The 56,129-nt window shown below is 64.0% G+C and carries 53 protein-coding genes (1 of these 53 only partly in view); 24 read left to right on the top strand and 29 right to left on the bottom strand.

Going from position 1 to position 56,129, the window contains the following annotated elements:
* The 3 genes from ABWL39_RS01845 to nth all read left to right on the top strand — a co-directional run.
* Positions 1–642: the 3' portion of a class I SAM-dependent methyltransferase gene (locus ABWL39_RS01845; RefSeq protein WP_367786619.1), read on the top strand. It extends 129 nt beyond the left edge of the window; the window shows 642 of its 771 coding nt (coding positions 130–771); its start codon lies beyond the left edge, outside the window; its stop codon occupies positions 640–642.
* Between the two features lie 114 nt (positions 643–756).
* Positions 757–1,470 (top strand): electron transport complex subunit RsxB, encoded by a 714-nt coding sequence (rsxB, locus tag ABWL39_RS01840; RefSeq protein ID WP_367786617.1) that lies wholly within the window; start codon positions 757–759, stop codon positions 1,468–1,470.
* Positions 1,467–2,111 (top strand): endonuclease III, encoded by a 645-nt coding sequence (nth, locus tag ABWL39_RS01835; protein ID WP_367786615.1) that lies wholly within the window; start codon positions 1,467–1,469, stop codon positions 2,109–2,111. The genes rsxB and nth overlap by 4 nt, the downstream gene beginning before the upstream one ends.
* A gap of 79 nt (positions 2,112–2,190) precedes the next feature.
* Here nth and rimO read toward each other — a convergent pair whose 3' ends face one another.
* A complete protein-coding gene (gene rimO, locus ABWL39_RS01830) occupies positions 2,191–3,513 on the bottom strand; it encodes a 30S ribosomal protein S12 methylthiotransferase RimO (protein WP_367786614.1) in 1,323 nt (440 codons plus the stop codon).
* Positions 3,514–3,701: 188 nt separating this feature from the next.
* Positions 3,702–4,295, bottom strand: coding sequence for a polyhydroxyalkanoate synthesis repressor PhaR (gene phaR, locus ABWL39_RS01825; protein ID WP_367786612.1), 594 nt, complete (start codon positions 4,293–4,295; stop codon positions 3,702–3,704).
* Positions 4,296–4,659: 364 nt separating this feature from the next.
* On the opposite strand from phaR, the gene ABWL39_RS01820 reads away from it, so the two are divergent.
* The 3 genes from ABWL39_RS01820 to ABWL39_RS01810 all read left to right on the top strand — a co-directional run bounded on the left by ABWL39_RS01820 (position 4,660) and on the right by ABWL39_RS01810 (position 7,632).
* A complete protein-coding gene (locus ABWL39_RS01820; protein WP_367786610.1) occupies positions 4,660–5,214 on the top strand; it encodes a phasin family protein in 555 nt (184 codons plus the stop codon).
* Positions 5,215–5,281: 67 nt separating this feature from the next.
* On the top strand, positions 5,282–6,382 hold the full coding sequence (locus ABWL39_RS01815) for a PLP-dependent cysteine synthase family protein (RefSeq protein ID WP_367786608.1): 1,101 nt from the start codon (positions 5,282–5,284) through the stop codon (positions 6,380–6,382).
* 206 nt (positions 6,383–6,588) lie between these two features.
* Complete coding sequence (locus ABWL39_RS01810; protein ID WP_367786606.1) at positions 6,589–7,632, top strand: glycosyltransferase; 1,044 nt, start codon at positions 6,589–6,591, stop codon at positions 7,630–7,632.
* A gap of 87 nt (positions 7,633–7,719) precedes the next feature.
* Here the strand turns inward: ABWL39_RS01810 and ABWL39_RS01805 are convergent, their stop codons facing one another.
* The 3 genes from ABWL39_RS01805 to ABWL39_RS01795 all read right to left on the bottom strand — a co-directional run bounded on the left by ABWL39_RS01805 (position 7,720) and on the right by ABWL39_RS01795 (position 11,908).
* Entirely contained in the window at positions 7,720–8,571 is an 852-nt protein-coding gene (locus ABWL39_RS01805; RefSeq protein WP_367786915.1) for a CsgG/HfaB family protein, read from the bottom strand.
* Positions 8,572–8,852: 281 nt separating this feature from the next.
* Positions 8,853–10,034, bottom strand: coding sequence for an acetyl-CoA C-acetyltransferase (locus tag ABWL39_RS01800; protein ID WP_367786604.1), 1,182 nt, complete (start codon positions 10,032–10,034; stop codon positions 8,853–8,855).
* A 119-nt stretch (positions 10,035–10,153) separates the two neighbouring features.
* Positions 10,154–11,908, bottom strand: coding sequence for a PHA/PHB synthase family protein (locus tag ABWL39_RS01795; protein ID WP_367786602.1), 1,755 nt, complete (start codon positions 11,906–11,908; stop codon positions 10,154–10,156).
* 176 nt (positions 11,909–12,084) lie between these two features.
* Between ABWL39_RS01795 and ABWL39_RS01790 the strand changes: the two genes are divergently transcribed.
* Positions 12,085–12,351 carry a hypothetical protein gene (locus ABWL39_RS01790; RefSeq protein ID WP_367786600.1) on the top strand — a complete coding sequence of 89 codons (267 nt, stop codon included), beginning with the start codon at positions 12,085–12,087 and terminating at the stop codon, positions 12,349–12,351.
* Positions 12,352–12,393: 42 nt separating this feature from the next.
* Here ABWL39_RS01790 and pgeF read toward each other — a convergent pair whose 3' ends face one another.
* Together pgeF and rluD are read right to left on the bottom strand one after the other, a co-directional pair.
* Positions 12,394–13,134: a peptidoglycan editing factor PgeF gene (gene pgeF / locus ABWL39_RS01785; RefSeq protein ID WP_367786598.1), complete on the bottom strand. Its 741-nt coding sequence runs from the start codon at positions 13,132–13,134 to the stop codon at positions 12,394–12,396.
* Between the two features lie 7 nt (positions 13,135–13,141).
* Positions 13,142–14,188, bottom strand: a complete 1,047-nt coding sequence (gene rluD, locus ABWL39_RS01780; protein WP_367786596.1) for a 23S rRNA pseudouridine(1911/1915/1917) synthase RluD — start codon at positions 14,186–14,188, stop codon at positions 13,142–13,144.
* Positions 14,189–14,201: 13 nt separating this feature from the next.
* Here rluD and ABWL39_RS01775 point away from each other — a divergent pair, with 13 nt between their 5' ends.
* The 6 genes from ABWL39_RS01775 to ABWL39_RS01750 all read left to right on the top strand — a co-directional run bounded on the left by ABWL39_RS01775 (position 14,202) and on the right by ABWL39_RS01750 (position 18,792).
* Positions 14,202–14,999 carry an outer membrane protein assembly factor BamD gene (locus ABWL39_RS01775; RefSeq protein ID WP_367786595.1) on the top strand — a complete coding sequence of 266 codons (798 nt, stop codon included), beginning with the start codon at positions 14,202–14,204 and terminating at the stop codon, positions 14,997–14,999.
* Between the two features lie 263 nt (positions 15,000–15,262).
* Positions 15,263–15,874 carry a DUF938 domain-containing protein gene (locus tag ABWL39_RS01770; RefSeq protein ID WP_367786593.1) on the top strand — a complete coding sequence of 204 codons (612 nt, stop codon included), beginning with the start codon at positions 15,263–15,265 and terminating at the stop codon, positions 15,872–15,874.
* A 90-nt stretch (positions 15,875–15,964) separates the two neighbouring features.
* Entirely contained in the window at positions 15,965–16,750 is a 786-nt protein-coding gene (minC, locus tag ABWL39_RS01765) for a septum site-determining protein MinC (protein WP_367786591.1), read from the top strand.
* Between the two features lie 31 nt (positions 16,751–16,781).
* Positions 16,782–17,591, top strand: a complete 810-nt coding sequence (minD, locus tag ABWL39_RS01760) for a septum site-determining protein MinD (protein WP_367786590.1) — start codon at positions 16,782–16,784, stop codon at positions 17,589–17,591.
* A 2-nt stretch (positions 17,592–17,593) separates the two neighbouring features.
* Entirely contained in the window at positions 17,594–17,860 is a 267-nt protein-coding gene (minE, locus tag ABWL39_RS01755) for a cell division topological specificity factor MinE (RefSeq protein WP_367786588.1), read from the top strand.
* A 458-nt stretch (positions 17,861–18,318) separates the two neighbouring features.
* The gene (locus ABWL39_RS01750) at positions 18,319–18,792 is read left to right on the top strand and encodes an aminoacyl-tRNA deacylase (RefSeq protein WP_367786586.1); all 474 of its coding nucleotides are present in this window, start codon (positions 18,319–18,321) and stop codon (positions 18,790–18,792) included.
* Positions 18,793–18,933: 141 nt separating this feature from the next.
* Here ABWL39_RS01750 and ABWL39_RS01745 read toward each other — a convergent pair whose 3' ends face one another.
* The 10 genes from ABWL39_RS01745 to plsY form a co-directional block, all read right to left on the bottom strand.
* Entirely contained in the window at positions 18,934–19,155 is a 222-nt protein-coding gene (locus ABWL39_RS01745) for a hypothetical protein (RefSeq protein ID WP_367786584.1), read from the bottom strand.
* Between the two features lie 183 nt (positions 19,156–19,338).
* Entirely contained in the window at positions 19,339–20,868 is a 1,530-nt protein-coding gene (gene hutH, locus ABWL39_RS01740) for a histidine ammonia-lyase (RefSeq protein ID WP_367786582.1), read from the bottom strand.
* A 138-nt stretch (positions 20,869–21,006) separates the two neighbouring features.
* Positions 21,007–22,674: a urocanate hydratase gene (gene hutU / locus ABWL39_RS01735; RefSeq protein WP_367786580.1), complete on the bottom strand. Its 1,668-nt coding sequence runs from the start codon at positions 22,672–22,674 to the stop codon at positions 21,007–21,009.
* A gap of 131 nt (positions 22,675–22,805) precedes the next feature.
* Positions 22,806–23,744 (bottom strand): formimidoylglutamase, encoded by a 939-nt coding sequence (hutG, locus tag ABWL39_RS01730; protein WP_367786578.1) that lies wholly within the window; start codon positions 23,742–23,744, stop codon positions 22,806–22,808.
* On the bottom strand, positions 23,745–24,959 hold the full coding sequence (gene hutI / locus ABWL39_RS01725; protein WP_367786576.1) for an imidazolonepropionase: 1,215 nt from the start codon (positions 24,957–24,959) through the stop codon (positions 23,745–23,747).
* Between the two features lie 273 nt (positions 24,960–25,232).
* Positions 25,233–25,940, bottom strand: coding sequence for a histidine utilization repressor (hutC, locus tag ABWL39_RS01720; protein WP_367786574.1), 708 nt, complete (start codon positions 25,938–25,940; stop codon positions 25,233–25,235).
* 162 nt (positions 25,941–26,102) lie between these two features.
* Positions 26,103–26,423: a metal-sensitive transcriptional regulator gene (locus ABWL39_RS01715; RefSeq protein WP_367786572.1), complete on the bottom strand. Its 321-nt coding sequence runs from the start codon at positions 26,421–26,423 to the stop codon at positions 26,103–26,105.
* Entirely contained in the window at positions 26,410–26,616 is a 207-nt protein-coding gene (locus ABWL39_RS01710) for a heavy-metal-associated domain-containing protein (RefSeq protein ID WP_367786570.1), read from the bottom strand. The genes ABWL39_RS01715 and ABWL39_RS01710 overlap by 14 nt, the downstream gene beginning before the upstream one ends.
* 34 nt (positions 26,617–26,650) lie before the next feature.
* On the bottom strand, positions 26,651–29,011 hold the full coding sequence (locus ABWL39_RS01705) for a heavy metal translocating P-type ATPase (RefSeq protein WP_367786569.1): 2,361 nt from the start codon (positions 29,009–29,011) through the stop codon (positions 26,651–26,653).
* A 110-nt stretch (positions 29,012–29,121) separates the two neighbouring features.
* On the bottom strand, positions 29,122–29,733 hold the full coding sequence (gene plsY / locus ABWL39_RS01700; protein ID WP_367786568.1) for a glycerol-3-phosphate 1-O-acyltransferase PlsY: 612 nt from the start codon (positions 29,731–29,733) through the stop codon (positions 29,122–29,124).
* Positions 29,734–29,842: 109 nt separating this feature from the next.
* On the opposite strand from plsY, the gene folB reads away from it, so the two are divergent.
* The 3 genes from folB (at position 29,843) to ABWL39_RS01685 (ending at position 31,858) form a co-directional block, all read left to right on the top strand.
* Entirely contained in the window at positions 29,843–30,196 is a 354-nt protein-coding gene (gene folB / locus ABWL39_RS01695) for a dihydroneopterin aldolase (protein WP_367786567.1), read from the top strand.
* 339 nt (positions 30,197–30,535) lie between these two features.
* On the top strand, positions 30,536–31,639 hold the full coding sequence (locus ABWL39_RS01690; protein WP_367786565.1) for a GGDEF domain-containing protein: 1,104 nt from the start codon (positions 30,536–30,538) through the stop codon (positions 31,637–31,639).
* Between the two features lie 69 nt (positions 31,640–31,708).
* The gene (locus tag ABWL39_RS01685; protein WP_367786564.1) at positions 31,709–31,858 is read left to right on the top strand and encodes a hypothetical protein; all 150 of its coding nucleotides are present in this window, start codon (positions 31,709–31,711) and stop codon (positions 31,856–31,858) included.
* Between the two features lie 35 nt (positions 31,859–31,893).
* On the opposite strand, the gene nadC is transcribed toward ABWL39_RS01685, so the two are convergent.
* A complete protein-coding gene (nadC, locus tag ABWL39_RS01680) occupies positions 31,894–32,727 on the bottom strand; it encodes a carboxylating nicotinate-nucleotide diphosphorylase (protein ID WP_367786562.1) in 834 nt (277 codons plus the stop codon).
* Positions 32,728–32,825: 98 nt separating this feature from the next.
* On the opposite strand from nadC, the gene ABWL39_RS01675 reads away from it, so the two are divergent.
* Positions 32,826–33,905, top strand: a complete 1,080-nt coding sequence (locus tag ABWL39_RS01675; RefSeq protein WP_367786560.1) for an FIST N-terminal domain-containing protein — start codon at positions 32,826–32,828, stop codon at positions 33,903–33,905.
* A 13-nt stretch (positions 33,906–33,918) separates the two neighbouring features.
* Positions 33,919–34,359, top strand: a complete 441-nt coding sequence (locus ABWL39_RS01670; RefSeq protein WP_367786558.1) for a DUF1841 family protein — start codon at positions 33,919–33,921, stop codon at positions 34,357–34,359.
* A gap of 136 nt (positions 34,360–34,495) precedes the next feature.
* Here ABWL39_RS01670 and ABWL39_RS01665 read toward each other — a convergent pair whose 3' ends face one another.
* From ABWL39_RS01665 to ABWL39_RS01635, 7 genes are all read right to left on the bottom strand, one after another.
* On the bottom strand, positions 34,496–34,816 hold the full coding sequence (locus ABWL39_RS01665) for a cytochrome c (protein ID WP_367786556.1): 321 nt from the start codon (positions 34,814–34,816) through the stop codon (positions 34,496–34,498).
* An 8-nt stretch (positions 34,817–34,824) separates the two neighbouring features.
* Entirely contained in the window at positions 34,825–35,103 is a 279-nt protein-coding gene (locus ABWL39_RS01660; RefSeq protein ID WP_367786913.1) for a cytochrome c, read from the bottom strand.
* A 288-nt stretch (positions 35,104–35,391) separates the two neighbouring features.
* Positions 35,392–36,636: a UDP-2,3-diacylglucosamine diphosphatase gene (locus ABWL39_RS01655; RefSeq protein WP_367786554.1), complete on the bottom strand. Its 1,245-nt coding sequence runs from the start codon at positions 36,634–36,636 to the stop codon at positions 35,392–35,394.
* A gap of 58 nt (positions 36,637–36,694) precedes the next feature.
* Positions 36,695–37,192 (bottom strand): peptidylprolyl isomerase, encoded by a 498-nt coding sequence (locus tag ABWL39_RS01650; protein ID WP_367786553.1) that lies wholly within the window; start codon positions 37,190–37,192, stop codon positions 36,695–36,697.
* Positions 37,193–37,251: 59 nt separating this feature from the next.
* Positions 37,252–37,833, bottom strand: a complete 582-nt coding sequence (locus ABWL39_RS01645) for a peptidylprolyl isomerase (RefSeq protein WP_367786551.1) — start codon at positions 37,831–37,833, stop codon at positions 37,252–37,254.
* A 62-nt stretch (positions 37,834–37,895) separates the two neighbouring features.
* Positions 37,896–39,170: a L,D-transpeptidase family protein gene (locus ABWL39_RS01640; protein ID WP_367786550.1), complete on the bottom strand. Its 1,275-nt coding sequence runs from the start codon at positions 39,168–39,170 to the stop codon at positions 37,896–37,898.
* A gap of 12 nt (positions 39,171–39,182) precedes the next feature.
* Positions 39,183–40,274 (bottom strand): tetratricopeptide repeat protein, encoded by a 1,092-nt coding sequence (locus tag ABWL39_RS01635; protein WP_367786548.1) that lies wholly within the window; start codon positions 40,272–40,274, stop codon positions 39,183–39,185.
* A gap of 167 nt (positions 40,275–40,441) precedes the next feature.
* Here ABWL39_RS01635 and ABWL39_RS01630 point away from each other — a divergent pair, with 167 nt between their 5' ends.
* The 3 genes from ABWL39_RS01630 (at position 40,442) to ABWL39_RS01620 (ending at position 43,311) form a co-directional block, all read left to right on the top strand.
* Positions 40,442–40,783 (top strand): DMT family protein, encoded by a 342-nt coding sequence (locus tag ABWL39_RS01630; protein WP_367786546.1) that lies wholly within the window; start codon positions 40,442–40,444, stop codon positions 40,781–40,783.
* Positions 40,784–40,881: 98 nt separating this feature from the next.
* Positions 40,882–42,567, top strand: a complete 1,686-nt coding sequence (locus tag ABWL39_RS01625; RefSeq protein ID WP_367786544.1) for a glutamine--tRNA ligase/YqeY domain fusion protein — start codon at positions 40,882–40,884, stop codon at positions 42,565–42,567.
* A gap of 228 nt (positions 42,568–42,795) precedes the next feature.
* Positions 42,796–43,311: a dihydrofolate reductase family protein gene (locus ABWL39_RS01620; protein ID WP_367786543.1), complete on the top strand. Its 516-nt coding sequence runs from the start codon at positions 42,796–42,798 to the stop codon at positions 43,309–43,311.
* A 358-nt stretch (positions 43,312–43,669) separates the two neighbouring features.
* On the opposite strand, the gene ABWL39_RS01615 is transcribed toward ABWL39_RS01620, so the two are convergent.
* From ABWL39_RS01615 to ABWL39_RS01600, 4 genes are all read right to left on the bottom strand, one after another.
* Positions 43,670–45,466 carry a methyl-accepting chemotaxis protein gene (locus ABWL39_RS01615; RefSeq protein WP_367786540.1) on the bottom strand — a complete coding sequence of 599 codons (1,797 nt, stop codon included), beginning with the start codon at positions 45,464–45,466 and terminating at the stop codon, positions 43,670–43,672.
* Positions 45,467–45,645: 179 nt separating this feature from the next.
* On the bottom strand, positions 45,646–46,875 hold the full coding sequence (glcF, locus tag ABWL39_RS01610; RefSeq protein ID WP_367786538.1) for a glycolate oxidase subunit GlcF: 1,230 nt from the start codon (positions 46,873–46,875) through the stop codon (positions 45,646–45,648).
* 3 nt (positions 46,876–46,878) lie between these two features.
* Positions 46,879–47,928 carry a glycolate oxidase subunit GlcE gene (gene glcE, locus ABWL39_RS01605; protein WP_367786536.1) on the bottom strand — a complete coding sequence of 350 codons (1,050 nt, stop codon included), beginning with the start codon at positions 47,926–47,928 and terminating at the stop codon, positions 46,879–46,881.
* 25 nt (positions 47,929–47,953) lie between these two features.
* On the bottom strand, positions 47,954–49,393 hold the full coding sequence (locus ABWL39_RS01600) for an FAD-linked oxidase C-terminal domain-containing protein (protein ID WP_367786911.1): 1,440 nt from the start codon (positions 49,391–49,393) through the stop codon (positions 47,954–47,956).
* A 293-nt stretch (positions 49,394–49,686) separates the two neighbouring features.
* Between ABWL39_RS01600 and aceE the strand changes: the two genes are divergently transcribed.
* The 3 genes from aceE (at position 49,687) to lpdA (ending at position 55,882) form a co-directional block, all read left to right on the top strand.
* Entirely contained in the window at positions 49,687–52,341 is a 2,655-nt protein-coding gene (gene aceE / locus ABWL39_RS01595; protein WP_367786534.1) for a pyruvate dehydrogenase (acetyl-transferring), homodimeric type, read from the top strand.
* A 13-nt stretch (positions 52,342–52,354) separates the two neighbouring features.
* The gene (gene aceF, locus ABWL39_RS01590; protein WP_367786533.1) at positions 52,355–54,001 is read left to right on the top strand and encodes a dihydrolipoyllysine-residue acetyltransferase; all 1,647 of its coding nucleotides are present in this window, start codon (positions 52,355–52,357) and stop codon (positions 53,999–54,001) included.
* A 102-nt stretch (positions 54,002–54,103) separates the two neighbouring features.
* On the top strand, positions 54,104–55,882 hold the full coding sequence (gene lpdA, locus ABWL39_RS01585) for a dihydrolipoyl dehydrogenase (protein WP_367786532.1): 1,779 nt from the start codon (positions 54,104–54,106) through the stop codon (positions 55,880–55,882).
* Positions 55,883–56,129: the final 247 nt, after the last annotated feature.

Here is a 56,129-nt window from a genome sequence, read left to right as displayed (position 1 = left end):
GCAGCACTGGCCCAGCGCGGGCTCGACATCATCGGCCTCGACCGCTCGCCCGCCATGCTGGCGCAGGCACGGGCCAAGCACCCCAAGCTCACCTGGCTGCAAGGCGACGCAACCATGCTCCCGTTCGCCGACCTGGCGCTCGACGTCACCATCAGCACCCTGTCGAGCCACTACTGGCAACCCAGGCTCGACGCCTACCGCGACATCCGCCGCGTGACGCGCGGACGCTTCATCGAATTCACCAATTGTCGCGAGTATTTCGCCTACTACTGGCTCAACGCCTACTTCCCCACGGCCATTGCACGCTCGGCGCTGAAATTTCCGTCACGGGATCAGCTGCGCCGCGACCTGATCCAGGCCGGCTTTGCGGAGGTCCACTTTCATCCATGGTCTGTCCCTCATCCGGGTGAAGAACCCGTTCACACCGATGGCTTTCTCTACAGCGCCAAGTACACCCCTGCGCGCTACCTCGACCAAGCCTTCCGTAGCGCCATCGGCACGTTCTGCCATGACATCGAGGCGACGGAACTGGAAACCGGGCTCTCGCGCCTGCAGGCCGACATCGCCAGCGGCCACTGGCAGGAAATTGCGGGCAGCTATCCGCTAGGCGAGCCCGACTACCTGTTCGTCGTCGCACAATAAGCAGCTAGCCGCGGCGCACCATGCCGGCGGGCGCGCTATTGTCTCTGCCGATGCGAAGAGGGGATAATTCGGCTCAATTGCCAGCACCTGCATTGCCAGCCTTCTTAATCCCTCATGCCTGCCGATATCCACCTGCTTGTCCAACAGATCGACGCCCTGCTGCCCCAGACGCAATGTCGCCAGTGCCAGTACGCGGGCTGCAAGCCCTATGCCCAGGCGATCGCCTCGGGTGAAGCTAACATCAACCAATGCCCGCCCGGCGGTGATGCGGGCATTCGCGCACTGGCCGCGCTGACCGGCCGCCCTTACCAGCCGCTCAATCCAGCCCATGGCATCGAGAAACCCAGGGCTGTCGCGCTGATCGACGAGGCGGTCTGCATCGGCTGCACGCTGTGCATCCAGGCCTGCCCGGTGGATGCCATCGTCGGTGCCGCCAAGCTCATGCATACCGTGATTGCCGCGGAATGCACCGGCTGCGAACTCTGCATTGCCCCCTGCCCGGTCGACTGCATCAGCATGCACACCGTGCCGGAGCTAGCCGAGCCGGCCCGGCAGCAGGCACGCGACAAGGCACGTGCGCGCCATGAATTTCGCCAGTTCCGCCTCGCGCGGGACAAACAGGAGCGCGCCACACGGCTGACTGCCAAGGCAGCACAGGCACGCCAGGCCGCAGCCGAGGCGGCATTGCGCGCCGCCAGCGACCCCGTGGCCGCACAGGCACAACTGGACAAGCAGGCGATCATCAAGGCAGCAATGGCGCGTGCCGCCGCCCGACGCGCAGCAGCCGACACCCCCCCCCCTCAACCGCCAGACCTCAAATCCTCATGAACGCCGTCAAACGCCGCCAGATCTTCGAACGCCTGCGCGACAACAATCCACACCCGACGACCGAGCTCGAATACACCACGCCGTTCGAGCTGCTGACCGCCGTGCTGCTGTCGGCGCAGGCCACCGACGTCGGCGTGAACAAGGCCACGCGCCGGCTCTACCCGGTCGCCAATACCCCGGCGAAAATCCTCGCACTGGGCCAGGAAGCACTCGAGAGCTACATCAACAGCATCGGCCTGTACCGCAGCAAGGCCAAGAACCTGCTCGCCACCTGCCGCATCCTGATCGAGCAACACGACGGCGAGGTGCCGCGCACGCGCGAAGCGCTGGAAGCCTTGCCCGGCGTGGGCCGCAAGACCGCCAACGTGGTGCTCAATACCGCCTTCGGCGAACCGACGATCGCCGTCGACACGCATATCTTCCGCATCTCGAACCGCATTGGGCTCGCGCCGGGCAAGAACGTCGATGAAGTCGAGCAGAAGCTGCTCAAGGTCGTGCCCGCCGAATTCAAGCAGGATGCGCACCACTGGCTGATCCTGCATGGCCGCTACGTATGCAAGGCACGCAAGCCGGAATGCTGGCGCTGCGTGATCGTCGACCTGTGCGAATTCAAGGACAAGACCGTGCCGGTGCCTGGCTGACGCGAGCCGGGCAAAAACAACAAGGCCGACGATCAATCGTCGGCCTTGTTGTTTGAACCACCACCAGCGCACCGGCGGACTATGCCACCAGGTCGCCCCACAGATCGTGTTCATCGGCGTGAGTAACGATGACCTGCACAATGTCGCCCACCTCGACATCGATCTCCGGATCGTTGAGGTAGATCAGGCCATCGATCTCCGGCGCATCGGCCTGAGTACGGCCCACGGCGCCCTCTTCGTCCACTTCGTCGATGATCACCGACAGCGTCCGCCCCACCTTGCGCGCGAGGCGCTCGGCACTGATGCGGGCCTGCAGCTCCATGAAACGTGCCTTGCGTTCTTCAGCCACGTCTTCCGGCACGTGGTCGGGCAGATCGTTGGCCGTGGCGCCGTCAACCGGCGAGTAGGTGAAACAGCCGACGCGATCGAGTTGCGCCTCTTCAAGAAAAGCCAGCAGTTCCTGGAAATCCGCTTCGGTTTCGCCGGGGAAGCCGACGATGAAGGTCGAACGGATCGTCAGGTCCGGGCAGATCTCGCGCCAGGCCTTGATGCGCTCGAGCACATTATCGGCGTTGGCGGGGCGCTTCATCGCCTTGAGGATGCGCTTGGACGCGTGCTGGAACGGGATATCGAGGTAAGGCAGCACCTTGCCCGCGGCCATCAGCGGAATGATCTCGTCGACGTGCGGATACGGGTAGACATAGTGCAGGCGCACCCAGATGCCCATCTCGCCGAGCGCCTGGCACAGCTCAGTCATGCGCGTCTTGACCGGGCGTCCGTTATGGAAGCCGGTCTTGTACTTGACGTCGACGCCATAGGCCGAGGTGTCCTGCGAGATCACCAGCAGCTCCTTCACGCCGGCCTTGGCGAGGTTCTCGGCCTCGCGCAGCACTTCGTGCACCGGCCGGCTGACCAGATCGCCGCGCATCGACGGGATGATGCAGAAGGTGCAGCGATGGTTGCAGCCTTCCGATATCTTCAGGTAGGCATAGTGCTGCGGCGTGAGCTTGACGCCCTGCGGCGGGATCAGGTCAGTAAACGGATCGTGCGGCTTGGGCAGGTGCTCGTGCACCACACCCATCACCTCGGCCGTGGCATGCGGGCCGGTGACGGCCAGCACCTTCGGATGGGTTTGCTGCACCACATCGCCCTTGGCCCCCAGGCAGCCGGTCACCACCACCTTGCCGTTCTCGGCCAAGGCCTCGCCGATCGCATCAAGCGATTCCTGCACGGCGGAATCGATGAAGCCGCAGGTGTTGACCACGACCAGATCGGCGTCGTCATAGCTGTTCGAGATCAGATAGCCCTCGGCGCGCAGTTGCGTGAGGATTTGCTCGGAATCGACGAGGGCCTTGGGGCAGCCTAGGCTTACGAAGCCAACCTTGGGTGTTGCTTGGGTCATGAATCTTCCTTGTTACGACATTCCGCCGTCAGTCCACGACGCGGAAGGTATCGAGGCATGGGAGCGACACCCTGCCCCGCGATGTTTTGCCGGGTGCGGTACCCGAACGAACGAGCCAAACGAAAATCGGCCCCCGGGTCGACGCACCGGAGGCCGTTTAAAAACAGAATGTTACCGTAAACAGCGGCTTAGCCGCCAGTCTTTTTCGGCGGCTCGGACGGCGGCTGGGCCTTGTCCTCGTCGGCGGTCGGATAACCCGGAAAACCAAAGCCGCTGAACAGGTTACGCGCGCGATCCTGCAATTGCTGCTGCATGTCGACGAACATATTGGTGGACTGCTCGAGGTAACTCGTCAGCATGCCCTGCATGGCCGGCGCCTGGAACTTGAGGAAATCCCCCCACATATTGTTGTTGAGGATGGGATTGTCGCCGTAGACCGCCTTGGTCTGCTCCTGCAGGCGCTCCTGCATCTGCGTGAAGATCTGCAGATTCTTTTCCAGATAGTTGCCCATCAGGCCCTGCATCGCATGGCCGTAGAAACGGATGATCTGCGTCAGCACATCATAGGTGAACATCGGTACGCCGCCGGACTCTTCTTCGAGGATGATCTGCAGCAGTACGCTGCGGGTAATGTCCTCGTGCGTCTTGGCGTCGACAATCTGGATCGTGACATGGTCGAGCACCAGCTTCTTGACATCTTCAAGGGTGATATAGCAGCTGGTCGCCGTGTCGTATAGTCGGCGATTCGGATATTTCTTGATCACCCTTTTTTCTTCGCTCATAACCCTCTCCATCGTTTTAATTGTCTCTGCAGAAGAAAACATATTTAGTTTACCGCATACCGGAGATGGTCCGTCGGCAAACATTACAATTCGTTGATTAATAGGACATTATAACAGTTCAACCGCACTGCGGCATGGACTGCATTCCATTCTTGATGCGCCGCAACAAATTTAGTTGACAGGCTCTAAACCCGGCAGTAGCATCGTCTCACATTTTGTGCAAAGCACAAGAAATAAGAAAGAGGGCGGCTAAACAAACGTCATCGAGCCGACCAGCCGATGCCACGCCAGCCCTCATGAATTGCACGCCACAAGAGACGCTTGTCGTGCACTAGATAACTAACTTGTCGAAGGAGTTGAATACATGTCCTACCAAGAGCAACTGACCGAACTGGCAACCTCCAACGTGGAAACCGTTCTGCGTCTGGCACAAATTTCCCTGGGCAGCGCCGAGCGTCTGTTCAAGATCAATCTCGATGCAGCCAAGCAAGCCCTCGAGCAAAGCGCAGACAGCGCCAAGGCCCTGTCCTCGGTGAAGGATCTGCAAGAAGCCATCACCCTGCGCAACAAGCTGGCTGAAGCCGCTACCGAATCCGCTACCGCCTACGGCCGCACCGTTTACGAAGCCACTTCGCAAGTTCAAGCCGAGCTGTCGGGCCTGTTCGAAGAGCGCGTATCCGGCTTCAACAAGACACTGGTCAGCGCACTGGACAAGGCGGCCAAGTCCGCTCCGGCTGGCACCGATGTTGCCGTTGCCGCCGTCAAGTCTTCGGTTGCTGCAACTGCCGCTGCTGTCGACAGCCTGACCAAGGCTGCCAAGCAAGTTGCCGACTTTGCCGATGCATCGGTCAAGGCCGCAACGACTGCGACTGCCGATGCAGTCAAGACCGCCACGAAGAAGGCTGCGACCGCCAACTAATCGGCAGGTCGAGCCCCACGGCAAAGCCCGGTACAATGTGCCGGGCTTTGTTGTTTTTGGGGCAAACATGAATACACGCAACTGGGTCATCCACGCCATCCGCAAGATCGAGGCGGATTTCAACCGTTCGGCCGACACGCACCTGATCGCGTTGTCGCTACCGGCCTATCCCGATATCGACCTGTATTTCAAGGATGAATCGAGCCACCCGACCGGCTCGCTCAAGCATCGCCTGGCGCGTTCGCTCTTCCTTTATGCACTGAGTAATGGCTGGCTCAAGCCTGGTGGCACGGTGATCGAGGCATCGAGCGGGTCGACCGCGGTCTCGGAAGCCTATTTCGCACGCCTGCTCGGCCTGCCCTTCATCGCGGTGATGCCTGCCACGACCTCGCCCGAGAAAATCGCGGCCATCGAGTTCTACGGCGGACGCTGCCATCTGGTGGACGATCCAACCACCCTCCATAGCGAATCTGCCCGCCTCGCACGCGAGACTGGCGGTCATTTCATGGATCAGTTCACCTATGCCGAGCGCGCCACCGACTGGCGCTCCAACAACAATATCGCGGAATCGATGTTCGGGCAGATGGCGCTCGAACCCCACCCGATTCCAAGCTGGATCGTCACCAGCCCCGGCACGGGCGGCACCTCGGCCACCATCGGCCGCTATGTGCGCTACCGTCAGCATGCGACCCGCGTATTGTGTGTGGACCCGCAACATTCCGTGTTCTTCGATTACTACCGCAGTCGCGACAGCTCGCTCACGCTGCCCTGCGGCTCCGGCATCGAAGGTATCGGCCGGCCGCGCGTCGAGCCTTCGTTCATCCCCGACGTGGTGGATGCGATGCTCAAGGTGCCCGATGCGCTATCGCTCGCGGCAATGCACTACCTGGCACAGCGACTCGGCCGCCGCGTTGGCGGCTCGACCGGCACCAATTTCATCGGCGCGCTGTTTCTGGCGAGGCAGATGCGCGAGCGCGAAGAGGCCGGCTCCATCGTCGCCATCCTCTGCGATGGTGGCGAGCGCTATGCCCACAGCTATTACAACGACGCCTGGCTTGCCCAAAACGGGCTCGATCTGGCGCCCTTGCAAGCGCAGGTCCGCGCCAGCGCGGAGCAAGGCGGCAGCCTGCCCGATCTGCCATTCATGTTGTCGGCCGATACGCCGTAGCCAGGTACGGCGGCCCTTTCACAGCGCCGGTCACGGCTCGCCCGCCCATCCCCGCCATGCCTGACGGCCGCCCCAGACGGGTGGCTCGTCAGGCAGCCTCTTGCCCTCTCTATCGGGCCCTGCGCGACACAGTTTTTTACACGTTGCACACAATTGGCTGACATAGCCCCCCTACCATGGCCGGACGCTAGCCATGGAAGCCCGTCATGCCCGCCAAGTCACGCCCCCTCATCCATCTCGTCAACCCCCTGTGGGACCCCTGTGGCGGGGCGGACCGGCGCACCGTACAGATGTTCCACGACCTGTCGCCCCATGCCGACGTGCGGCTATGGTCCGAATACGAGCCGGCAGCGGCCTACGCCGATCTGCCGGTGCGGCGCATCCGCCCGTGGCTGCTGCAGTATCCTCACCGCGGTACGCTGGTATTCGTCGGCGTATATTTCCGTATTGGCCACTGGGCGCGCTTGGCCAACCCCGAGCGCCAGGTGGTGCTCTACAACACGCATCAGCCGGATCGCCTGGACAAGGTGCTGCGCAGGCTGCCCCAAGCACGCGGCGGCACCGATATCATTCATACCTCGCGCGCGCTGCGCACCCTGTCCGGCTACCCGGGCCAGGTGCTGGAAAGCCCGATCGATGTCGCACCGTTTCTCGCGATCGATCGCCGCACGCCTCAGGCTTCCCGCCCCTTCACGGTCGGACGCCTGAGCCGCGACACGCTGAAAAAACATCATACGGACGACATCGCTCTGTATCGACGGCTGGCGCACCAGGGCGTGCGGGTGAGGATCATGGGCGGTACCTGTCTCGCTCCCGAACTCGATGGCGAACCGGGCATCGAGTTACTGCCGGCCGGCGCCATCGACAATGCCAGCTTTCTCGCCAGCCTCGACGCCTTCATCTACCGCACCAGCGACAGCTGGTACGAGGCATACGGCCGCGTGGTGTTCGAAGCCATGGCCAGTGGCCTGCCCGTGGTCTGCGGCCGGCGCGGCGGCTTTGCCGACTATATCGACCATGGCGTCAATGGTCTGCTGTTCGACGACTCGTCCGGGGCCGAGCAGTTGCTGCTCGCACTGAGACAGGACAGGCGGAGCGGCGCCAGCCTTGGCCAGGCCGCCCGACGCTATGCCTCCCGCTTCTTCCAGCAGGAACTGCCCGACCGCATGCTTGCGGCACTGCTCCCACGAAACGGGCCGGACGACGCACACGTGACGGTAGCCCGGTTTGACGGCCTGCCCCAACGCTAATATCGCCGAGCCCCCCGCCTGGGGCATGCCCGCCAGGCCCGCCAAACAGAAGGCCACCCGAGGGTGGCCTGCCAATGCCGCACCGATTCAGTTGTTCTTCTTTTTCTTCTTCCCGCCGGGGGCGCTGGTCGTGCTGTCGTTGCGCACGGCATCCGAGCCCTGCACCTTGAGCTGGCCGCCCGTACCCAGGCCGCCCTGCACCTCCTGCGGCTTGTAGTTGCGCAAGGCTTTCACCAGCTGGTTGTAGGCATCGGTAAAGGCGGCCGCCAGCATCTTGCCCTCGGGCGTCTTGGTGTAGCCCCCCAGCCCACCTGCCGCACCGCCGCCAAGCAAGCCGCCGAACAAGCCAAAGTCTGTCTTCGACGAGCTGCCCTCCGCCGCGCCGATCTGCACGCCAGAACGGTTGTCGACGAGCGTCAGCATGGTCTGCGCCTCTTTGAACTTGACCGAGCCGGCCACTGCCGCGATAGCGTGTCCGCCCGGGATGAGCCCGCCCAGCGCCGCGCCGAGGCCGCCCGCATCGTTGCTGCTGAAGACCACGCTGGGAGTCAGGCCGTAATCGGCCGAGACCATCTGCCCCTTGCCGAAACTCGATCCGCTACGCAGCTCGCCCGAGGCCTGCAATGCCCGCTCGTTGGTCATCTGGCGGAAACCGGCGCCCCGCTCGACGACCACGAAACAATTGCTCTGCTGCACCAGCAGGCGCAGCACATTGGCCGTTGGCGGCAAATGGTATTGATGGGTAATGATCTGGAACCAGTCCGCCCCCTGGTCCTCGGTAATGGCCAGCGTGCCGAGCGGCTTGCCGCACTTTTCCAGCACGGAATTCTCGCCGGTCGCAGTGCCGCCGGCCGCGGCACCGGTGGCCGTGGTCTTGGCCGATTGCGAGCCCATTTCCGGCTGGGTCGAGCAGGCCGCCAGTACGATGGGTGTCAACATCAGGAGTTTTGCGTATCTCATTTGTTTCACCTTGGCATCAATTAGCAAAATGAACCGGCCACCGTCAGGCGGCCACAATGGAAACACACGTGCGAACATGCCGACGCGCCCGAGAGCCCGCGCCTAATGTGCATAGAACGAACAATATCGGCCTGACGCAGCACCCGCGCCTTCGGATCGGCAGGCAGGGCGGCCGGATGAATGCGGGATTTGAGACTATAAACCTAGCAGTAAAAAGGCCGCCCTGCTGGACGGCCTTTCTGTTTGGGGGGCAGCAGCGCTTAGCGACGTTCGATCGCCAGTGCCACGCCCATGCCACCGCCGATACACAGCGTGGCGAGGCCCTTCTTCGCATCGCGGCGGATCATTTCATGGATCAGCGTGACCAGCACGCGTGCACCGGACGCACCGATCGGGTGGCCCAGCGCAATCGCGCCACCGTTGACGTTGACGCGGCTCATATCCCACTTCAGCTCTTTCGACACGCCCAGCGCCTGAGCGGCGAATGCTTCATTGGCTTCGATCAGATCGAGATCATTGATGCTCCAGCCTGCGCGTGCCAGCGTACGCTGGGTTGCCGGTACCGGGCCCATGCCCATGATCGACGGATCGACGCCGGCGGAAGCATAGGCCTTGACGTAGGCCAGCGGCGTCAGACCAAGCTCGGCGGCCTTCTTGGCCGACATCATGATCACGGCGGCGGCGCCGTCGTTGATGCCCGACGCGTTACCAGCAGTCACGCTACCTTCCTTGTTGAAGGCTGGCTTGAGCTTCTGCAGACTCTCCATCGTGGCGCCTTGCTTGATGTACTCGTCCTTGTTGAAGAGGAGCGGATCGCCCTTCTTCTGCGGAATCTGCACGCCAATGATTTCGTCTTCGAACTTGCCGGCCTTCTGGGCGGCTTCAGCCTTGTTCTGCGATGCCAGCGCGAATTCATCCTGCTCGCTGCGCGACACGCCAAACTTGGCGGCGATGTTTTCAGCCGTCACGCCCATATGGTACTGGTTGTACACGTCGGTCAGGCCGTCGTAGATCATGCTGTCGACGAGCGCGCCATTGCCCATGCGGATGCCGTTGCGGCTATTGAGCAGCAGATGCGGTGCAGCCGACATGTTTTCCTGACCGCCGGCAATCACGATATCGCTATCGCCCTGCATGATGGCCTGCGCCGCGAGGTGCGTGCTCTTGAGGCCGGAGCCACAGAGCTGGTTGATGGTCATGCCCGGCACTTCGACCGGAAGGCCGGCCTTGATCAGTGCCTGACGCGCCGGGTTCTGACCCAGACCTGCGGTGAGCACGTTACCCAGGATCACTTCGCTGACTTGGTCCGGGGCAATGCTGGTCTTCGCCAGCAAGGCCTTGATGACCTGGGCGCCGAGTTCGGGCGCGCTGACGCCTGCAAGGCTGCCACCGAAACTGCCAATGGCGGTACGGCCTGCTGCAACAATGACGACTTCATTCATGATGGGGCTCCGTAGGTGGGTGGGAGTGGGCTGGCGCATGCCAGCCACGGTATCTCGTGATGAACTTGCAGTCCGGCACGGCGGCGGCCAGCACGGCCACCACCCGCGCGCGGGCTGAATCAGACTTTCACTGCCTTCTCTTTGACGTAGCGGCCGGGGGCCGGTTCGATCGGCTTGTAGCTGCGGTTGCCCAGGGCCTTCGGGGCAGCCACCAGCGCGCCGGATTGCGGCGCCAGCCAGGCATCCCAATCGGCCCACCAGCTGCCGGGCTTCGATTCAGCGCCGGCGAGCCAGGCTTCGGGATCTTCCGGCAGTTGATCGTTGACCCAATAATTACGCTTGCCGAGCTTGACCGGGTTGATCGAGCCGGCAATGTGGCCGGACGCCCCGAGCACATAGCGCACCGGGCCACCCAGCAGGAAGTTCGACTTGTAGGCGGTCTTCCACGGCACGATATGGTCTTCGCGCGCGGCGAAATTATAAACCGGCAAGGTCACCGACTTCATGTCGATCTTCACGCCGCACAGCTCGGTCTCGCCGGACTTGGTCAGTGCATTCTTCATGTACATATTGCGCAGGAAGAAGGTATGCATCGGCAGCGGCAGGTTGGCCGAGTCGTTGTTCCAGTACAGCAGGTCGAACGGCGGCGGTGTCTTGCCCTTGAGGTAGTTGTTGACGACGTAGTTCCAGATCAGGTCGTTCGAGCGCAGCGACGAGAAGGTGCGCGCAATCTCCTTGCCGCTGATCACGCCACCTTGCGCCAGGCGCGCCTCACGGCTCTTGACCAGGTTCTCGTCGATGAAGTTCTTGATGTCGCCCGGGTCCGAGTGGTCGACCATCACCGTCATCAGCGTTGCCGACTCGTACCAGTCGAGCCCGCGCGCCTTGGCGACCGCCAGTGCGGTGGCCAGAATCACGCCGCCCACGCAGAAGCCGAGCGCATTGATTTTTTCCACCTTGCCGATGGACTTGATCGCCTCGGTCGCCGCGAAGATGCCCTTCTCGACATAATCGTCCCAGGTCAAATGGCCAAGCTCGGGGCCGATGTTCTTCCACGAGATGAGGAAAGTGTTGTAGCCGCGCTCGACCATGTAGCGAACATAGGAGTTATCAGGCTGCAGGTCCATCAGGTAAAACTTGTTGACGGCCGGCGGGATCACCAGCAGCGGCCGCTCGTAGACCTGCTCTGCGGTCGGCGTGTACTGGATCAGCTGGATCAGCTCGTTCTCGAACACCACCTGGCCGGGAGTGACCGCCACATTGCGCCCCACCTCGAACAGCGACTCGTCGGTCAGCGAGATGTGGCCCTTCTCCATGTCCTCGGCGAGATTCTTTAGGCCCTCGGCCAGGCTCTGCCCGTTGGTCTCGAGCGCGAGCTTGAGCACTTCGGGGTTGGTCAGCGGGAAGTTGGTCGGGCTCAGCGCGTCGATATACTGCTTGGTGAAGAACAGCGCGCGCTCCTTGGCATCGTGCTCGAGCTCGGCGCCTTCGACCAGATCGGTCAGCCACTGGGAGGTCAGCAGATAGTATTGCTTGATGTAGCCGAACAGCGGGTATTGTTCCCACTCCGGGGCGTTGAAGCGGCGATCGGCGCTGCCTGGGCGCACTTCGCCACGGCGATCGGCGCCACGCACCTGGCCGCCGAGCATGTTGAGCCACAGATCCATCTGCTGCTTGTAGAATTCGCCCTGTTTTTCGACCAGGTGCGAGGTATTTTGGACCAGGCTGGAAATCAGATTGGGGTAGAACTGCTCTTGTGGTTCGGGTTGCGTGGGGGTCACGGTGTTGACGAATTGCTCCACCCACTGTTTGTTGCTGGCGGTAATGGTCTCGAACAGTTTATCCAGAACCGCGCCGTTCGAATCGGATGCCACGTTGACTGTCTCCCCAAAATATTATGCTGCAATGCAACGGATTATTAGAGTTGAACCTCAGGTTCAGCGCTGATCATAGCGCAACTGAAGAGTATTGCGCAGTCGTTTTACAGAAATTTTATTGCACCCGCAAAATAAGAAACACTTAATAAATTAATAAGTTATCGTTTACCCTAATGCCGTTTCCGAGCGAAAAAACGGCATTTTCCAAGGATTTTTTGCAGATGCGATATATCGTCCTGATCGGATGGCTTTATGTGGTATTGATCTACGCTGCGGCGAGTGACACGGTAATCGATGGCGTGTTCAAGTTTCTCTTCTTCGGGGTGTTTCTGACGGTCGTGCTGTATTGGCTGACCGGCTCATCCGCGCGCCGCCGGCGGCGCACGCCCGAACAGCCCACACCGCAGGCAGGCGATGGTGAGACACCGCCCAAGCCATGAACAGGGGCCACGGCAGGATGCCGCCCATGCTGTGACAGCGGCTCAGCCCTGGGGGCGCAGCCAGATCAGCGCCGCCATACGGCCCGTGCGGCCGTCGCGGCGATAGGAAAAGAAGCGTTCGCGTTCTATCACGGTGCAGTGCTCGCCACCGTGAATGTCGGTAACCCCCATCCGGCGCAGCCGCTGGCGCGCCAACAGGTAGATGTCGGCCAGGTACTTGCCCTCCGGGATCGGCTCGAAGCCGTCGTCGGCCGCCGGGTCGAGCGCCACGAATGCCTCCCGCACTTCGGCCCCGACTTCGAACGCATCGGGCCCGATGGCCGGCCCGAGCCATGCCATCAACTGTTCAGGGGGGGCGCCCATGGCATCCACCGTCTGCTCGAGCACACCATTGAGCAACCCGCGCCATCCCGCATGGGCGGCCGCCACCACGCAGCCGGCACGGTCGCACAGCAAGACCGGCAGGCAGTCGGCCGTCATCACCGCGCAGACGGTGCCGGGCTGCCGGGCAACACTGGCGTCGGCATCCGGGGTGGACGGGTGGCCGTCCGCATCGACGACGTGCGTACCGTGCACCTGGTTCAACCAGACCGGCTCGCCGGGCAACAGTTGCCGCAGCGCGGCGCGATTGGCCGCGACATGCGCGGGCTCGTCACCGACATGCAGCCCCAGGTTGAAGCTCGTGAACGGCGCCTGGCTGGCCCCGCCCAGCCGTGTCGAAAACAGCGCCGCGACATTCGCTGGCGCGGGCCACTCGGGTTTGATCAGCTTCGGTTCGCTCATGCCGCACTCAGGGTGTGTAGACGACATCGACATCATATTCGTCGTCGTCCCAGTCATCGTCGTAGTCTTCGGTTTCGCCGCGGATGTCGGCGCGCAGATAGTCGATCAGCGCCTGCAGGTCGACAGGAATTGGCGAGCGCCAGCTCATCGGCTTGCCCGTCGCAGGGTGAATCAAACCGAGCTTGCGCGCATGCAAGGCCTGGCGCCCCAATTGGGACGCCGCCTGGTATAGCTCGGGGGTCATGCCACGCGGCGGCTGGCCGCCGTAGACCGGGTCGCCGGCAAGCGGATGGCCGATGTGCGCCATATGCACGCGGATCTGGTGCGTCCGCCCGGTCTCGAGCCGGCATTTGATCAGCGTGTGACAGCGGTAATGTTCGAGCACCGAGTAGTGGGTGATCGCCGGCTTGCCATAGGCGGTGACCGCCATCTTGGTGCGGTCACGGCTATGCCGGCCAATCGGCGCATCCACCGTGCCGCCGGCGCGTACCAGCCCCTGCGCCACCGCGACATATTCGCGTTTGACGGTGCGGGCGGCTAGTTGCTGCACCAGGTTGAGCTGGGCCGGCAGGGTTCTGGCCACGACCATCAGGCCGCTGGTTTCCTTGTCGAGCCGGTGCACGATGCCGGCGCGCGGCACATGCTTGAGTTCGGGGAAGCGGTACAGCAGGCCGTTGAGCACCGTACCGTCCCAGTTGCCGCTGCCGGGGTGCACCACCAGGCCGGCCACCTTGTCGAGGATCAGCAAGGTGTCGTCTTCATACAGGATGTCGAGCGGCACATCCTGCGGCACGAAGGCCAGCTCGTCGGGCAGCAGCTGCGGCGCCATCTCGACCTGTTCGCCGCCCCATACCTTGGTCTTGCCGTCAACCTGCTTGCCGTCGAGCAGGATATGGCCATCCTTGAGCCAGCCTTGCAGGCGGCTTCTGGAATAATCGGGGAACATCTTGGCGAGCGCCTGATCGAAGCGCTGACCGGCACAATCGTCCGGCACCGAACTGGAGACGCTGTCGGCGTCGTCGGTGTCGTTTCGGTTATAATCGTCGGGATTCATATCGGAAGGCATCATGAAGCGTATTGTAACCCTAAGCCGCGCCGCAATCCTGAGTTTGACCCTGCTCACCGCTTGCGGCCTGTTGCCGGAACAGCAGGACGAGACCGCCAAGTGGGGCCCGGACCAGATCTATGCCGAGGCGAAAGAAGCGCTCGACAATGGCAATATCCAGCGTTCGATCCAGCTGTTCGAAAAGCTCGAAGCACGCTACCCCTATGGCCGCTACGCCCAGCAGGCGCAGCTTGAGATCGCCTACGCGCAATACAAGGACGGTGAACCGGCCCTGGCCATCGCCGCGTGCGACCGCTTCATCAAGATGCACCCGACGCACCCCAATGTCGACTATGCCTACTATCTGAAAGGCATCGTCAACTACTTGGAGGACGACGGTCTCCTATCGAAGATCAACCAGCAGGACATGACCGAGCGCGACCCCAAGTCGAGCCGCGAATCGTTCGATGCCTTCAAGGAGCTGGTGCAGCGCTTCCCCAACAGCAAGTATTCGCCCGATGCGGTCGAGCGCATGAACAAGCTGGTCAACGGCCTTGCCGCCCATGAAGTGCACGTGGCCCGCTACTACCTGGCCCGCCAGGCACCGCTGGCCGCCGTCAACCGGGCTGCCGACGTACTCAAGAACTACCCGCAGACCCCGTCGGTCGAGGAGGCGCTGGTCGTCATGATTGAAGGCTACGATGCGCTGCAGCAGCCGACGCTGCGCGACGACACACGCCGTGTGCTGGCCAAGAATTACCCACAGAGCCGCTACCTGACCGGAGAGAAGGACAGCAAGCCGTTCTGGAAGGTATTCTGAGCAACGCAAAAGCGCAGCAAAATCAATGGGCTGCCCGTCGCATCGCGGGCAGCCCATTTTGTCTTGACTTATCCACTGTTTTGGGCGTGAGCCACATCAGGAATGGCACGGCTTCGAGCCGCATGCGGAAACGCTCAACTTATTGTTTTTAATTGAATATTAGATACAGCAAGTTTCCTGCCCGGCACAGAACTTGCGTGTCCCAACAACACAACGTTTCACCCAGTCAGTTTCCCCACAAAGTTATCCACAGAATACGCATCATGGTGGACAAGCCCTATTCCGAAGCCTGCGAACGCAACAGCCAGCCGATCTTGCAGCTTATCTCGCGCCACCTGCAACACCCTGCCACCGTACTGGAAATCGGCAGCGGCACCGGTCAGCACGCGGCAACGTTTGCCCGCGCACTGCCGCACATCGTCTGGCAGCCCAGCGATCTACCTCATCATCATGCCGGCATCGAGGCCTGGCGGCACGAGGCGGGTGCCCCGAATCTACGCGCGCCACTCGCGCTCGACATCGGCACGGCCCATTGGCAGGACCTGGCTTGCGACCATGTATTCACCGCCAACACCTGCCATATCGTCTCCTGGCCACTGGTATCGCGCCTGTTTGCGGGCGTTGCGCGTTGCCTTCCGCAACACGGCTTGTTCATGGTCTACGGGCCATTCAACTATGGCGGCCAGTACACCTCCGCCAGCAATGCCGAATTCGACCGATGGCTCAAACAGGCCTATGGGCCCGACAGCGGCTTGCGCGATGCCGACACGCTGCATCAACTGGCTGCAAGCCACGGACTGGCGGCGGTTGCAGACCATGCCATGCCGTCCAACAACCGCATGTTGGTGTGGCAACGCCCCCGCAAAGCGCCTTGAATGACCTGTGGATAAACGGTAAACTCCAGCGCTGACCGGGCCGATTCCGGCCTCACGCCAAATCATTGAATTATAACGATTACTAGAATAATGACCGCTTCGGTACGTCCTGCTCGCCCGTCCCCCACCCAGCCAACCAGCTTCGAGTTCAAGAGCGAGCCCTTCAGCCTGATCGTACTCTGGCTGAAATCGGCCAACTGGGCTGAGGTGCAAGCCGATCTGGACGGCAAGCTAGCCCGCACCCCCGGCTTTTTCGACAACGACCCGGTGGTAGCGGACCTGACGCTCGTCGAGCAGGCAGATTCGATCGATTTTGGCGCACTCAAGGACACACTCAAGCGGCATGGTGCGGTGACTGTTGCCGTGCGCAACGGCACGCCGGCACAGCAAGCTGCCGCGCTGGCAGCCGGCCTCGGCCTCATCGCCGGCGGCGCAGGTGAAGCACCGGCCAGATCTGCGAATGACGCTGCGAGCGCGGCACCAGCCGAGCCGGAGCCAACCGCACCTGCGCCAACCGCTACGGCACCGGCGGAAACCGTCACGCCAGCGGGCAGCCGTATCGTCGACAAGCCAGTGCGCACCGGGCAGCAGAGCTACGCCCGCCATGGCGACCTGATCGTACGCGACATGGTCAGCGCGGGGGGCGAAGTGCTCGCCGACGGCAATATCAGCGTTTATGGCCCTTTGCGGGGCCGTGCGCTGGCCGGAGTCCGCGGTGACACCACGGCACGTATTTTCACCCTGAGCCTCGAAGCGGAACTGGTGTCGATCGCCGGTATCTACCGCACCTTCGAGCACGACTGGGGCAAAGAATTCCGGGGCAAACCGGCCCAAATCTATCTCGACGGCGACAAGCTGATGATTGCGTCGTTGTAACGGTAAGCAAGTTTTTTCTTAAGGATTCATCGTGGCAAAAATTGTAGTCGTCACCTCCGGCAAGGGTGGTGTGGGCAAAACCACCTCCAGCGCCAGCTTCTCGTCCGGCCTCGCCCTGCGCGGCAAGAAAACCGTCGTCATCGATTTCGACGTGGGCCTGCGCAATCTCGACCTCATCATGGGTTGCGAACGCCGCGTGGTGTATGACCTGATCAACGTGATCAACAAGGAATCGTCGCTCAAACAGTCGCTGATTCGCGACAAGCATTGCGACAACCTGTACGTGCTGCCTGCCTCGCAGACGCGCGACAAGGATGCCCTGACGCGTGAAGGCGTCGAGACGGTATTGAACGAGCTGGCGAATGACGGCTTCGACTACATCGTCTGCGATTCGCCCGCCGGCATCGAAACCGGCGCGCTGATGGCGTTGTATTTCGCCGACGAGGCGCTGGTCGTCACCAACCCGGAAGTCAGCTCGGTGCGCGACTCCGACCGCATCCTCGGCATTCTCGATGCGAAGAGCCGCCGCGCGGAGAAGGGTGAGACAGTGAAAACCCACCTGTTGCTGACACGCTATTCGCCCAAGCGCGTCGATGAAGGCGAAATGCTGTCGCTCGCCGACGTGCAGGAAATCCTGCGCATTCCGCTGATCGGTGTGATTCCGGAATCCGAAACGGTACTGCAGGCCTCGAATGCCGGCACCCCGGCGATCCACATGAATGGCTCCGATGTCGCCGAAGCCTACAAGGATGTCGTGTCCCGCTTCCTTGGCGAAGACCGGCCGCTGCGCTTCACCGACTATCAGAAGCCCGGCTTCCTGAAACGTCTGTTCGGGGGCTGATCATGTCGTTTCTCGATTATTTGCTCGGCCGCAAGCAGCCCAGCGCACAAGTCGCCAAAGAACGTCTGCAGATCATCCTGGCCCACGAACGGGCTGGCCGCATGGGGCCGGCGCCGGATTATCTGCCGCAACTCAAGGAAGAGCTGATCGCAGTGATCTCGAAGTACATCAGCGTCAACCAGGACGATATCAAGGTATCGCTGGAGAAGCAGGACAACTACGAGGTACTCGAACTCAACATCCTGCTGCCGGACGCCGCAAAGCGCTAATTTGCCCTGCGCAGGTTGCGCGCCGATGATGGCAAGATGACATGGCCGTTACAGCAATGTAACGGCCATATTACTTCCCGCACATCAGCTTGACTTATCCACTTCTGCATGATCCCTGCCGGACGTTCACCCAGCGTCAGAGCAACAATTGGCGGCCATCACAAGTCACTGATTATTAAAGACAAAAATTATAACGAAAAATAGAGCACACACTCTTGACAAGCCAAGAGTGGCTTGACAAAGCCGATTCCAAAAATACTTCCACAAAGTTATCCACAGATTGGCGAAATCCACAGGGCACGGATTTTGCCCGCCCGATCGGCTGTGCACGTGTTCGTATATTCCACAACACAAATACAATGCATTGATTATGTTGATGTTTTTATATCGAGCAGCTTGTATTGAAGTGGAAATGGGCTATACCCAAAGTGCCCAAGTGCACTTCCCGGAGTCATCCCATGTCGCTCGCGCCCACCCTGCAGCAGTTTCTCGACAGCCACCAGACTCATTTCCAGCTCATTGACCATCCCCACACCGACACCAGCCGCGCATCGGCACGCACCGCCCAGATCTCGCCGCACCGCGTGGCGAAATGTGTACTGCTGTCAGACGGGGAGCATTATCTGGTCGCGGTATTGCCGGCGGACCGCAAGGTGTCGGTCGAACAGTTGTCGGAGCAACTGCACCACCGCTACCGGATCGCCACCGAGGATGAGGTGGCCTATCTGTTCTACGACTGCGAGCCAGGTGCCATCCCGCCATTTGGCGAACCCTACGGGCTGCCCACGGTCGTCGATTACAGCCTGCTCGAACAACCGGATGTCTACTTCGAGGCCGGCGATCACTGCCAGCTCGTGCGCATTGACGGAGAGCAGTTCTTGCGGCTGATGGGACAATCGCCCCGCTACGTGTTCAGCACCTACCGGATGTAGCAAGCGCTAAGCCGGCCGCAGTACTGCATCGCAACACGAAAAAAACATCCTCGCAGGGAGTGCGTGACACCTCGTCGTCTCTCACCAGGGAAAGACGCGGGTTACCGCCGCTCGCTCGAGGATAGTGGGTTGCTGCCTGGATCAGGCCGCGATACGGGCTTGCTCGCCGAGTTCCGGACGATTGCGCAACCAGGCGCAAGCTGCATCCACACTCGGGAAACGACCGCCCTTGGCGACGGTTTCGGTACGGCCATCGAGATCAAGCAGCAATTCGGCGCGCACGCCGCTGAAACGCTTGAACACTCGGCCGATATAGGCACCACGACGAATCGGGGTTTCAAGGACCAGCAGATTGTCTTCCATTTTGTTCCCCTTGTGAGGCGTTGATCAAAGTGCGCATTTTGTGCAGCGCACAAATATTAACGCCTCAGCGGGAAACAGCGATATGGGGGCAAACCCTTGTCAGGCTTGGCTTTTCGAGCTTTTCACCTAGGCAAAAAGCTCGAAATTCAACCTCCCTTTCGGCAAGAATTGCCCCCCTCCTCCTTACAGCGACGGCAACAGCCCATCCTGCAGGAAACGATCGTAGCCGCCCTGCTGGATCAGGTCTTTCGCCTTCTCGATATCGGGCGCGAAATAGCGGTCCTTGTCGTAGAACGACACGCGGGCGCGCAGCAGTGCCTTGGCCTGCTCCAGCTCCGCCGACGTCTTCAGCGGCGCGCGGAAATCGACCCCCTGGCAGGCCGCCAACAGCTCCACCGCCAGGATGCCCGCCGTGTTGTCCGCCATATCGCGCAGGCGGCGACCGGCGAAAGTGGCCATCGAGACGTGGTCTTCCTGGTTGGCCGAGGTCGGCAGGCTATCGACCGAGGCCGGGTGCGCCAGCGTCTTGTTCTCCGAGGCCAGTGCGGCCCCCGTCACCTGCGCGATCATGAAGCCCGAGTTGACCCCGCCGTTATCGACCAGGAAGGGCGGCAGGCCCGACAGCTTGCTGTCGATCAGCAGCGCCATGCGGCGCTCGGACAACGAGCCGATCTCGGCGATCGCCAACGCCAGGTTGTCGGCGGCGAACGCCACCGGCTCGGCGTGGAAATTGCCACCGGATAGGATGTCGTTGTCGCCGGCAAACACCAGCGGATTATCCGAGACCGAATTCGCCTCGGTCAGCAGGATGGCCGCCGAGTTGCGGATCTGCGTCAGGCAGGCGCCCATCACCTGCGGCTGGCAACGCAGCGAATACGGGTCCTGCACCTTGCCGCAGTGTTCGTGCGAATGCTCGATCTCGGAATGGTCGAGCAGCTTGCGGTAGGCCGTCGCCACATCGATCTGGCCAGCGTGGCCGCGCACCTGATGAATGCGGTCATCGAACGGCGTGCGTGAGCCCTGCGCGGCCTCGACCGATAGCGCGCCGGTGACGACGCCGGCGGCGAACAGGTCTTCGGCGGCGAACAGGCCTTCGAGCGCGAACGCCGTCGATGCCTGCGTGCCGTTGAGCAGCGCCAGGCCTTCCTTCGGCGCCAGCGTGATCGGTGCGAGGCCGGCGATCTTCATACCGGCCGCGCCGGACAGGCGTTCGCCATGGTAAGTCACCTCACCCTCGCCGATCAGCACACAGGCCATGTGGGCTAACGGCGCCAGATCGCCCGATGCGCCGACCGAGCCCTTCTGCGGGATGACCGGGTAGACTTCGGCGTTGACCAGCCTGATCATCGCCTCGATCACTTCGCGGCGGATGCCGGAGAAACCCCGCGCCAGCGAGTTGATCTTCAGCACCAGCATCAGCCTCACCGTCGCCTCGCGCATCATGTCGCCGACACCGGCCGCGTGCGACAGCACGATGGAGCGCTGCAGCAGCTCCAGGTCGTTTTCGGCGATGCGGGTGTTCGCCAGCAGGCCGAAGCCGGTGTTGATGCCGTAGACCACGCGGCCCTCGGACAGCACACGCGCCACCGTGGCGGCGGAGCTGTCGATGGCGGCGTGGCTGGCGGGGTCGAGGCTCAGTTGGAGGGGTGCGCGCCAGACTCGGCGTAGGGCGGCCAGGGTGAGCTGGCCCGGTTTGATCTGGAATTGGTTCATGTCGCTGTTATCCCTGTCGGTCGGGCGCTGGCCCGACATGCTTGAATCGATTCATGGCCGTATCGGCCGTGGCCCAGATGGCACGTAGCAGAATGCAGGCCGGACGAACCAGAGTAGGTATAGCCCGCCCGCCCCGGCTTACAGCATCGGCAGATCGAGGCCATTCTCGCGGGCGGACTGTTTCGCGATGGCGTAGCCCGCGTCGGCATGGCGCATCACGCCGGTGGCGGGGTCGTTGCGCAACACCCGGCCCACGCGCTTCGCCGCGGCATCGCTGCCATCGCAGACGATGACCACGCCGGCGTGCTGACTGAACCCCATGCCCACGCCGCCGCCGTGGTGCAGCGATACCCAGGTCGCGCCGCCAGCGGTATTCAACAGCGCGTTCAGCAGCGGCCAGTCAGACACCGCGTCGGAACCATCCATCATGCTCTCAGTCTCGCGGTTGGGGCTCGCCACCGAACCCGAATCGAGGTGGTCGCGGCCGATGACGATCGGTGCCTTCAGCTCGCCGTTCTTCACCATCTCGTTGAACGCCAGACCAAGCCGGGCGCGGTCTTTCAGCCCGACCCAGCAGATGCGCGCCGGCAGGCCCTGGAAGGCGATGCGCTCGCGCGCCATGTCGAGCCAGTTGTGCAGGTGCGGGTCGTCGGGGATCAGCTCCTTCACCTTGGCATCGGTCTTGTAGATGTCCTCCGGGTCGCCGGACAGCGCCACCCAGCGGAAGGGGCCGATGCCTTCGCAGAACAGTGGCCGGATATAGGCCGGCACGAAGCCAGGGAAATCGAAGGCATTCTGCACGCCCTCTTCCAGCGCCATCTGGCGGATGTTGTTGCCATAGTCGAGCGTTGCCGCACCGCGCTCCTGCAAGGCCAGCATCGCGCGCACCTGCACCGCCATCGAGGCCTTGGCCGCCTTCACCACCCCGGCCGGATCGCTGTCGCGGCGGGCCTTCCAGTCCTGCATCGTCCATCCCTGCGGCAGGTAGCCGTTGAGTGGATCATGCGCACTGGTCTGGTCGGTCACCACGTCGGGCGTGATGCCGCGCCTGACCAGCTCGCCGAACACATCGACCGCGTTGCCGAGCAGGCCGACCGAGATCGCCTTGCCCGATGCGTTGGCCTCGTTGATGATCGCCAGCGCCTCGTCGAGCGTTTTGGCCTTGAAATCGACATAGCGGGTGCGCTGACGGAAGTCGATGCGGGTTTCGTCACACTCGACGGCCAGCACGTTGAAGCCAGCCATCACGCCGGCCAGCGGCTGCGCACCGCCCATGCCGCCAAGGCCGCCGGTGAGTATCCACTTGCCCTGCGCGACACCACCGAAATGCTGCTTGGCGACGGCGGCAAAGGTCTCGTACGTCCCTTGCACGATGCCCTGCGAGCCGATGTAGATCCACGAGCCGGCCGTCATCTGGCCGTACATCATCAGGCCCTTTTTATCGAGCTCGTTGAAATGCTCCCAGTTGGCCCAGTGCGGCACCAGGTTGGAATTGGCGAGCAGCACACGCGGCGCGTCGGCATGGGTCGGGAACACGCCGACCGGCTTGCCGGACTGGATCAGCAGCGTCTGGTCGTCGTCGAGGCGCTTGAGCACCTCGAGAATCTTGTCGTAGCACTCCCACGAGCGCGCCGCGCGGCCGATGCCACCGTAGACGACCAGGTCCTCCGGACGCTCGGCCACGTCCGGGTCCAGGTTGTTCTGGAGCATGCGGAATGGCGCCTCGGTCAGCCAGCTCTTGCAGCTCAGCTCGCTGCCGCGCGGGGCACGGATGACGCGTTTGGGGTCGTGGCGGGTAAAGCTCATGGGTTGTCTCCTGTTGTTGGGCGCCGCTCGGGGCAGCACCACGGTTGCATCATCGGGCCTGGCCTGCAGGCCAACTGCCAAGCGCCTCTCGGGGCCGCGCGGGGCCTTGTCCGGCGGCGCTCGCAGCCCGGCTACTTGGCCAGGCGGTATACCAGCCGCGCGGCGGTCTTTGCCGTGCGCGAATCGATGTCCTGGGTGGGGTTGAGCTCGGCCAGATCGGCCAGACGCAATTTCCCGCTCGCCTTGACCATGTCAATGATCGCCTCGACCACTTCGAGCGCGACGCCACGGGGCGCCGGCGCGCTGACGCCGGGTGCCTGCCAGGCAGGCAGGACATCGAGATCGATGGTCAGATAGAGATGATCGACACCAGCGACAAATGCCTGGACCGCAGACAGGGCCTCGGGCAGTTGTGCCACGGACATTTGTTCGTCCAGCCGGAACGCCACGCCCAGCGCTCGCGCCCGCTCGAACAGCGCCTCGGTGTTGGAAGGCTCGGCGACGCCGAAACAGGCGTAGTGGAAGGGCCAGCCGCGCCGCGCGCAGTCCTCGGCGATCTGCCGGAACGGCGTACCGGAATTGGCCTGCGCGGCCTGACGCAAGTCGAAATGCGCATCGAGGTTCAGAATGCCAACGCGCGCCGTAGGCACTTGGTTGGCAAGGTAGTCCGCCAGACCGACAAATGAGCCGAACGCCACCTCGTGCCCGCCACCGAGCACCAGCGGCCGATGCCCCGCCGCAAGCAGGCTGCCGACATGCGCCGACAATTCGGCATGGGCGGCTTCCAGCGCCTCGCCCTCGCATGCCACATCGCCCGCATCGTAGAGCGGCTGCGGGTGGTGCCAGGCCAGATTGGCCAATGCCGCGCGGATCGCCATGGGCGCCTGGCGCGCACCGGGCCGGCCATGGTTGCGGCGCACCCCCTCATCACAGGCGAAGCCGAGCAGCGCCACGCCCGGCGCCACGCCCTCGCTCGCCGGCAGCACCAGCTGATGCCAGCGCCGGCTATCGCCGTGTTCTTCGTCGTCGACGCGGCCCTGCCAGATCGCCATATCAGGTCGGTTCCACATTTAGACGGCCTCTCCGCGCCAGACGCGCTGTTTCAGGGGGTTGACGCCAAGCTGGTAGGCCAGCCCGGCCGGGTGTTCGATATCCCATACGCAGAAGCTCGCCTCCTTGCCGACCGCCAGCGTGCCGAGCCGGTCGCTGCGGCCCAGCGCCCGTGCGGCGTGGCGGGTGACGCCGGCCAGCGCCTCCTGTGGTGTCAGGCCAAACAGCGTACAGCCGAGGTTCAGCATCATGCGCAGCGAGGCAAACGGGCTGGTGCCCGGGTTGCAATCCGTCGCCAGCGCCATCGGCACCCCTGCCGCGCGCAGCGCGGCCACAGGCGGCAACTGCTGTTCGCGCAGGAAGTAGAAGGCACCCGGCAGCAGCACCGCCACCGTGCCACGCGCCGCCAGCGCGGCAATGCCCGCCTCGTCCAGATATTCCAGATGATCGACCGACCAGGCACCACAGCGCGCGGCCAGCTCGCTGCCGTGCAGATTCGACAGCTGCTCCATATGGCCCTTGATCGCCAGGCCATGCGCTTGCGCCGCCGCATAGATGCGCTCGGTCTGGGCCAGTGAGAAGCCGATGCGCTCGCAGAACACGTCGACAGCCTCGGCCAAGCCGCCTTCGGCCGCGGCGGGGATGATCTCCTCGCAGATCAGCGTCACGTAGTCGTCGGCACGCCCGGCGAACTCGGGCGGCACCGTATGCGCAGCGAGCAACGTGGCCGACACCTCGACCCTGGCCTGCTCCCCCACGCGCCGGGCCACGCGCAACATCTTCAGCTCATCCGCGAGCGTCAGCCCGTAGCCGGATTTGATCTCGATACAACCCACGCCCTCGGCCGCCAGCGCCTGCGCACGCGGCATCGCGGCTTCCAGCAAGGCATCGTCGGACAGCGTCCGGGTCGCCCGCACAGTCGACACGATGCCGCCGCCACGTCTGGCGATCTCGGCATAAGGCAGGCCGGCAAGCCGCAGCGCCCATTCTTCGGCGCGGCTACCGCCGTATACCAGATGGGTGTGGCAATCGATCAATACCGCGCTGACCCACGCCCCCTGCAGATCGCTCGCGCGCTCCATCGGGACATCGGCTAGCGCCGCCATCGGCAATATCGCCGCCACCCGGCCCGCGCTTGCAAAAATCGCGCAGGCCGTACCGCCGACCTCGCCATCGTCAATGAGACGGGCGTTCAACCAGACACGGTCATAGGCAATTGGCAAGTCGGCGCGCATAAAATGTCTAACTTTCAATTCATTTGTATATACATTAAATGGCAATACATGCGACGTCAAGGTGAAGCAGGGAAAATTGCGCAGTGGGGGCGGCATGTCTCCAGCCGCGGCGGGCTGGAAGGCGCATCAGGCAATACCCGGCAGCAGATGCCCCCCGGGTCGCCCGCTCAGGGCAAGCGGGCAATGAAAAAGGGCGCCGCATATTGCGACGCCCTTGTCAGTCAGACCAGCTGGATCGAATGATGCCTTGGCACAGGCATCGACAAGGCATGCTCAGACGTCGACATGCACCTGCGAACGCAGCTTGTAGCGGGAGCCGGGATGGGTCAGGCGGGCAAAGCTCACCAGCCGATCGCTCGACCAGGTACGGCGATGCACCAGCAGGCACGGCTCGCCCGCCTCGATTTCGAGTAGTTCCAACTCCTCATCGCTCGGCACGATGGCCTCGACGATGTGTTCGATGTCAGACAGCGGGCACGCCTGGGTCAGGTACTCATTAGGGGTGATCTTCGAAAAATCCTGTTCGAGATAATGCGGTACCCAGCGCGGATTCAGATAACGGTCCTCGAGCTGGATCGGCGTCCCGTCCTCCTTGTGCACGATCAGCGAATGGAACACCTTGCTGCCGACCTTGACCCCCAGCCGCAGCGCCACCGCGTCATCGACCACCTCTTCCCGCAGGAACACGATATCGTTCGAATACTGGTGGCCGCGGCGGCGAATCTCGCCGGCAATGCTGCACACCGACAACAGCGGCGATTCGGCACGCGTATCGGCTACATAGGTGCCATCGCCGGCAAACCGCACCAGCAGGCCATCCCCGACCAGATCACGGATCGCCTTGTTTACCGTCATACGGCTCACCCCGAACTGTTCGGCCAGCAGCACCTCGGGCGGAATCTTGCCGCCCGGGACATAGATCTGATCACGGATACGCTGCAGCAGGTAGGATTTGATGGCTTGGTAGCGGGGCTGAGTCACAGAGCATCCATGTCTATACAATATTATCAAATATTGTATAGCATTCGAATCAATGAGGCACAAACGGGGTGTGCCGGTTAGTTACCCGCCAATCTCCCAGGCAGGCAACGCAGCGAACATACGTTTACGCATTTTAACCGATGAAGCAGCCTCGCCCATACTTCATCCCTTCCATTTACTCAGCACCAACGCCATTTCCTCGATCATCCGCTCGCCTTCTCCTTCCTTGACGGCGTTTTGGACGCAGCCCTTCAGGTGGTCCTGCAGGATTTGCAGCGATACGGCGTCCAGGGCCGCGCGTGCGGCCTGGATCTGGGTCAGGATGTCGACGCAATAGCGATTGGTTTCGACCATGTTGGCGATGCCGCGCACCTGGCCCTCCACCCGCTTCAGGCGTTTGAGCAGCTGCGCCTTGTGGGGCTGAATGGTCTGCCGCTCGGCCGCGTCGCAGCAGCCCTCGTGCGGATCATCAGGCGACGTCATAGCCGGCATCCTCGACAGCTTGGCGTAGCGCCTCGGCGCCGGCCTGGCTGGCATCGAATGTGACATGCACTGCGCCGCTGGCCAGCTCGACCTCGACTTCACTGACGCCGGGCACGGCTTTCAGTGCCTTGGTCACGCTGCTGACGCAGCCGCCGCAGCTCATGCCGCTGACTTTCATTTGCAATTCGTTCATGACGGGTTCTCCTGGGTAGTTGATTGACGGCGACTCAGTCGCCCCTCGGCCGCCAACGCTTGAGCGACAACGAGTTGCTGACGACCGATACGGAACTCAAGGCCATCGCCAGCCCGGCGATGACCGGGCTCAGCATGCCCAGCGCCGCAAGCGGTATGCCGAGCACGTTGTAGATGAAGGCGAAGAACAGGTTCTGGCGGATCTTGGCCATGGCCGCCCGCGACAAGTCGATCGCATCGGCCAGTGCGCTGAGGTTGGCGCGCTTGAGCGTGATGTCCGCGCTGGCCACCGCCGCATCGGCGCCACCGCCGATGGCGAAGCTGACGTCGGCCGCCGCAAGCGCGGGGGCATCGTTGACGCCGTCGCCGATCATGGCGACATGCTTGCCGGCATCGTGCAATGCAGTCACCGCGCGGGTCTTGTCGCCGGGCAGCAATTGCGCACGCCATTCCTTCACACCTGCCTGAGTTGCGATGGCGGCGGCAGCCGTGGCGTGGTCGCCGGTCAGCATCAAGGTGGAGACGCCCATGCCGTGCAGCCGTGCCACAGCGGCGGTGGAATCGGGCCGCAGCGCATCGGCAAGCGCAAACCAGGCCAGCAATCGGTCGCCGATGGCCAGCCCGCTGACGGCCCAGCCCTTGGCGCGCCAGGCGTCGATCAAGGCGCTATCGACGGCGACGCCCTGCTCCGCCAGCCAGTTGCTCGCGCCGAGGCGGTAGCTGCTCTCTGCCGCATCCAGCTTGGCGGACAGGCCTTTTCCGAGCTCGTTGTTGACAGCCACGCCCGGCTGGGGCGTGGCGCCCTGGGCACGTGCGGCCTCGGCCAGTGCTTGCGACAAGGGGTGGGTGGATGCCTCGGCGAGCGTCAGCGTCAACTGCCAGATTCGTGCCGCATCGCCTAGCAGGCGGCTGTCGACCAGGCGTGGCGAGCCTTCGGTCAGGGTTCCCGTCTTGTCGAGCGCCAGCACGTCGATACGGCCGGCATGCTCGAGTGCGGTGGCATTCTTGATCAGGATGCCATGGCGGGCAGCCAGCCCGCTCGCCACGATGACGGCCGTCGGCGTGGCGAGCCCCAGGGCACACGGGCAGGCGATCACGAGCACGGCCACGGCGTTGATCAGGGCCGTTTCGAAACCAGCCAGCCACCACCATACGATGAGTGTGAGCAGGCTGATCACCAGCACCACCGGCACGAACACGGCCGATACCTGGTCCGCCAGGCGCTGGATCGGCGCACGGCTGCCCTGGGCCTCGCGCGTCAGCCTGACGATCTGCGCGAACTGCGTGTCGGCACCGGTCTGGGTGGCTTCGCAGCGCAATACCTGGTCCTGGTTCAAGGTGGCGGCGAACACCGGGTCGCCACGGCGCTTGGCGACAGGCAGGCTTTCACCGGTCAGCGTGGCTTCGTCGACGCTGCCCTCACCATCGGTGACGATACCGTCCACCGGTATCGCCGAGCCAGCCAGCACCACGAAGCGGTCGCCATGCCGCAGGCTTGCGGCAGGGACTTCGACCAGATGGCCATCGCGTTCGATATGCGCGGTTTGCGGCGCGAGCCGCGCCAGCGCTTCGAGTGCTTCAAGCGTGCGGCGTTTGGCATTGGCTTCGAGCAGCTTGCCGAGCAGCACCAGCGTGATCACCGAGGCACTGGCTTCGAAATACACATGGGGCGACGCGGCAAACCACCAGGCGAACAGGCTGAAGCCATAAGCGGCCGAGGTACCGATGGCGACCAGCACATCCATATTGGCCGAGCCGCCACGCAGGGCCTTGTAGGCCCCACGGTAGAAGCGCCAGCCGGCGACGAATTGGACGGGCGTAGCCAGCAAGGCCTGCAGCCACACCGGCAGCATGATGGCGTGCGAGCCGGCAAACATCCCCAGCATCTGCGCGACCAGCGGCAGCGTCAGCGCGATCGCGCCGATCAGCAGCCAGCGGTCCTGCTGGCCCGATGTGTCGTTTGTACTGCGCTTTTCGATCGCTTGTGCGCGATAGCCGGCCTTGGCAATCGCGGCATCAAAGGCGCCCGGCTCGACCAGGCCGGGGGTATAGGTGATACGTGCCGTTTCGGCGGCGAAATTGACTGTTGCGCTGACGCTTGGCAGGCGGTTCAGCACCTTTTCGATACGGCTCGCGCAGGCGGCGCAGGTCATCCCCTCGATCGCCAGTTCGGCTTGTGCCTGCGGCACGGCATAGCCTGCACGTCCGATCGAATCGATGCAGGCCTGGGCCGTGGTATCGCCCGCGGCCACATCGATCTCGGCCGTCTCGGAGGCAAAATTGACATGCGCCGATACCCCAGGCAGCCGATTCAGCACCTTCTCGATGCGCGCAGCACAGGCCGCACAGGTCATTCCCTCGATGGGCAGTGAAAGGTGGCGAAGCGGCGCGTTCATGGCTTGCAGTCTCTCGGCGATACGATGCAACTATCTTATACCCCCATAGGGTATAAACGCAAGCGAGAAAAAAGCGCGCTCCCGGCGCGCTTTTCGCTGCGATGGCGGCCTTACTCAGGCTTGGCCCGGTCGCCGATCTTGCCCTCGCGGCCCGCGAGCAGGTCGAGGATGTTGCGTTTATGGCGTTGAATCAGCAGCAGGGCAATCACCACCACCGCGCCTATCGTCGTCGCGTCGCCAATCAGCCAGGCAGCCAGAAACGGGCTGGCCACGGCTGCGCACAGGGCGGCGAGCGAGGAAATGCGCAGCAGCAGCACGACACCGAGCCAGACGCCCAGCGTGCCGAGCCCCACCCAGAGATTGAGCGCGAACAGTACGCCGGCGGCCGTCGCCACGCCCTTGCCGCCCTTGAAGCGGAAGAAGATCGGCCACATGTGCCCGACCACGACGGCAAGCGCGGACAGCGGCACGACCGCGCCATCGGCGCCGACACGCGGTGCGATAAGCTGCGCCAGGAAGACGGCAAGCCAGCCCTTGACCGCGTCGCCCAGCAAGGTGAACGCCGCGGCGGCCTTGTTGCCCGAGCGCAGCACGTTGGTCGCACCGGGGTTTTTCGACCCGAAGGTGCGTGGATCGGCCAGCCCCATCAGCCGGCTGACGATCACGGCGAAGCTCAATGAGCCGAGAAGATAGGCGACAACAAGGAACGCTATCGTGAGCATTGCAAATCCCTTAGAATTGATCGCTTTGGATTGTAAGGCAAAGCGGCGCGGGGCAACACCAAGGCAAACCCTCGACGCGCACGCCAGCCTGAGCCCGCCGCCCCGACCGATGGATATCATCTTTCTTCACGAAGTCCGCATCGACACCCTGATCGGTGTCTACGAATGGGAACGCCAGGCCCCGCAGACCCTGCAGCTCGACCTGGAAATCGGCCTGCCGCGCACCGTCGCCTGCCAGACCGACAATATCGACGACACCATACACTACGGCGAAGTGGTGGATCGTCTGCGCCAGACCTTGAGCGAAACGCACTTCCTGTTGCTCGAAGCGCTGGCCGAGCATATCGCCAAGGTCATCATGAGCGAGTTCGGCTCGCCCTGGGTCAAGATCAGCGTCGCCAAGCTCGGCATGCTGCGCGGCGTGAAACGCGTCGGCGTGTCGATCGAACGCGGCCAGCGCTAGGCGCGCGCGCCTTCGCCGGTAGGCCCTGGTACCGCGCCTGGCCGGCATTGCGCAATCTGGCCCATCCCACTCACACCACCAGCACAGCCTCCGTTTCGCCGCCACGGCACAAGCACGCGGGCCGGCGAACCATGGAGATCCATGCCATCGCCCGCCAAGCAAAGCCCACCGACCCCGTTACCAGCCTGGGCTGATGCTGGTCCACCGCGCACGGCACCACTTTTTTGCACCAGATTGGTGCCTACCCCCTTGTCATTCTCGACAAGCCTACCTATCATTCTCAAAATAGACAGATTACTCTAATATACTAAAATTGCTGTCGCCGAGAGGAGTGGTATCGTGGCTTCCACGCTCGTCTATACCGATGACCCGAAGCAGGCGTTGCGCATCAGCCGCTTCTTCATGAGCGTCAGCATGTACGTGCTCAGCGCCATCCCCGTGGCTTTCTGCGCGGCGGTCGGCCTGATCCCCCTCTGGGTGGCCTGGGTCTGGGGCGGGCTGGCGGTCTGCGTCAGCACCACGTTCTATACGCTGTTCCGCCTCGGCATCAACAAGCGTGCCAGCGACCCAAGCCTGACCTTTGCCCAGATCGGCGTCGCCATCCCCCTCATCATGTTTTGCGTGATTTACGGCGGGGCCGTGCGTGGCGCCTTCCTTGTCACGGCTTTCATTGCGCTGGTATTCGGTTGCTACAAGCTCGCCCGCAAGCAGCTGGTGTGGCTCAGCGTGTTTGCGGTGGCCATCCTGACCATGGCGATGCCATTGATCGCCAGGGTGGATGGGCCAAGCTTCAACCTGCCGCTGGAAGTGGCCCACTACCTGGTGTTTGCCACCTTTCTGCCCTTCCTCTCGGTGCTGGCCGGGTCGATCAGCGCCATGCGCCGCCAGCTCGCGGAGAAGAACGTGCAGCTCGCCCAGGCCCTGCATACCATCAGTGAGATGGCGACCCATGATGAGCTGACCGGTCTCTACAACCGGCGCTACATCATGGAGGTGCTGCGCCATGAAAAGAACCGCACCGACCGTGGCGGCGGCGGTTTCTGCGTATGCATTCTCGACATCGACCACTTCAAGCTGATCAACGACACCTATGGCCACAGCATTGGCGACGAGGTGCTGAAGACCTTTGCCAGCCAGACCCAGTCGCTGTTGCGCAGTACCGATTTCTTTGGCCGCTGGGGTGGCGAAGAATTCATCCTGATGCAACCCAACACCTCGCTGGAGCTGGGCAGCATCTGCACCGAGCGCATTCGCGAGCTGCTGGAGCACACCCACTTCCCCGAGCTCGGGCCCGATTATGTCGTGACGGTCTCGATCGGGCTGGTGCAGTACTACCTGCCGGAGTCGCTCAACACCACACTGGAACGCGCCGACCATGCGCTGTACCGAGCCAAGCGCGGCGGGCGCAACCGCACCGAGGTTTCGGTGCCGACGCTCGTCTGAGCGCATCCCCAGGCAATCTCCGCGGACAACACAGTGCCAGGCCGGCACACCATGTCACGGGGCTGGGCAATGATCGAAAAGACACCCCCTGCAGCCTCCAAGCTAGGCTTGTGCTCGCTCAAATGGCCGGGGGCCCTGCAGTTGCTGGACGACTTCAATCTCGGCCTGGCCGCCATCCGGGCCGACGGGCGTTACAGGCAGATCAGCGAGATGGAATGAGCCGGCGGCGCAGCACCGGCCATGAAGGGTGACGCTTACAGCTTGAAGCGCATCGAGAGATCGACGGCCTTGATGTCCTTGGTCAGGCGGCCGATCGAGATGCGATCGACACCCGTCGCGGCGATCGCAGCCACGGTATCGAGCCCGACGCCCCCCGAGGCTTCGAGCTCGGCCCGGCCAGCGGTCAACGCCACGGCCTCGCGCATCTGCTCGAGCGACATATTGTCGAGCAGGATCAGCTGGGCGCCGGCGTCGAGCGCGGTCTTGAGTTCGTCGAGGGTCTCCACCTCGATCTGGATGGTGACCCCGGGGCTGGCCAGCGCCTGCGCCTGGCGCATCACCTCGGCGATCGAGCCGGCCGCCATGATGTGGTTTTCCTTGATCAGGATGCCGTCGAACAGACCGATGCGCTGGTTGTAGCCACCGCCCACGGTCACCGCGTACTTGAGCGCGTGGCGCAGGCCGGGCAGGGTCTTGCGCGTATCCATGATCTTGGCGCGGGTGCCACGCGTGGCTTCGACATACTGGAGCGTGGCGGTCGCGACGGCAGACAGCGTCTGCAGGAAATTGAGCGCCGAGCGCTCACCCGTCAGCAGCGCCCGGGCCGGGCCGTAGAGCTCGCACAGGCGTTGGCCGGGTTCGACCGACTCCCCCTCTTTCACCAGCCAGAATACCTCGACAGCCTCATCCACCTGCTTGAAACAGGCCTCGAACCATGCGCTGCCGCAGATCACCGCGGCCTCGCGCGCGATCACGGTTGCCTCGCCGCGCCGGTCGGCCGCGATCAGCAGGGCGGTCAGGTCGCCGCTGCCGATATCCTCGGCGAGTGCGGTGGCGACGTTCTGGCGGATGATGTCGGCGAGGTTCATGGCTGGGCTCCTGTTTGCAGTCGCCGCCACTTTACTCAAGCGCGCCGCGGGCCGCAACCGCGGGCGGATGGCCGGCGCAGTATATAATGGCGCCCACGATGAGCCCGCTGACACTGAACACCCTGATCGCCGCCAGTGGCCTGGCCACCGGCCGGGCCGCCACACCCGAGCTGGCCTGCCGCGCCATCGATGAGGCACGCGAAAAAGCAGGCATGGACCGCGTGGGCTGCGTGCTGCTGTTTCTGAGCCAGGAATTCGCCGCCGACATCCGCCCCACACTGACGGCGGCGGCACGGGCCGTCGGCAGCACGCAAATCCTCGGGTGTACCGCACTGGGGCTCGCCAGCGACGAAGACTGGGTGCTCGATGGCCCCGCAGCCGCCGCGCTGGTGCTGGCCGAGGGCCACGGTTTCGCGTTGACCGGCCGGGCTGGGCCGGATGATCTGCTGCTGACACTGGCCGCCCCTAATGCCATCAACAGCACCTGGCTCGCAGCACCTGGGCGGCGTTTTGGCGGCGTTGCCGGCGACGCCACCGGGCACGGCCCCTATAGCGTGTTCTCGGGCGGCCGCGAACGGCCCGATGGCCACGGCGATCATCGCCTGCTCGGCCTTGAGGGGCGTGTCGGCGTGTCCTCCGGCTTCCGCCCGCTGGGCCGGCCGATGGCCGTCAGCGCCGCGCATGGCTTCGACCTGCTCGGCCTCGACGGCATGGCGCCGCTCGCCGCACTGATGCGCAGCCTGCCGCTGGACGGGCGCGACCGCCAGCCCCCCGAGTCGCAACTCGCGCTGATCGCGACAGCCGGCACGGTGGCGGCGACCGAGATTATCGGCCTGCTCAATATCGAGCCCGCCCGGGTAACCACCACGCGCCGCCTCGCTGTCGGCGAATCGGTGCAATGGGCCTGGCGCCAGCCACTGCACGCCGAACTGGAGATGGATCTGATGCTCGGCGAGCTCGCGCAGGGCGCCGCACCGCCGGCATTCGGACTGATGTTCTCCAGCGCCGGCCGTGGCCCCGGCTTCTACGGCGGAGAAGACCGCGACTGGTTGAGCTTCCGCCGACACTTTCCGGGCGTGCCGCTGTTGGCCTTGTATGGCAACGGTCAGGTATCGCCGCAACATCCGCAGGCGATCCAGGACAACGCGGCCGTCGTCGGCCTGTTCTGGCCCCATTGACCAAGGAAACACGATGTTCAACCCGACCCGCGACCAGGCGCGCCAGTTCTTCTTCGACACCTGGCGCAAGTACCACGCGCAGCAGCCGCTCACCGATCTGGAAAAGATCACGCTGACGATCCTGGCCGAGCACCCCGAATACCACGCGCTGCTCGACCAGCCCGAACGCTATGTCGACCGCGATTACGCCCCCGAGCACGGCGACATCAACCCCTTCCTGCATCTGTCCATGCACCTGGCGATCCAGGAGCAGCTGTCGATCGACCAGCCGGTCGGCATTCGCGATCTCTACCGCCAGCTGTGCGTGCAAAAGCAGGACGAGCATGCCGCCCTGCACGAGGTGATGGATTGCCTCGGCGAGATGATCTGGCATGCGCAGCGCTACCAGACGCAACCGGACCCCGCCATCTACTTCGCCTGCCTGCGCGGCAAGCTGGGGCTGCCCGAGGCCTGAGCAGGCGCGATAAAAAGGCCGGCCATGCCGGCCTTTGCTTGCAGCAAAGCGCTGAAAACGCGCCGCAAGCGGTAACGTACAAACAGTCGGCCGGGGCCGCGAAAGCAGCGGCCCCGGCCGTGTTCAGCGGATAGCGCTATTTTTTCGTATAGAGCGGGCTCGCCTGCTCGGCGAAGTAGGCTGCGACGTTGTGGACGTCTTCTTTCGACAAGGTCTGCGCGATCGGCGCCATGATGGCGTTCTTGCGCTTGCCGGACTGGTAGTCCTTCAGGGCCTGTACCAGGTATTCGTCGTACTGGCCGGCCAGGCGAGGGAAATCGGGGTTCTGGCTATTGCCATCGGCACCATGGCAGGCAGCACACACCTGCTGGGCCTTGGCCTTGCCCGCCTCGATATCGGCAGCCTGGGCGCCAAGCGCCACGCCCATGGCGAGAAATACTGCGGCAATCCGTTTCATAGTCCCCCCTATTTCGCCTGGCCGTAATAGGCGGCCAGGTCTTCCATGTCCTGATCGCTCAGGCTGCCGGCAATGGCGCGCATGCTCGGATGCTGGCGGTCGCCGCTCTTGTAGGCCGACAGCGCCTTGACGATGTATTGCGGATACTGGCCTGCAATCTTGGGGACGGGGTAAACGGTAGGGAATGCTGTCTTGTAGGTCTCGATGCCATGACAGCCTATGCACATCGCGTTCTTCTTGGCGCCGGCAGCCGGGTCGCCCGCGGCCTGTGCCGGCAACACGGCCATGCCAAGCAGTAAACCTGCCAGCAGTGCCTTTGCCTCCACTGATTTGTTGATCACGTTCTGCCTCTTGTGTTGTCTGCCTCGGAAATGGTTGAGCGCTCCGTCTCCAGTGCATCCCGCTTGCGGACCGCCACCAAGGCCATTGTAGCATCGGCCATGGGTGGCAACTAGGCTGCAAGCTCTAAATCAGGCAGGCATGACAACCCTCTGATTGCACGGTAAAAACACGGCAAAGCAACCGCCGGCACCGGCCATGCGGCCATGGTTGGGGCCCGCACTGCGGCAATGCCCTCAGGCGTGCCAGCGGTAGTGGGCGATCACCCTGTCATCGTCCTGCCCTTCGCGCTCCAGCACGAAGCCGAGCTTCTCGGCGATGCGGCGCGACGGCAGGTTTCCCACGGCGATGGTGGCGAGCAGGGTGTCGAAACCCCAGTTGTGGTGGCAGTAATCGAGAAATGCCCGCCCGACCTCGGTCGCCAGCCCCTGCCCCCAGTGGTCGGCGTGGACAGCGTAAATCAGCTCGGGCTCGCCATCGGTCGGCGAAGCGATGCCGATAAAGCCCCGCAACACGCCGCTCTGCCTGTCGACGACGGCAAAGGCGCCGTAGCCCTGGCGATCGTAGTTGAGCAGCGAGCGCTCGATCCACTGCCCGGTGATGTCCGGCGCCAGCACCTCGCCGTCGCCCATCCACGACATCAGCCGCGCATCGCTGCACAGCGCGTGAAAGGCGTCGAAGTCGCCACGCGTGAGTTCACGCACGATACAGCGTTCGGTCTCGAACAGCTCGCGCGGCGCACGCTCCGGCTCCAGGCCGTAGTGGCACAGCAGCCAGCCAGCGTCGTCGACGCGCAGGTAGCCGCCATGGCCCTGGTACCAGTCGGGCAGCACGATACGCTCGCAGGCATGGTCGTCCAGACTATACCAATGCCGCGCCGGGCGATGCGTATGCCCATGGATCAGCGGCAGGTAGGCCAGCTCGCGGAACAGCCCGAGCACCGCCTCGCGATTGACATCCATGATCCCGGCCGCCTTGGTCTGCTTGGCCATCTCGCTCTTCTGGCGGATCTGCGCGATTAGCGCCTTGCGCGCCGCCAGCGGCTGGGCGAGCACCTGCTGCAGCCAGGCCGGGTTACGCACCATCTGGCGGAAACGCTGGTATTCGACATCGTCGGTGCACAGGGCATCGCCGTGCGACAGCAGCACCTTGCGCCCGGCGATCTCTACCGCGCAGGGGTCGGCCAGCAGCGTCACCCCGGCCCGCTCGGCAAACGCAGGACCGAGCAGGAAGTCGCGGTTGCCATGCAGCAGGAACAGCCGCACGCCGGCATCCGCCAGTGCTCGCAGCCGGGTGGTGATGGCGGTGTTGAACGGGTCGTCGAGATCATCATCGCCGGCCCAGTATTCGAAGAAATCGCCGAGGATGTAGACGGCGTCGGCGGCCGGCGCCAGGTCCTGGCAGAAGCGCTCGAACAGCGCGACGGTTTCGGGTTCGTCGGCGCTCAGGTGCAGGTCGGAGATGAAGTAGATCGGTTTCATGGGCTCAAGACGAAAAAAGCGGGCGACCAGCGCCCGCTCGGGATGGCGATGCCGGAGATTACAATACTTCGGCGCGCTCGATCACTACGTCATCGACCGGAACATCCTGATGGAAGCCCTTGGAGCCAGTCTTGACCTTCTTGATCGCATCGACCACGTCCTGGCCGGCGCTGACCTTGCCGAACACGGCATAGCCGTAGCCGCGCGGATCGGGCGAGGTGAAGTTGAGGAAATCGTTGTTGGAGACGTTGATGAAGAACTGCGCCGACGCCGAGTGCGGATCCGGCGTGCGGGCCATGGCGACGGTATAGGCGTCGTTCTTCAGGCCGTTGTCGGCCTCGTTCTTGATCGTGGCGCGCGTCGGCTTCTGCTGCATGCCGGCCTCGAAGCCGCCACCCTGGATCATGAAGCCGTCGATCACGCGGTGGAACACGGTGCCGTTGTAGTGGCCGTCACGCACGTACTGGAGGAAGTTCTCCACGGTGACGGGCGCCTTTGCCTCGTCGAGTTCAATGGTGATCTCGCCGAAATTGGTAACGAGCTTGACGCTGGACATAATCGAATTCCTTGCAGAAGGTGGGAAAACGGGGCTGCCAACGGGCATCCCCTGGTCGTTTATTTCTTGGCCGGGGCTTTCTTGGCGGCCGGCGCGGCATCGATCAGCGATACGGATTCGATGACCACGGGCTTGAGCGGCACATCGCTCGCGGTGGGCACCACTTCGATCTTCCTGACCACGTCCATGCCCTCGACCACCTTGCCGAACACGGCATAGCCGAAGTCGCGCGCGCCATGGTTGAGAAAGACGTTGTCGTTGACGTTGATGAAGAACTGCGCCGAGGCCGAATCAGGGTCGGCCATGCGCGCCATGGCGATGGTGCCGGTGTCGTTCTTCAGGCCGTTGTCGGCCTCGTTCTTGATCGGTGCACGCGTTGGCTTTTCCTTCAGGTCCGCGGTCAGGCCGCCGCCCTGGATCATGAAATGCGGGATCACGCGGTGAAAGACCGTGCCCTTGTACTGGCCGCTCTTCACGTACTCGATGAAGTTGTCGACGGTCTTGGGGGCCTTGTCCGGGTAAAGTTCGAGCTTGATGGTCCCCATGCTGGTCTTCATTTCGACCACCGGGTTGGCGGCCAGCGCGGACAACGATGCGGCAGCCAGGGTGGCGCCAGCGAGCAGGGTGCGGACAAATCGCATGAATTCTCCTTGTAATGGAACACAGACGGCATCAGGCCAGGTCACTGGCCAGGGGCAGGCGCTCAGACCTGGCCCTCGTAGACAATCTTCCACTTGCCTTGTTCAAGTAGCCAGTATTGGCGCTTCTTCATCTTGTTGACCAGGTTGCTGCTCTCGTAATCCTGGTCGAACGTGACTTCGGCCATCGACTGCACGCCGGGGTAGCGGATCACGCTGACATTGGACAGCGTCACCTTGGCCCAGGCCTTGCCGGCATTGATCTGGCGCTTCTGCTGCGACCAGTCGTCGCGTTTCTGGTCATCCGCCTCGAAGTTCGGCGAATAGTGGTCGAGATAGCGATCGACGTCGAGGCTTTCCCAGTCGCGCCGCCAGTGCTCCACCTGCTGCATCAGGGCACCGCGCTGGCGCTGCCAGTCGGCCTGCGACAGCCAGGTCACGCCATTCGAGATGACGACGGGCGTGGTGCCGGTCTTGAGCAGATTGCCGACGGTTTCCATGTCCTGGTTGGTCAGCACCACACAGCCGTTGCTGGCCAATGGCGCCCGGCTGTAGGTCTCGTAGGGCACGCCGTGGAGCCAGATACCCTTGCCGGTGCGGCCTTGCCGCTTGTCCCAGGCATTCGGGTAGCTGAGCGGCCAGGCGCCGATGCCGTAAAGCTCGGCCGATTTGCCATAGATCTGGTCCAGCCGGGCACGCTCGAGCTTGCCGGTGACGCGATACACGCCGAGCGGCGTGCGCTGGTCGCCTTCTCGCGTCTTGATGAAACCCTTCTTGCCGATCGTGATGTAGAAATCGGAACGGTAGCGCGGTACGCCGTTGTCGTTCTGATAGACGTACAGGCGCGAGCGCGAGGTATCGACCAGCAACGCGTACTGCTGCTCGGGCGAGAGCTGCACCAGCTCGGCCGGCACCGCATCGGCCGGCGGCGGCGCCTGGTAGCGCGACAGGCGCACCATGGCCTCGTGGCGCAGGTCCTGCAGGGTGTCGGCCTGGGCACCCGAGGCGCTGCCAAACGAGGCGATGGGCTTGCCGCGCGCAAGCAGCAGGTCGCCCTTGATCAGATTGGCCAAGCGGAAATTGGGTTTGTCCTCGAGCAGGGCCTCGATGCTCTTCAAGGCCAGATCGAGCCGGTTCGCACGGATTTCCTGCAGGGCCTTGATCAACAGCGCTTCGGGCGTGGCAGGCAAGGCCAGCAAGCCATCCACGGCCTGCTTGGGCAGGCGCACGATGCCGGAACTCATCGAATTGGCGGTGGGGGGCGCCACGTACAGCACGCCGACCAGCACGATGATCAGGCGCGCTGCGGTCTTCAATGTATGGCGCTCAGGGCGCTTCATTGCAAAACTCACTTACTTGCCGACCCGCTCTTCCACGATCTGCCAGCTCTTGCCACTGCGCACCAGCACCAGCGTCTTGCCGGTGGAGGACTTCAACGCATCCGAGCGGTAATGCTGGGTGAACGACACCAGGACCCGATCGCCGTCGAACTTCACGCGCGGGCTTTCCACGCCGACGTCGATACGCTTGGCGCGGCTGATGCGGTCGCGCCGGGAGTCTTCCCACTTGTCGCGCGATTCCCCGCCCGGCGTCTTGAACGATTTGCCGTAGAAGCCCAGATAGGCGGACACCTTGCGGTCAGACCAGGCCTTGGCCCAGCCATCCACCGTCTTCAGCACCTCGCCCTCGGTATTGTCCTGGGCCTTGGGCTCGGCCACCGGCGCGGTAGCGGGTTTCTCGGCGACCTTTTCAAGCGGTTTTTCGACGGGCTTGTCAGCCGGCTTGGCGGGCTGCGGTGCAGGCACGACGACGGCCGGCTTGGCCGGGGCCACGGCGACCACGGGGGCGGGCTTGCTGGTCTGTGCGGCAGGCGCCACCGGCACGGCGGGCGTGGCCGGCAGCGCTACCGGCGCAGCAGGCTTGCTGACCGGGCTGGCGGGCACCTTGCTGAACAGCTCGCGGATCAGCGACAGCTTGGTCTGCGCCGCGTTGTTGGTCTTGTCGAGCTGCAGGGCCTTGTCGTAGGCCTGGCTGGCGAGCTTGGCGTAGATGTCGCCCAGGTTTTCATGGGCGACGGCATAGCTCGGGTGCGTCTGGATCGCCATCTCGAGCGACTGGCGCGCCTTGTCGAGCTGGTTCTGGCTGGCATAGAGCACGGCCAGGTTGTTGTAGGGCTCGGGCAGCTCGGGGTAATCCTGTGACAGCTCGGTAAACGCCTTGATCGCGTCCTGCGTGCGCCCCATCTCAGCCAGGACGAGCCCCCGCTGGAAGCGCACCTGGGCGTCCTTCGGGTTGCCTTGCAGGAACTTGTCGGCGCGCTCCAGCGCCTGCGCGTACTGCCCCTGTTTGACGAGCTTGGAGATTTCCTGCGGCTCGGCCCCGAGTGCCGGCAAGGCAGGAAGCAACGAAATCAGTGCGGCGGTAAGGAGTGAGCGAAATTTCATGGCTAGGGCTGAAGCGGTCTCGGGTTGGGCAAAAAACGGAATTTTATCAGAAAGGCATTTCCATCAACCACGCGCGGGCGCGCGAAAGTCGGGCCAGTCGCCACAAAAAATGAACTTCCAGGCGCAAGCAATTGTAGTATATACACTTTTATTCACCGCAATTTGTGATGTTCACACCCACCGTGCAGGCAGCCTTGCTGCTGACGGCCTCCAACGTCTTCATGACCTTCGCCTGGTACGCCCACCTGCGCAATATGGCGCAAAACCCTTGGTATATAGCAGCCATCGCGAGCTGGGGCATTGCCTTGTTCGAATACCTGCTGCAGGTGCCGGCCAACCGCATCGGCCATCAAGCGCTGAACCTGTCGCAACTGAAGATCATGCAGGAGGTCATCACCCTCTCGGTGTTCATTCCGTTTGCCGTGTTCTACATGCACCAGCCCTTCAAGTGGGATTATGTCTGGGCGGCAGCCTGCATGATGGGCGCGGTCTACTTCATGTTCCGCTGAGTGCGCCGGGGGCCTGATGCTGCGGCGCGACGCCTGACGGCAGCGCGGCTTATCGGGTAAAATCGCGCTCTTGCCAGATTTTTCGAGTCAGCCTTTCCATGAGCAGCGAAAACACCACGCCCGTCGTATCGAACTTCATCCGCAGCGTGATCGACGACGATCTCGCCAGCGGCAAGCACAAGGCCATCACCACCCGCTTCCCGCCCGAGCCGAACGGCTACCTGCACATCGGCCACGCCAAGTCGATCTGCCTCAACTTCGGCCTCGCGCTCGATTATCAGGGCCAGTGCAACCTGCGCTTCGACGACACCAACCCGGAGAAGGAGTCGGTCGAATACGCCGAGTCGATCCAGGAAACCGTGAAATGGCTGGGCTTCGACTGGGCCGGCGAGGTCAAGTGGGCATCGGATTATTTCGACCAGCTCTACGCCTATGCCGAAGAGCTGATCCAGGCCGGCAAGGCATTCGTGTGCGACCTGACGCCGGACGAGATGCGCGCCTACCGCGGCAACTTCTCCGAGCCGGGCAGGAACAGCCCCTACCGTGATCGCACGGCGGCCGAGAACCTCGACCTGTTCCGCCGCATGAAGGCAGGCGAATTCGAGGACGGCAGCAAGACGCTACGCCTCAAGATCGACATGGCCTCGCCCAACATCAACCTGCGCGACCCGGTCATCTACCGCATCAAGCGGGCGCACCACATCCGCACCGGCGACACCTGGTGCATCTACCCGATGTACGACTACACCCACTGCATCTCCGATGCGCTGGAACACATCACGCACAGCCTGTGCACGCTCGAGTTTGAAGACCACCGCCCGCTGTACGACTGGGTGCTCGACAACATCAGCATCGACAACCATCCGCAGCAGATCGAATTCTCGCGGCTCGAACTGCTCTACGCGCTGACCTCGAAGCGCAAGCTCAACCAGCTCGTGACCGAAAACCGGGTGAGCGGCTGGGACGACCCGCGCATGCCCACCATCGCCGGCATGCGCCGCCGCGGCTACTCGCCGGCCGGCATCCGCCTGTTCGCACAGCGCTGCGGCGTGTCGAAGAGCGAAAACGTGCTCGAATACTCGGTGCTCGAAGGCGCCGTACGCGAAACGCTCGAAGCCGAGGCACCGCGCGTGATCGCCGTGCTCGACCCGATCAAGGTCACGCTGAACAACTTCGAGCCCGGTGTCACCGGCTCGCGCAGCGCGCCTTTCCACCCGCATCACCCCGAGTTCGGCGAGCGCGAGGTGCCGATCGCGCAGACCATCTACATCGAGCGCGACGACTTTGCCGAAGTGCCACCGCCGGGCTGGCAGCGCCTGACACCGGGCGGCGAAGTGCGCCTGCGCTACAGCTACGTGATCAAGTGCGACGAGGTAATCAAGGACGCCGACGGTAACGTCATCGAACTCAAGTGCTCGCTCGACCCGGCCACGCTGGGCCAGAACCCGGTCGGCCGCAAGGTCAAGGGCGTGATCCACTGGATCAGCGCCGAGCATGCGATCGAGGCCGAGGTGCGGCTCTACGACCGCCTGTTCAACGAGCCGCGCCCCGACGCGGTGCGTGGCGAAGACGGCAACTATGTCGAGTTCACGCGCTTCCTCAATGCCGAGTCGCTGAAGACGATCACCGGCTATGTCGAGGCCTGCGTGCGCGATGCGGCACCCGAGTCGCGCTACCAGTTCGAGCGCGTCGGCTATTTCGTGACCGACCGCTTCGACCACCAGCCGGGCGGCAAGCCGGTGTTCAACCGCACTGTGGGCCTGAAGGACAGCTTCGCCAAGTAAGGTTAAGCCCGTGGCCCCGCCGGACGCGGGTTCAGGCTGCCCGTCAGTGGGCAGCATCGCCACGGTTGGGGCAGAATAGCGGCCGCACCGCAAGCCCCACGCGTTCGCGACGCGGCGTCAGGCCCGCCCAAGGCTGTCGCAAGCACGCAACAAAAGAGCCGCAATTGCGGCTTTTTTGTTGACCGGGCGTATTGCAGCACTTAGCTTGAAATAATAAAGGGAGACATTATGCGTCCACTGAGCCTCTTCATCTCGACCAGCCTCGACGGCTACATCGCCAGCCCGGATGGCAGCGTCGACTGGCTGTTGTCGGACCAGGATTACGGCTACACCGCCTTCTACGACAGCATCGACACGGTCGCCATGGGGCGGCACACCTGGGAACAGCTCAAGGCCTTCGGCGACTATCCCTATGTCGGCAAGCGCGGCGTGGTGTTCTCGCGCGAGCTCGGCGGGCAGTCCGACCCGAACATCAGCTTCATCACCGCGCCGGCGCACGAGTGGCTGGCCGAGGCCAAGCACCAGCCGGGCCGCACGATCTGGCTCATGGGCGGCGCCTCGCTCGTCGATACCTGCCTGCAGCACGACCTGATCGACGAATTCATCCTCTCCATCCACCCGGTGCTGCTCGGCGAAGGCCTGCCACTGTTCCGTGCGGGCGGCCCGCGGCTCGCGCTGGAGCTGATCGACAGCCAGCATTTCAGCAGCGGCCTGGTGCAGCTGACTTACCGCCGCAGCCGCTGACCGCCACGCGAGCCTGGCGTCGCCAAGCGGCATATCAGCACCCCAGGTCGAGTCCGAGCCAGAAGCCGGCACACGGCGGCGAACGGCGCGGCATCACACACGGAGAAGGGGCAAGAGACCAGGGCTTGCTTGCACACCAAGCGCTGGAGAATGAACGGGGGATTCGGGCGCTGGGCGCTATCGCAGCCCCGCACACCCGATATCGCGGCCAGGCTGCGCGCCGGTCTCAGGCACGGCCAGGCGGCGCCGGCTGCCGCGCCGATTGAATTGAACCTGGGACGGTGGGCGGTGGCACATCGAATCACTGGCGGCGATGTCCACCGTTTCCAGCTCGATGAGCCACGCAGCCCTTTGCGGATTACCCTTCCAGCATCATCTGCGGATCGAAGCCGAAGCGCAGGCCGCCCCAGTGGCGCCCATCGACGTACACCGGCAGGTCGATCTCGGTCATGATCTCGCCCGTATCGCGCAGATAGGTCTGCAACAGGAAGGGCAAGGTGTTCTTGGCGGCCTTCAGACCTGCGGTATCGTTGAACAGCCGTTTGTCGCGGCTGTTCACCAGGTCCGTCTCGGGGTTGCCGGTTGGCGCCTGCGAGTACCAGCTGTTGTGGCTCGGGCCATAGCCGTTGCTGTCGACGAGCAGCGCGAACTTGCCCCCCGTCACGTCCTTGACCAGTTGATCATATTCACGCTGGAACACGGTGGCGAACTGCTCGTCGTAGGCCGTATGGTATTTCTGCGGGTGGGTGCCCTGGATCGCCCGGTAGCGCTGGTCGAACACATCGATGCCCTGGCGCTTGATGTCGCCGATCTTCGCCGCCATGCGGTCCCGATAGCCCATCACGACCTGGATCGCCTTGTCGAAGTCGCCCACGCCGACCACGAAGCGGCCGATCAGCTCCTGCACCTGGTCGGACACGGCCGACAGGTCGCGCGTCGAGGCCTCGGAGCGCGACATCTGCGTCGACACTTCCAGGGTCAGGTGATGGATCTGCGACACGTTCTGGTTGACATCCGCGTTGGTCGCCGCGATCTCGCCCATGCGCCCGGCGATTTCCTGCAGGCTCGTCGCCGCCATTTCGAAGTCGCCGACCATTTTCGCGAAATGCTGTGACGACTTGCTCACCACCTCGTTGGCGATCGCGCTGTCCTGCTTGATCTCGTCGGTCTGGCGCAGCGTGTCGTTGACCTGGCCCAGCATCATGTCGATATCGCTCGAGATGTCGTCGGTCGCCAGGCGCACGCGCTCGGCAAGCTTGCGCACCTCGTCCGACACCACCGCGAAGCCGCGCCCCGCTTCGCCCGCGCGCGCCGCCTCGATGGCGGCGTTGAGCGCCAGCAGGTTGGTCTGGTCGGAGATTTCCTTGATCAGCCCGACGATGCTCTTGACCGAGGTCGAGCGCTCGTTGAGCGCCGACACCGTGCCGCTGAAGCTGGCGACCTTCAGGCTGATCTGGTTGATGCGGCCGGTCAGGTCCAGGAGCTCCTCGTACGAGGCCTTGGCCATCACCAGGTTGTCGGCCGTCGTGGTGGCCAGCGCCGTCGCGCGCTGGTTGACGTTGTCGATGCGTTCGGTGGTCTCGGTGCTGGCCTGGTAGACCTGCTGCGCCAGCCTGTCCTGCGTGCCTGCACTCTGGTTCGAGTCGCGCACGTTCTTGAGCGTCTTGGCCGATTCCATCGCGATGTGCACGGTCATCTTGCGCACATTGCTGATGATGTCGCGCAGCCGTCCGATGAAGCGGTTATGCGCTTCGGACAGTTCGCGCAGCTCGTCGTAGGTGATGGCCGGCACGTCCTTCGACAGATCGCCCTCGCCGGCGCCGATGTCGTTGAAGATACCGATGATGAGCTTGATCGGGCGCACGATCAGGTAGCGCAGGTACCAGATCATGAAACCGGTGAACAGCAGCGACAGCACGGTCAGCGACAGCACCACATACCAGGCGCCATTGAGCTGGGATTGCAGTCTGGCCAGGCTGGCGCTTTCCATGCCGGCCTGCTTGAGCGCCGCCTCGAAATCGCCAAAGGCGGACCACACGGCCCACAGCACCAGCAACTGGAACAGCATCACGAAACCAAGGCTGCACAGCTTCTTGGTCAGCGAGTTCCAGAATGTTTTCTCGATGAAGGTATAGGTCCGCCAGAACCAATCCATAGCGGGTCTCCGGTTTCCGATGGTTATTGTCTATGGGCGCAGAGGATGCCCGAAGTTAATGAAACAGAAAAGAAGAATATTAGTGACTATTGATTCTCCTCAACGGGGAAACTGCTGTGTTGTTTATAGACCGGCCCGGCCGGAAACCAAATATCGGTAACGCCCGCCGGCCCTGGCCCTCAGCCGGCCAGGCAGGCGTCGAGCAGCGTCACCCAATGCTGCACGGGTGTATCGGAGGCGGCCTGCAGAAAGGCCAGGCAGCCGATATTGGCCGTCGCGATCGCCACCGGCGAGCCCGCCGTGAGCGCCCCCACCTTGTTGTCGCGCAACTGGCCGGCCAGCTCGGGCTGCAGCATCGAATAGGTGCCGGCCGAGCCGCAGCACAGGTGCGCGTCGGCCACCGGCGTCAGTTCGTAGCCCGCGGCCTGCAGCAGCGGCTCCACCACGTCCTTGAGCCGCTGCCCATGCTGGAGCGAACAGGGCGCATGGAAGGCGAGCCGGGTCCCGCCAGCCACCGGCCGCAACAGCCCGCGCAACGCGGGCATCTCGGCGGCCAGCACCTCGGCCACGTCGCGCGCCAGCAGCGACACGCGCGCCGCACGCTCGGCATAGCGCGGGTCGTCCCGCAGCAGGTAGCCATAATCCTTGACCTGGGCGCCGCAGCCGCTCGCGGTGATGACGATGCCCTCGGCATCGGCTTCCAGCTGCGGCCACCAGGCGTCGATATTGCGTCGGGCGTAATCGAGCCCGTCCTGGTGAAAGCCCAGATGCTGGCTCACCGCGCCACAACAGCCGGCCGCCGCGGCGCGGACCAGCTCGATGCCAAGCCGGTCGAGCACGCGCGCGGTCGCCGCGTTGATGGCCGGCGCCATCGCCGGCTGCACACAGCCGTCCAGCAACAGCATCTTGCGTGGATGACGGCGCTGCGGCCAGCGGCCGACCGGCATGGCTGTGGGTATCTTGCGCACCAGCGGGCGCGGCAGCAACGGCCGGGCCAGGCGCCCCGCCCGCAATGCCAGGGCAAACCACGGGCCGCGCGGCAACACGCTGTTGAGCCAGATCCGGCGGAACTTGAGCTCGGGGATGCGGCCGACTTCGCCATCGAGCACGCGTCTGCCCGCTTCGACCAGATGGCCATACTGCACGCCCGACGGGCAGGTGCTCTCGCAGGCACGGCAGGTGAGGCAGCGGTCGAGGTGCAGCTGCGTCTTCTCGGTCACCTCGCGGCCTTCCAGCATCTGCTTGATCAGGTAGATGCGGCCGCGCGGCCCGTCGAGCTCGTCGCCGCGCAGCTGGTAGGTCGGGCAGGTGGCGTTGCAGAAGCCGCAATGCACGCAGGCCTGGATCAGGCCCGCGGCCTCGATGGCATCGGGGTCGTGTGCGAATTTTGGGGCGAGTTCGGTGTGCATGGTTCAGAGGTCGGGATAGAGCCGGCCGCGATTGAACACCCCGGCCGGGTCGAACTGCTGCTTGAGGCGCCGATGCAGCGCCAGCAGTGCGGGTGCCTGCGGCGTGAACACCCCGCCCGTTTTGTCGCTGGCGCGGAACAGCGTGGCATGGCCGCCGGCACTATGAGCAGTCGCGCGCACCGCCTCGGCCGCCGCGTGGCTGCGCAGCCAGCGCAAAGCGCCGCCCCACTCGATCAGCTGGACACCATCGAGCGCCAGCGGGGATGCCATCGCAGGCAGCGACAGGCGCCACAGCGGCGCGGCGCCAGCGAAGAAGGCGAGGCGCTGCTCACGCAGCCCGTGCCAGAATGCCTCGCCATCGGCCACCGCCTCGCCGCCCAGCCGGGCGCGGCCCTGGGCCACTGCTGGTGCGGCGCCGGAAAGCCTGATCCACAGCCGATCTTCAGCCCATGCGGTGGCGGACAGCGGCAGCGCCTGCCCCGCCCATTCATTGCAGCGGCGTATCGCCTCGGCCTGGCCCATCGCGAAGACGAGCGTCAGCTCGGTGGCTGGCCGTGGCGCGATCTTCAGCGTCACCTCGGTCAGCACGCCGAGGCAGCCAAGGCTGCCGGCCATCAGCCGCGAGACATCGTAGCCGGCGACATTCTTCATCACCTTGCCGCCGAAGCGGAGCTGGTCGCCACGGCCATCGAGCAGCCTGACGCCGAGCAGGTAGTCGCGTACGGCGCCGGCATAGGCGCGGCGCGGGCCGGCCAGCCCCGCAGCCACCATGCCGCCGACAGTCGCGCCGACGCCGAAATGCGGTGGCTCGAAGACAAGCATCTGACCGCACTCGGCCAGCGCCAGCTCGACCTCGGCGAGCGGCGTGCCGGCACGGGCGGTCAGATACAGCTCGCTCGGCTCGTAATCGACGATGCCGCGATAGCCCGACAGATCGAGTACCTCGCCCTGCGGCGGCTCGCCGTAAAAATCCTTGCTACCGCCGCCACGTATCTGCAGCGGGGCGCGCTGGGCGCCAGCCTGGCGGATGGCGTCGATGATGGGATCGAGCAATGCGGGCTCCATTCGAAAACGCGGCTCAGAAACGCGGCAGCTCGGGATACGGCAGCTGCCCGTGGTGGACGTGCATCGCGCCGTATTCGGCGCAGCGATGCAGCGTCGGGATCGCCTTGCCCGGGTTCAGCAGCTCGGCGGGGTCGAAGGCGTGCTTGATCGCGTGGAACAGCATCAGCTCGGCTGCGGCGAACTGCACGCACATCTGGTTGATCTTCTCCATGCCCACGCCGTGTTCGCCGGTAATGGTGCCGCCGACCTCGACGCACAGCTCGAGTATCCTGGCGCCGTATGCCTCGGCGCGATGGAGCTGCTCCGGCTTCGAGGCATCGTAGAGGATCAGCGGGTGCAGGTTGCCGTCACCGGCATGGAACACATTGACGCAGCGCAGGCCGAACTCGCGCGACAACTCGGCGATGCCGCGCAGCACGCGCGCCAGGGCCTTGCGCGGGATCGTGCCGTCCATGCAGTAGTAATCGGGGCTCAGCCGCCCGGCGGCGGGAAAGGCACCCTTGCGGCCGGCCCAGAACTTCATGCGCTCTGCCTCCGATTGCGACACGCGGATCTCGCTTGCACCGCAATCACGCAGCAGCGCGGTCACGCGCGCGATTTCGTCGGCCACCTCCTCCGGCGTGCCGTCGGCTTCGCACAGCAGGATGGCCTCGGCATCGAGCGGATAGCCCGCGTGCACGAAGGCCTCGGCCGCCGCTGTCGCGGGCTTGTCCATCATTTCGAGGCCGGCCGGGATGATGCCGGCGGCGATGATGGCCGCCACCGCGTCGCCGGCTGCCTCGACGCTGGCAAACGCCGCCAGCGCTACCTGCGCGAGCTCGGGGCGTGGCAGCAGCTTGACGGTGACTTCGGTGACCACGCCGAGCAGCCCTTCCGAGCCTATCATCAGCGCCAGCAGGTCGAAGCCGGGGCTGTCGAGCGCCTCCGAGCCGATGTCGAGCACCTCGCCGTCGATGGTCACCACGCGCAGGCGCAGGATGTTGTTCACGGTGAGGCCATACTTGAGGCAATGCACACCGCCGGCGTTTTCGGCCACGTTGCCGCCGATGCTGCAGGCGATCTGGCTCGACGGGTCGGGCGCATAGTAGAGGCCGTGCGGCGCGGCCGCCTCGGAGATCGCCAGATTGCGCACGCCGGGCTGCACCCGCGCGGTGCGACCCAGCGGGTCGAGCGCCACGATGCGGTTGAGCCGGGCCAGCGACAGCAGCACACCGTTGGACAGCGGCAGGGCGCCGCCCGACAGGCCTGTACCGGCGCCACGCGCCACCACCGGCACGCCCTGTGCCGCGCAGGTCTGCAGCACCGCCACCACCTCGGCCTCGCTCGTTGGCAGCGCCACGATCCACGGGGTCTCGCGATAGGCCGACAGGCCGTCGCATTCATACGGGCGGGTATCTTCGGTGTCGCTCAGCAGCGCGAGTTGCGGCGCGGCCGCTTGCAGCGCGCGCAGCATGGTGTGGAGGCCGACATCGGGGCGGGGGACGCTAGGCATCGTGCGGGGGCTCTCTCGGCGCGTTTTCGGGGCATTGTCCGCTACGAGTGTAGACCACGCAATCGGCCACAGAAGCGAACCTAGGGACTTTCCCTGTGATACCCCGGTTTTCCGGGTTATTCCCAATTCAAGCCGTTGCGCCCGGCGTGTGTAATCCGCATCACCCCGCGAATAGAGCTATAACACGAATGCCGTGTCCGCCGCGCCATCCGCGACGGACTCATCACTGCAAATTCAACAAGGAAGCGCACACCATGGCCGAACTCCCACCAGACCTCGACCCGCAAGAGACGAGAGAGTGGCTCGAAGCGTTGGACGCCGTCATTGCGAACGAAGGGGGCGAGCGCGCCCACTTCCTGCTCGAAAAACTGATTGGTGAAGCCCGCCAGCAAGGCGCGGACATCCCGTTCAGCGCCAACACGCAATACGTGAACACCATCCCGGCGGACCAGCAGCCGCAGTTCCCCGGCAATACCACGATCGAGCACAAGATCCGCGCCTACACGCGCTGGAACGCCATGGCCATGGTGCTGCGCGCGAACAAGGACACCAACGTCGGCGGCCATATCGCCTCGTTCGCCTCGGGCGCGACGCTGTACGACGTCGGCTACAACCACTTCTGGCATGCACCGAGCGACAGCCACGGCGGCGACCTCGTGTTCGTACAGGGCCACTCGGCGCCGGGCATCTATTCGCGTGCCTTCCTGCTGGGCCGCCTGACACCGGAGCAGATGGACAGCTACCGCCAGGAAGTCGGCGGCAAGGGCCTCTCCAGCTACCCGCACCCGTGGCTGATGCCGGAGTTCTGGCAGTTCCCGACCGTATCGATGGGCCTGGGCCCCTTGATGGCGATCTACCAGGCCCGCTTCATGAAATACCTGCAGGACCGTGGCCACGCCACCACCGATGGTCGCAAGGTATGGGCCTTCTGCGGCGACGGCGAGATGGACGAGCCGGAATCGATGGGCGCAATCGGCATGGCCGGCCGCGAGAAGCTCGACAATCTGGTGTTCGTCATCAACTGTAACCTGCAGCGCCTGGACGGCCCGGTGCGCGGCAACGGCAAGATCATCCAGGAACTCGAAGCGGACTTCCGCGGCGCCGGCTGGAACGTGATCAAGCTGGTATGGGGCACCAAGTGGGACGCCCTGCTCGCCCGCGACAAGAAGGGCATCCTGGTCAAGCGCATGATGGAATGCGTGGACGGCGAATACCAGACGATGAAGTCGAAGGACGGCGCCTACGTCCGCGAGCACTTCTTCAACACGCCGGAACTCAAGGAGCTGGTCGCCGACTGGTCCGACAAGGACGTGTGGGACCTGAACCGCGGCGGCCACGACCCGGCCAAGATCTACGCCGCCTTCAAGGCCGCGAGCGAGTCGAAGGGCCAGCCGACCGTGATCCTCGCCAAGACGGTGAAGGGCTATGGCATGGGCCATGCCGGTGAGGCGATGAACATCACCCACCAGCAGAAGAAAATGGATCTCGACGCGATCCGCCAGTTCCGCGATCGTTTCGACATCCCGGTGTCGGACGACAAGCTCGAGGAAGTGCCCTACGTCACCTTCCCCGAAGGCTCGCCCGAGCTCGAATACATGCGCGGCCACCGCATGGCGCTGGGCGGCTACCTGCCGGCCCGCCGCCGCAAGTCGCACTCGCTCGAAATCCCGGCACTGTCGGCATTCGACACGCTGTTGCAAGCCTCGGCCGAAGGCCGCGAATACTCGACCACCATGGCCTTCGTGCGCATGCTCAACACGCTGATGAAGGACAAGCAGGTCGGCAAGTATGTCGTGCCCATCGTGCCCGACGAATCGCGCACCTTCGGCATGGAAGGCATGTTCCGCCAGTTCGGTATCTGGAGCCAGGTAGGCCAGAACTACGTGCCGCAGGATGCCGACCAGCTGATGTTCTACAAGGAATCGAAGACCGGCCAGATCCTGCAGGAAGGCATCAACGAGCCGGGCGCGATGTGCGACTGGATCGCCGCCGGTACCGCCTACAGCACGCATGGCGTGCCGATGATTCCGTTCTACATCTACTACTCGATGTTCGGCTTCCAGCGCGTTGGCGACCTGGCCTGGGCGGCGGGCGACATGCGCACCCGTGGCTTCCTGCTCGGCGGCACCGCTGGCCGCACCACACTGAATGGCGAAGGCCTGCAGCACGAAGACGGCCACTCGCACATCCAGGCCGGCCTGATCCCGAACTGCGTCAGCTACGACCCGACCTTCGGCTACGAAGTCGCCGTGATCGTGCAGGACGGCCTGCGCCGCATGTATGCCGAGCAGCAGGACGTTTACTACTACATCACGCTGATGAACGAGAACTACGCGCACCCGGCCATGCCGGCCGGTGCCGAGGCCGGCATCATCAAGGGCATGTACCAGTTCAAGAAGGGCGGCGACGGCAACCTGCGCGTGCAGCTGCTGGGCTCCGGCACCATCTTCAACGAAGTCATCGCCGCAGCCGAGCTGCTCAGGGCCGATTGGGGCGTCGAAGCCGACCTGTGGTCCTGCCCGAGCTTCAACGAACTGGCCCGCGACGGCCAGGCCACCGAGCGCTGGAACATGCTGCACCCGGCCGAAGCGCCGCGCCTGTCGCACGTCGGCGAATGCCTGAAGGATGCGCAAGGCCCGGTCATCGCCGCCACCGACTACATCCGCCTCTACGCCGAGCAGATCCGCGCCCACGTGCCGGGCAAGTACACGGTACTGGGCACCGACGGCTTCGGTCGCTCGGATACGCGTGAACAGCTGCGCCACTTCTTCGAGGTCAACCGCTACTTTATCACGCTCGCCGCGCTGAAGTCGCTCGCCGACGAAGGCAAGCTCGACCGCAGCAAGGTAGCGCAAGCGATGGCCAAGTACGGGCTCGACGCCGACAAACCGGCGCCGTGGACAGTGTAAGGGGGACGACGAGATGACGATTGAAATCAAAGTCCCCGATATCGGTGGATTCGACGCGGTAGCGGTGATCGATGTTGCGGTGAAGGCCGGCGACACCATCGCCGTGGACGACACGCTGATCACGCTGGAAACCGACAAGGCCACGATGGATGTGCCCGCATCGGCCGCCGGCGTGGTCAAGGAAGTGAAGATCAAGGTAGGCGACAAGGTCAGCGAAGGCTCGGTGATCGTGGTGGTGGAAGCAGCAGGCGCTACGGCGGCTGCGCCACAAGCTGCCGCGCCAGCACCCGCCCCGGCACCTGCGTCGGCACCAGCCCCCGTAACCCCGGCTCCAGCAGCGGCCCCAGCACCTGCTGCACCAGCCGCCAGTGGCGGCACGGTGGAAGTCCGCGTACCCGACATCGGCAATTTCAACGGTGTCGACGTGATCGAAGTCGCGGTCAAGGCCGGCGACACGGTCAAGGTCGATGACACCTTGATCACGCTCGAAACCGACAAGGCCACGATGGACGTGCCATCGAGCGCGGCCGGTGTGGTGCAGAGCGTTGCCGTCAAGGTTGGCGACAAGGTGACGCAGGGCGACCTGGTGATCACCGTCGCGGCGAGCGGCGCGGCACCTGCACCGCAGGCAGCGGCAGCATCAACAACACCGGCTACCGCAGCACCCGTTCCAGCGCCGGCGCCAGCCGCCCCGAAAGCCGCGCCAGTGGCCGCTGCCAGCGCAGTAGTCGATGAGGCGGGATTCAAGTCCGCGTTCGCCAGCCCCTCGGTGCGTAAGTTCGCCCGCGAGCTCGGCGCCGATCTCGGCCGCGTCAAGGGCTCCGGCCCCAAGGGCCGCATTCTCGAAGACGACGTCAAAGCCTTCGTCAAGGGCGTGCTGACCTCGCCCGCCGCTGCCGCACCGGCAGCCGCCGGCACCGGCGTCGGGCTCGACCTGCTGCCCTGGCCCAAGGTCGATTTCGCCAAGTTCGGCGCGATCGAAACCAAACCGCTGTCGCGCATCAAGAAGATTTCCGGCGCCAACCTCGCGCGCAACTGGGTGATGATTCCGCACGTCACGCAATTCGACGAGGCCGACATCACCGAGATGGAAGCCTTCCGCAAGCAGATGGGTGACGAGCTGAAGAAGCAGGATGTGAAGCTGACCCCGCTCACCTTCCTGATCAAGGCAGCGGTCGCCGCGCTGAAGAAATTCCCCGAGTTCAACGCCTCGCTCGATGGCGACAACCTGGTGCTGAAGCAGTACTTCCACATCGGCTTCGCGGCCGACACGCCGAACGGCCTGGTCGTGCCGGTGATCAAGGATGCCGACAAGAAATCGCTGATCGAGTTGGCCAATGAATCTGGCGCGCTGGCAGCCAAGGCGCGTGACGGCAAGCTGCTGCCGACCGACATGCAAGGCGGCTGCTTCTCGATCTCCAGCTTGGGCGGCGTCGGCGGGACGGCGTTCACGCCCATCGTCAACGCGCCGGAAGTGGCGATCCTCGGCGTCTCAAAATCGGCGATCAAGCCGGTGTGGAACGGCAAGGAATTCGCGCCGCGCCTGATGCTGCCGCTGAGCCTGAGCTACGATCACCGCGTGATCGACGGCGCCTCGGCGGCCCGCTTCACCACGTATCTCGGCCAAGTCCTGGGCGACATCCGCCGCCTGATGCTGTGATGCACATGTAGGGTGGGTGCGCGTTGCGGCCCACCGAACAACTGCTGGCGTCGGGCTCGCGCCCGGCGCCAGCAGACCAACTCTATTCATAGGATTGCTTGCATGAGCAATGTAATCGAACTCCAAGTGCCCGATATCGGCGGCTTCAACGACGTCGCGGTGATCGAGGTCGCGGTCAAGGCCGGCGACACGATTGCCGTCGACGACGCGCTGATCACGCTGGAAACCGACAAAGCCACGATGGACGTGCCGGCAACGGCCGCCGGCGTGGTGCAGGCCGTCAACATCAAGGTTGGCGACAAGGTTGGCGAGGGCTCCGTCATCCTGACGCTGGAAGCGGCCACTGGCGCGGCCTCCAGCCCGGCTGCAAGCGCCGCCCCTATTGCCTCCCAGCCTGGCCCCGCACCCGCCCCGACACCGGCTGCCGCCAGCCACAGCGGCGGCACCGACATCGAAACCGAGATGCTGGTGCTCGGCGCCGGCCCCGGCGGCTACTCCGCCGCCTTCCGCTCGGCCGATCTCGGCATGAAGACGGTGCTGGTCGAGCGCTACGCAACGCTCGGCGGCGTCTGCCTCAACGTCGGCTGCATCCCGTCGAAAGCCTTGCTGCACAACGCTGCGGTGATCGACGAGGCCAAGCACCTTGCCGCCAACGGCATCGTTTTCGGCGAACCGAAGATCGACCTCGACGGCCTGCGCGGCTACAAGGAAAAAGTCGTCGGCAAGCTGACCGGTGGCCTGGCCGGCATGGCCAAGACACGCAAGGTCGAGGTCGTGCGCGGCGTTGGCCGCTTCCTCGATCCGCATCATCTCGAAGTCGAGCTGACGACCGGCAACGGCCAGGACAAGACGGGCGAGAAGAAGGTCATCAAGTTCCAGAAGGCCATCATCGCCGCCGGCTCGCGCGTGATGAAGCTGCCCTTCATTCCCGAAGACCCGCGAATCATCGACTCGACCGGCGCGCTGGAGTTACGTCAGATCCCCGGCAAGATGCTGATCATCGGTGGCGGCATCATCGGCCTCGAAATGGGCACGGTGTACTCGACACTGGGCACCCGCCTCGACGTCGTCGAAATGCTCGACGGCCTAATGCAGGGCGCCGACCGTGATCTGGTCAAGGTCTGGCAGAAGATGAACGAACATCGCTTCGACCGCATCATGCTGAAGACCAAGACCGTCGCAGTCGAAGCCAAGCCGGACGGCATCTGGGTGACTTTCGAAGGTGAGCAGGCGCCGGCCGAGCCACAGCGCTACGACATGGTGCTCGTCGCCGCTGGCCGCGCGCCAAACGGCAAGCTGATCGGCGCCGAAAACGCCGGCGTTGCCGTCACCGACCGCGGTTTCATCGACGTCGACAAGCAGATGCGCACCAACGTCCCGCACATCTTCGCCATCGGCGATCTGGTCGGCCAGCCAATGCTGGCGCACAAGGCAGTACACGAAGCCCACGTCGCGGCCGAGAACGCCGCCGGCCACAAGGCCTTCTTCGATGCCCGCGTGATCCCGTCGGTCGCCTACACCGATCCCGAAGTCGCCTGGGTCGGCCTCACCGAGGAGCAGGCCAAGGCGCAGGGCATCAAGATCGGCAAATCGGTGTTCCCGTGGGCGGCATCGGGCCGCGCCATCGCCAACGGTCGTGACGAGGGCTTCACCAAACTGATCTTCGACGAGGCCACGCATCGCATCATCGGCGGCGGCATCGTCGGCACCCACGCCGGCGACATGATCGGCGAGTTGTGCCTGGCGATCGAGATGGGCTGCGATCCGACCGATATCGGCAAGACGATCCACCCGCACCCGACGCTGGGCGAGTCGATCGGCATGGCGGCAGAAGTGTTCGAAGGCGTGTGCACCGATCTGCCACCGCAGCGTAAAAAGTAACCTGTCGGCGCGGGCCGGGCCGAGAGTCCCGCCGCGCCATTTTTTATCACCGGAGAACCTGCTCGCGCTCTGCCGCGGGCAGCCGTCGGCGGGGCGATGCGCAGAAACCGGCATGTATGCGCCATACATGAGGGCTGCGAGCCGCACATGAGCCCCGCTCACGGTTGCACGGCACGATCGAGAATGGGTTTGAAGCGGCAAGGCACGGTATCATCGCGGCCTTGCCGCTTTGTCGCTTGAATCGCCG

The sequence above is a fragment of the Chitinivorax sp. PXF-14 genome (assembly GCF_040812015.1).
GTDB lineage: Bacteria > Pseudomonadota > Gammaproteobacteria > Burkholderiales > SCOH01 > JBFNXJ01.
Note: the sequence above shows the minus strand (reverse complement) of the source record. Positions and strands in the feature narration are given on the sequence as shown.

Excerpts from the sequence above, each read along its gene's own strand:
- rsxB (WP_367786617.1), top strand. The coding sequence starts at position 757 with ATGCCTGCCGATATCCACCTGCTTGTCCAACAGATCGACGCCCTGCTG.
- nth (WP_367786615.1), top strand. The coding sequence starts at position 1,467 with ATGAACGCCGTCAAACGCCGCCAGATCTTCGAACGCCTGCGCGACAAC.
- rimO (WP_367786614.1), bottom strand. The coding sequence starts at position 3,513 with ATGACCCAAGCAACACCCAAGGTTGGCTTCGTAAGCCTAGGCTGCCCC.
- phaR (WP_367786612.1), bottom strand. The coding sequence starts at position 4,295 with ATGAGCGAAGAAAAAAGGGTGATCAAGAAATATCCGAATCGCCGACTA.
- ABWL39_RS01820 (WP_367786610.1), top strand. The coding sequence starts at position 4,660 with ATGTCCTACCAAGAGCAACTGACCGAACTGGCAACCTCCAACGTGGAA.
- ABWL39_RS01815 (WP_367786608.1), top strand. The coding sequence starts at position 5,282 with ATGAATACACGCAACTGGGTCATCCACGCCATCCGCAAGATCGAGGCG.
- ABWL39_RS01810 (WP_367786606.1), top strand. The coding sequence starts at position 6,589 with ATGCCCGCCAAGTCACGCCCCCTCATCCATCTCGTCAACCCCCTGTGG.
- ABWL39_RS01805 (WP_367786915.1), bottom strand. The coding sequence starts at position 8,571 with ATGTTGACACCCATCGTACTGGCGGCCTGCTCGACCCAGCCGGAAATG.
- ABWL39_RS01800 (WP_367786604.1), bottom strand. The coding sequence starts at position 10,034 with ATGAATGAAGTCGTCATTGTTGCAGCAGGCCGTACCGCCATTGGCAGT.
- ABWL39_RS01790 (WP_367786600.1), top strand. The coding sequence starts at position 12,085 with ATGCCGTTTCCGAGCGAAAAAACGGCATTTTCCAAGGATTTTTTGCAG.
- pgeF (WP_367786598.1), bottom strand. The coding sequence starts at position 13,134 with ATGAGCGAACCGAAGCTGATCAAACCCGAGTGGCCCGCGCCAGCGAAT.
- rluD (WP_367786596.1), bottom strand. The coding sequence starts at position 14,188 with ATGAATCCCGACGATTATAACCGAAACGACACCGACGACGCCGACAGC.
- ABWL39_RS01775 (WP_367786595.1), top strand. The coding sequence starts at position 14,202 with ATGAAGCGTATTGTAACCCTAAGCCGCGCCGCAATCCTGAGTTTGACC.
- ABWL39_RS01770 (WP_367786593.1), top strand. The coding sequence starts at position 15,263 with ATGGTGGACAAGCCCTATTCCGAAGCCTGCGAACGCAACAGCCAGCCG.
- minC (WP_367786591.1), top strand. The coding sequence starts at position 15,965 with ATGACCGCTTCGGTACGTCCTGCTCGCCCGTCCCCCACCCAGCCAACC.
- minE (WP_367786588.1), top strand. The coding sequence starts at position 17,594 with ATGTCGTTTCTCGATTATTTGCTCGGCCGCAAGCAGCCCAGCGCACAA.
- ABWL39_RS01750 (WP_367786586.1), top strand. The coding sequence starts at position 18,319 with ATGTCGCTCGCGCCCACCCTGCAGCAGTTTCTCGACAGCCACCAGACT.
- ABWL39_RS01745 (WP_367786584.1), bottom strand. The coding sequence starts at position 19,155 with ATGGAAGACAATCTGCTGGTCCTTGAAACCCCGATTCGTCGTGGTGCC.
- hutH (WP_367786582.1), bottom strand. The coding sequence starts at position 20,868 with ATGAACCAATTCCAGATCAAACCGGGCCAGCTCACCCTGGCCGCCCTA.
- hutU (WP_367786580.1), bottom strand. The coding sequence starts at position 22,674 with ATGAGCTTTACCCGCCACGACCCCAAACGCGTCATCCGTGCCCCGCGC.
- hutG (WP_367786578.1), bottom strand. The coding sequence starts at position 23,744 with ATGTGGAACCGACCTGATATGGCGATCTGGCAGGGCCGCGTCGACGAC.
- hutI (WP_367786576.1), bottom strand. The coding sequence starts at position 24,959 with ATGCGCGCCGACTTGCCAATTGCCTATGACCGTGTCTGGTTGAACGCC.
- ABWL39_RS01715 (WP_367786572.1), bottom strand. The coding sequence starts at position 26,423 with ATGACGTCGCCTGATGATCCGCACGAGGGCTGCTGCGACGCGGCCGAG.
- ABWL39_RS01710 (WP_367786570.1), bottom strand. The coding sequence starts at position 26,616 with ATGAACGAATTGCAAATGAAAGTCAGCGGCATGAGCTGCGGCGGCTGC.
- ABWL39_RS01705 (WP_367786569.1), bottom strand. The coding sequence starts at position 29,011 with ATGAACGCGCCGCTTCGCCACCTTTCACTGCCCATCGAGGGAATGACC.
- plsY (WP_367786568.1), bottom strand. The coding sequence starts at position 29,733 with ATGCTCACGATAGCGTTCCTTGTTGTCGCCTATCTTCTCGGCTCATTG.
- folB (WP_367786567.1), top strand. The coding sequence starts at position 29,843 with ATGGATATCATCTTTCTTCACGAAGTCCGCATCGACACCCTGATCGGT.
- ABWL39_RS01685 (WP_367786564.1), top strand. The coding sequence starts at position 31,709 with ATGATCGAAAAGACACCCCCTGCAGCCTCCAAGCTAGGCTTGTGCTCG.
- nadC (WP_367786562.1), bottom strand. The coding sequence starts at position 32,727 with ATGAACCTCGCCGACATCATCCGCCAGAACGTCGCCACCGCACTCGCC.
- ABWL39_RS01675 (WP_367786560.1), top strand. The coding sequence starts at position 32,826 with ATGAGCCCGCTGACACTGAACACCCTGATCGCCGCCAGTGGCCTGGCC.
- ABWL39_RS01670 (WP_367786558.1), top strand. The coding sequence starts at position 33,919 with ATGTTCAACCCGACCCGCGACCAGGCGCGCCAGTTCTTCTTCGACACC.
- ABWL39_RS01665 (WP_367786556.1), bottom strand. The coding sequence starts at position 34,816 with ATGAAACGGATTGCCGCAGTATTTCTCGCCATGGGCGTGGCGCTTGGC.
- ABWL39_RS01660 (WP_367786913.1), bottom strand. The coding sequence starts at position 35,103 with ATGGCCGTGTTGCCGGCACAGGCCGCGGGCGACCCGGCTGCCGGCGCC.
- ABWL39_RS01655 (WP_367786554.1), bottom strand. The coding sequence starts at position 36,636 with ATGAAACCGATCTACTTCATCTCCGACCTGCACCTGAGCGCCGACGAA.
- ABWL39_RS01650 (WP_367786553.1), bottom strand. The coding sequence starts at position 37,192 with ATGTCCAGCGTCAAGCTCGTTACCAATTTCGGCGAGATCACCATTGAA.
- ABWL39_RS01645 (WP_367786551.1), bottom strand. The coding sequence starts at position 37,833 with ATGCGATTTGTCCGCACCCTGCTCGCTGGCGCCACCCTGGCTGCCGCA.
- ABWL39_RS01640 (WP_367786550.1), bottom strand. The coding sequence starts at position 39,170 with ATGAAGCGCCCTGAGCGCCATACATTGAAGACCGCAGCGCGCCTGATC.
- ABWL39_RS01635 (WP_367786548.1), bottom strand. The coding sequence starts at position 40,274 with ATGAAATTTCGCTCACTCCTTACCGCCGCACTGATTTCGTTGCTTCCT.
- ABWL39_RS01630 (WP_367786546.1), top strand. The coding sequence starts at position 40,442 with ATGTTCACACCCACCGTGCAGGCAGCCTTGCTGCTGACGGCCTCCAAC.
- ABWL39_RS01625 (WP_367786544.1), top strand. The coding sequence starts at position 40,882 with ATGAGCAGCGAAAACACCACGCCCGTCGTATCGAACTTCATCCGCAGC.
- ABWL39_RS01620 (WP_367786543.1), top strand. The coding sequence starts at position 42,796 with ATGCGTCCACTGAGCCTCTTCATCTCGACCAGCCTCGACGGCTACATC.
- ABWL39_RS01615 (WP_367786540.1), bottom strand. The coding sequence starts at position 45,466 with ATGGATTGGTTCTGGCGGACCTATACCTTCATCGAGAAAACATTCTGG.
- glcF (WP_367786538.1), bottom strand. The coding sequence starts at position 46,875 with ATGCACACCGAACTCGCCCCAAAATTCGCACACGACCCCGATGCCATC.
- ABWL39_RS01600 (WP_367786911.1), bottom strand. The coding sequence starts at position 49,393 with ATGCTGCGCGCGCTGCAAGCGGCCGCGCCGCAACTCGCGCTGCTGAGC.
- aceE (WP_367786534.1), top strand. The coding sequence starts at position 49,687 with ATGGCCGAACTCCCACCAGACCTCGACCCGCAAGAGACGAGAGAGTGG.
- aceF (WP_367786533.1), top strand. The coding sequence starts at position 52,355 with ATGACGATTGAAATCAAAGTCCCCGATATCGGTGGATTCGACGCGGTA.
- lpdA (WP_367786532.1), top strand. The coding sequence starts at position 54,104 with ATGAGCAATGTAATCGAACTCCAAGTGCCCGATATCGGCGGCTTCAAC.